The sequence below is a fragment of the Mycobacterium sp. genome, assembly GCF_052145595.1.
GTDB lineage: Bacteria > Actinomycetota > Actinomycetes > Mycobacteriales > Mycobacteriaceae > Mycobacterium.
The window spans coordinates 1-57,344 of sequence record NZ_JBKQOI010000386.1 but is presented as its reverse complement, the minus strand read 5'-3'; the positions used below and the strand labels follow the sequence as shown (position 1 = coordinate 57,344).

The following is a 57,344-nucleotide window of genomic DNA, read 5'->3' as shown; positions in this document are numbered from 1 at the left end:
GCCGTCCTCGCCGTACGGCCCGTGCAGGACCGGAAACACCACGTCGACCGATGCCAGGACCTCACCGGCACCGGGCGCAAGCGACACCAACTGGCCGCTTCGCCGTGGATCGGCCGGCAGCGCCAGCTCGGTGCCCGATTCGGTGGTCACCGACGGCAGCCGGCGGTTGGTGATCGCCAGCGCATCCGGGTTGGCGTCGGTGAGCACCCACGATCCCTCCGGGGTGATGCCGATCGCGATCACATCGAAACGCTGCGGATCGAGATTGCGCAGAATGCTGCCCGCGGACACGCAAGAGATGGCGTGCTCGCTGCTGCGCCCGCCGAAGATGACGGCGACGCGCGCGCGGCGAGAGGCATTCACAACCTAAAGAGGTTACCGGTTGGGGAGCGTTCTGGCCGGGTGCCGGGCCCTGCCTGGGGTTTCTATCGCTTCGGGATCACTCGGGCTTCGTGCTGCGGCCCAGCAGCAGCGCCACCGCCTCGTTCACCGACAGTCCCTTGTGGCAGACCCGGTGCACGGCGTCGGTGAGCGGCATTTCGACGTCGTAACTGGACGCCAGCGCGAGCACCGACTCACACGACGTCACCCCCTCGACCACGTGCCCGTCCCTCGCCTGCATCGCCGACTCCATGGTCCCGCCGCGCCCCAGGCGTACGCCGAAGGACCGGTTGCGCGACTGCGGCGACGTACAGGTGGCCACGAGGTCACCCACGCCCGCCAGCCCGGCCAGGGTCGCGCCCTTGGCGCCGAGCGCTATCCCCAGCCGCATGATCTCCGCCAGGCCCCGGGTGACGATCGCCGCCGCGGTGTTTTCGCCAAGCCCGACGCCGGCCGCCATCCCGCAAGCGAGTGCGATGACGTTCTTGCAGGCCCCGCCGATCTCGGTGCCGACCACGTCGCTGTTGGTATAGGGGCGGAAGTACCCGCTGTTCAGCATGCGCTGCAGGGCGACCGCGCGGCCTGAGTCGCTGCACGCGACGACCGTGGCGGTGGGCTGGCATTCGGCGATCTCACTGGCCAGGTTCGGCCCCGAAATGACCGCGACCTCTGAGGGGTCTGCATCGGTCACCGAGACGATGACTTGACTCATCCGCATGAGCGTGCCCAGCTCGATGCCCTTGGCCAGGCTGACCAGGGTGGCGCCGTCGGCAATCAACGGAGCCCAGTGCTCGAGATTGGCCCGCAACGTCTGCGCCGGCACCGCCAGCAGTACCGTCGACGCGCCGCTGAGCGCCTCGTCCGCGTCGGCGGTGGCGCGGACGCCCGGCGGCAGCAGCGCACCGGGCAGATAGCCGGGGTTATACCGGGTGGCGTTGATCTGCTCGGCTATGTCAGATCGCCGGGCCCACAGCGTGACCTCTGTTTCTGGTCCCCCGGCGTCGACGAGCACCTTGGCCAGCGCCGTGCCCCACGCACCGGCGCCCATCACCGCAACGGCGCCAGATGTGCCGGCCATTTGCCACCCCCGTCTGTCCCTGTCTGTCGCAGCCTGAGCCGTCAACGTGGTATCCACGGCCGCTACACCCTAGAACAGCGACGGTGTGCCGTCACGCGAGCGTGTCCCCCGCAAGCGCGCGGTGCCCCAGCTCGCGTGACGTTTCAGGCGTCGCTGGCAGGATGGCCTCATGAGCGGCACACGGGCCGACGGTGCGGGGGCGGGCGACAGTTCGAGCGACGTTGCGCTGATCGTCGCCGTCAAGCGGTTGGCCGCCGCCAAGACCAGGCTGGCCCCGGTGTTCTCGGCGGGGACGCGGGAGAACGTGGTGCTGGCCATGTTGATTGACACCCTGAGCGCCGCCGCGGGCGTGGGTTCACTGGGCTCGATCACCGTCATCACGCCCGACGATGCCGCGGCGGCCGTGGCGGCGGAGCTCGGTGCCAATGTGCTGGCCGACCCCACGCCCGAGGGCCACAGTGACCCGCTGAACAATGCGATCGCCGCCGCGGAACGAGCCGTGGCCGGGTCCTTCTCCAATTTCGTTGTGCTGCAGGGCGATCTGCCGGCGTTGCAGACCCGGGAGCTGGCCGAGGCGATCGCCGCCGCACGCCAGCACAGGCGCAGCTTCGTCGCTGACCGGCTGGCGACGGGAACCGCCGCGCTGTGCGCGTTCGATGCCGAGCTCAATCCGCAGTTCGGTTCGGATTCGTCCGCGCGGCACCGCCGTTCGGGTGCGATCGAGCTGACGGGTGCGTGGCCCGGCCTGCGATGCGATGTTGACACTCCCGCCGACCTGGCGGCCGCCCGTCGCCTCGGGGTCGGCGCGGCCACCGCCCGGGCCATCGCGCACCATTGACGGCACCGACAATCCGACAGACCTGTCGGGAGGATGAACGGCGCACCAACTGCAAATAGATGTGCGTCGAGCGCTAGCAGCACCAGCGGGTGATAGGCGATGATTCCATTGTGACCGAAATTGAAGCTGAGGCACGGCCCGAAGAGAATTTTTGGCATGTGGGCGAGTCGGCCGTGGCAGCGCCACCTGCGGCGACCCCCGCCGCGATCACTGATGAGCTGCCGCCGGATCGCTATCTCAACCGCGAACTCAGTTGGCTGGACTTCAACGCGCGCGTCCTCGCACTGGCCGCCGATAACTCGCTGCCATTGCTGGAGCGAGCTAAATTCCTGGCAATCTTTGCTTCCAACCTCGACGAGTTCTACATGGTGCGGGTCGCCGGCCTCAAACGTCGCGACGAAATGGGGTTATCGGTCCGCTCTGCCGACGGCCTGACGCCGGGCGAGCAACTCAGCCGGATCGGCGAGCAGACCCAGCGGATCGCCACCCGGCACGCGCGGGTGTTCCTCGACTCGGTGCGGCCGGCGCTCGCCGAGGAAGGCATCTATATCGTCACGTGGGCCGACCTCGACCAGGGTGAGCGCGACCAGCTCTCGACGTATTTCACCGAGCAGGTCTTCCCCGTCCTGACGCCGCTGGCCGTCGACCCCGCTCACCCCTTCCCATTCGTCAGCGGGTTGAGCCTGAACCTGGCGGTCACCGTGAAGCAACCCGAGGACGGCGGCCAGCACTTCGCACGGGTCAAGGTGCCGGACAACGTCGATCGCTTCGTCGAACTCGCGGACCGCGAGGTGGTCCGAGAAAACTCTGCCGGGACCGAGGCACAGGCCGTGGTCCGGTACCTGCCGTTGGAAGAGCTGATCGCGGCCTTTCTTCCGGTGCTTTTCCCGGGCATGGAAATCGTCGAGCATCACGCGTTCCGCATCACCCGCAACGCCGACTTCGAGGTCGAAGAGGACCGCGACGAAGATCTGCTGCAGGCGATGGAGCGCGAATTGGCGCGTAGGCGATTCGGTTCGCCGGTGCGACTCGAGGTCGCCGACGACATGACCGAGAGCATGCTGGAGTTGTTGTTGCGCGAACTCGACGTGCATCCCGGTGATGTCGTCGAAGTGCCGGGGCTGCTCGACCTGTCGTCGTTGTGGCAGATCTACGGCCTCGATCGTCCGGCGCTCAAAGACCGGGCGTTCGTTCCGGCCACCCATCCCGCCTTCGCCGACCGGGAGACACCCAAGAGCATCTTCGCGACGCTGCGCGAAGGCGATGTACTGGTGCACCATCCGTACGATTCGTTCTCCACCAGCGTGCAACGATTCATCGAACAGGCCGCCGCCGACCCCAACGTGCTGGCGATCAAACAAACGCTGTACCGCACATCCGGCGACTCGCCCATAGTTCGCGCACTGGTCGACGCCGCCGAGGCCGGAAAGCAAGTGGTGGCACTGGTGGAGATCAAGGCGCGCTTCGACGAGGTGGCCAACATCCGTTGGGCGCGCACACTCGAGCAGTCGGGCGTCCATGTGGTGTACGGATTCGTCGGGCTCAAGACGCACTGCAAGACCTGTCTGGTGGTGCGCCGCGAAGGACCGGTGATCCGACGTTATTGCCATGTCGGGACCGGCAATTACAACAGCAAGACGGCGCGGCTTTACGAGGACATCGGTCTGCTCACGGCCGCACCCGACATCGGCGCTGACCTGACCGACTTGTTCAACTCGCTCACCGGCTACTCACGTAAGTTGTCCTACCGCAACCTGTTGGTGGCCCCGTACGGCATTCGCACGGGCATCATCGAGCGCGTCGAGCGCGAAATTGCCGCCCACCGGGAAAGCGGTAACGGGCGGATCCGCATGAAAATGAACGCACTCGTCGACGAACAGGTCATCGATGCGCTCTATCGCGCGTCGCAGGCGGGTGTGCGCGTTGAGGTTGTGGTGCGCGGCATCTGCGCACTGCGCCCGGGCGCGGAGGGCTACTCCGAAAACATCTTCGTCCGCTCTATTCTCGGCCGGTTCCTGGAGCACTCGCGCATCATCCACTTCCGGTCCATCAACGAGTTCTGGATCGGCAGCGCCGACATGATGCACCGCAATCTCGACCGGCGAGTCGAGGTGCTGGCTCAGGTCAGAGATCCAAGGCTTACAGCGCAGCTGGACGACTTGTTCGAGTCCGCGCTAGACCCGTCCACCCGGTGCTGGGAGCTGCGGGCCGACGGGCAGTGGACCGCGTTGCCTCAGGAAGGCCACACCGTGCGCGATCATCAGGAATCACTAATGGAGCGGCACACGAGCCCCTGACGCTATGTGGTAACTTTCCAGGTCGCACGCAAGACCCGAGCGGCCCTGGCCGAATTGACCAGCAGGAGTGAAGGTGTCGATCCCGAACTCGTCCGCCGGCCGGCGTTCGGGGAGCCGGAGCGTGCACGCGGCCGGAGCCGTCCTGTGGCGACCGGGTAGTGCTGATGCGCCGGGCCCGGACCTCGAGGTCGCGCTGATCCACCGCCCCCGTTACGACGACTGGTCGCTACCCAAGGGCAAGGTGGATCCCGGCGAGACGGCGCCCGTAGCCGCGGTGCGCGAAGTGCTCGAGGAGACAGGTCATCGCGCCATCCTCGGCAGGCGGCTCGACATGGTGAGCTACCCGATCGAACAGGGTGTCAAGAAGGTCTACTACTGGGCGGCGCGCAGCGCCGGCGGCGAGTTCACCCCGGGCACCGAAGTCGACGAGCTGGTCTGGCTGCCGGTCGCCGAGGCGATGCGGCGGCTCAACTACGCACAAGATCGAAAGATGTTGCGCCACTTTGCAAAAGTTCCCGCAGACACGCATACGGTCCTGGTGATCCGGCACGGCACCGCGGGAAGGAAATCACGCTTCTCCGGCGACGACACCGAACGACCGCTGGACAAAAGGGGACGCGCGCAAGCCGAGGCATTGGTTCCACAGCTGCTGGCCTTCGGCGCCTCGAGCGTATATGCGGCCGACCGGCTCCGTTGCCACCAGACGGTGGAGCCGCTCGCTGCGGAACTGGATGCGCATATCCACAACGAGCCCACCCTGACCGAGGAGTCCTACGCCAAGAACCCCAAACGCGGCCGCCAGCGGATTCTGCGCATCGCTAAGCAGAAAGGCACACCGGCGATCTGCACACAGGGCAAGGTGATTCCCGACTTGATCGGCTGGTGGTGCGAGCGCGACGGTGTGCGCCCCGACAAAGCCCGCAATCACAAGGGCAGCGCGTGGGTCATCTCGCTGTCAGCCGGCCGGGTAGTGGCGGCCGACCACATCGGCGGCGCCCTGGCCGCCAACGTGCGGGCCTAACGCGCGAATACCCTTCGGGCGGCGGCGCTGCCACCCGAAGGGTATCGGCGTGTGAGACTTACTCGGTTACCTGCGGCCCCGCTTGGCCGCAGCCTTCTTGGCGGGAGCCTTCTTTACCGCCTTCTTGGCCGGAGCCTTGGTCGCGGCTTTACGCACCGGCGCCTTGGCGGCGACCTTCTTCACCGCTTTGACCGCCTTCTTGGCCGGGGCCTTGGTCGCGGCCTTCTTGACCGGGGCCTTGGTCGCGGCCTTCTTGGCGGTCGCGGCCTTCTTGGCGGGAGCCTTCTTTACCGCCTTCTTGGCCGGGGCCTTGGTCGCGGCCTTCTTGACCGGAGCCTTGGTCACCTTCTTTGCGGGCGCCTTCTTCGCCACCTTCTTGGCCGCGCCAGCCACAACACCACGTTTCACTGCAGGTCCTTCCGCCGGGAGACGCTGTGCGCCAGACACAATCGCCTTGAATTGCGCGCCCGGACGGAACGCCGGGACGGACGTCGGCTTCACCTTGACGGTCTCGCCGGTACGGGGATTGCGCGCCACGCGCGCCGCGCGGCGCCGCTGTTCGAACACGCCGAACCCGGTAATGGTGACGCTGTCACCCTTTTGCACCGCACGCACAACGCTGTCGACGAAATGCTCGACGGCTTCTGTCGCATGCCGACGGTCTGTGTTCAATCTCTTTGTGAGTATGTCGATCAGCTCTGCTTTGTTCATCCAAACCCTCCGAAGCTAGTGGTCCTCGTTTTAGAACCATCTAGCGAACACGGTAAACCCTTACCCAGCAAATTTCCAAGAGCCACGCGCAGTTTCAGGACCCGACAAACGGATTTTTCGCAATCCGGTTGCCGCCCTTGATCGGTGGCGCGGCCCCAAAAACGGCCCGGTTTACTTAGCCGATCAAGCAGAAATTCCGTGCCGATCGACCGTTCAGAGGGCGGGTGAAGTGTGCGGTTTCCAGCCCGGACGAGCCGCCTCGAATGCCTCTATTTCGTCGAGTTTCCGCAGCGTAAGGGCTATATCGTCGAGACCCTCGAGCAGTCTCCAAGCCGTATAGTCGTCAATCTTGAACGGCAGCACCGCCGTTCCGGCGGTGATATTTCGATCTTGAAGATTGGCAGTGATTTCCAAGCCCGGACTCTGCTCGATGAGCTTCCAAAGAAGTTCCACGCCGTCTTGGGAAACTTCGGCCGCCAGGAGGCCCGCCTTCCCGGCGTTGCCCCGGAAAATGTCACCGAATCGAGACGAGATAACCACCCGGAACCCGTAGTCCATGAGCGCCCACACCGCATGCTCGCGCGAGGATCCGGTGCCGAAATCGGGTCCGGCGACCAGAACCGAGCCTCGGTCAAAGGGGCTGAGATTTAGCACGAATGAGGGATCCGACCGCCATGTGGCGAACAAGCCGTCCTCGAAACCGGTTCGGGTGACGCGCTTCAAGAACGCCGCAGGAATGATCTGATCGGTATCGACATTGGACCGCCGCAGCGGCACGCCGATACCGGTGTGAGTGTGAAAGGCTTCCATCGTCAATTCCTTTTCAGTCTGAATTCAAATCGGACGGCGCGGACAGTGTGCCGCGCACCGCCGTTGCGGCGGCGACGGCCGGCGATACCAGATGTGTGCGGCCACCTTTGCCCTGCCGCCCTTCGAAGTTGCGGTTGGACGTCGCGGCGCACCGCTCCCCCGGGGCCAGCTGATCGGGGTTCATACCCAGGCACATCGAGCAGCCTGCCTGTCGCCATTCGGCGCCTGCGGTGGTGAAAATCTCACCCAGTCCTTCGGCTTCGGCCTGCGCCCGCACCCGCATGGAGCCCGGAACGACGAGCATCCGCACCCCCTGGGCCACCTTGCGGCCACGCAGCACCTCGGCCACCACCCGCAGGTCTTCGATACGACCGTTGGTACAAGAGCCGACGAACACGGCGTCGACGGTGACATCGCGCATCCGTGTTCCCGGTCGAAGGTCCATGTACGCCAAGGCATTATCGGCGGCCTGTCGCTCGCCGTCGTCGGTCATCAGCTCGGGGTCGGGCACGGCCGCGTCCAGTGGCACCCCCTGGCCGGGGTTTGTGCCCCAGGTGACGAACGGGCTCAGCGCGGCCGCATCGAGATAGACCTCGGTGTCGAAGACGGCGCCGGTGTCGGTGCGCAGCTGCCGCCAGTACTCGAGGGCGGCCTCCCACCGCGCGCCGGACGGCGCGTGCGGGCGGCCGCGCAAAAACTCGTACGTGGTCTCGTCAGGCGCCACCATGCCGGCCCGGGCGCCGGCTTCGATGCTCATGTTGCAGACCGTCATCCGGCCTTCCATGGACAGCGACTCGATGGCACTGCCCCGGTATTCGATGACATGACCCTGCCCACCGCCGGTGCCGATCATGGCGATCAACGCAAGGATGATGTCCTTGGCGGTCACGCCGACGGGCAACCGCCCATCGACATTGACCGCCATCGTCTTGAATGGCCGCAACGGCAACGTCTGGGTGGCCAGCACGTGCTCGACCTCCGAGGTGCCAATGCCCATCGCCAGCGCGCCGAATGCGCCATGGGTAGAGGTGTGACTGTCGCCACACACAATCGTCATTCCCGGTTGGGTGAGGCCCAATTGCGGCCCGACGACATGCACGATGCCCTGCTCGATATCACCCATCGGATATAGCCGGACGCCGAATTCGGCGCAGTTTTGCCGCAACGTCTCGACCTGCGTGCGCGACACCGGGTCGGCGATCGGCTTGTCGATGTCGATGGTGGGCACGTTGTGATCCTCGGTGGCCAACGTCAAATCGGGGCGGCGTACCCGCCGACCGGCCAGGCGTAGGCCGTCGAAAGCCTGCGGGCTGGTGACCTCATGCACCAAATGCAGATCGATGTAGATCAAGTCGGGCGCGCTGGTCCCCTCGCCCGAGGCGCCCGATACCACAACATGGTCGTCCCAAACCTTTTCGGCCAGGGTGCGCGGCCGGGCTGGACCGGCCGCCTTGATGTCGGATCCCATCTCGAACTCGCCTCGATTCGCCTCATTCGCGACTCGCCGATCGATTCCGGGCTGGTGATCTCAGAATGCGAGACGCTAGTATCTCTCTGTGAGACAGCATAGCGGCATCGGCGTCCTCGACAAAGCCGTTGGGGTGCTGCATACGATCGCGGAATCCCCGTGCGGGCTGGCCGAACTGTGTGAACGAACCGCCCTGCCCAGGGCCACCGCCTACCGGCTGGCGACCGCCCTGGAAATGCATCGGCTGCTGGCGCGCGACGACGAAGGACGTTGGCGGCTCGGTCCGGCGGTCACCGAACTGGCGGCCAATGTCAACGACCCGCTGCTGGCGGCGAGCGCGGCGGTGCTGCCCGCACTGCGGGAGACGACCGGCGAAAGTGTGCAGTTGTATCGGCGCGAGGGCACTTCGCGGGTCTGCGTGGCCGCATTGGAACCGGCTGCGGGCCTGCGCGATACGGTTCCGGTCGGGGCGCGCTTGCCGATGACGGCGGGTTCGGGCGCCAAAGTGCTACTCGCCTACAGCGACGCCGCTATCCAGAAAGCGGTATTGCCGACGGCGAAATTCAGCGACCGGACGCTGGCCGAAGTGCGCCGGCGCGGTTGGGCGCAAAGCGTCGCCGAGCGCGAGCCGGGGGTGGCGAGCGTGTCAGCGCCGGTGCGCGACGGCCGCGGTGTTGTGATCGCCGCCATATCGGTATCGGGACCCATCGACCGGATGGGCCGGCATCCGGGCGCGCGCTGGGCCGCCGACCTGGTGTCGGCGGCCCAAGCATTGACCCGCCGCCTCTGAAGGCGGTTCGGGCGCCCGGGCCGTCGAGCCGTAAACCGCACACTGGCGGCCGCGGTCCCACGCACAGTCGCTTTTCTTGGCCCCTGGCTCGCCAGCCGGCGAACGCCTGACAGACTGACGCCATGGGAACCAATCAGCGCGCGAGCATCGTCATGTCCAGGGATGAGATCGCCGATTTCGTCGTCAAGAGCCGTACCGGCACGCTGGCCACCGTTGGTCCCGATGGCCAGCCGCATCTGACCGCGATGTGGTACGCCGTGGTCGACGGCGAAATCTGGCTGGAGACCAAGGCCAAGTCACAGAAGGCGGTCAACGTCGTACGGGATCCGCGAGTGAGCTTCCTGATCGAGGATGGCGACACCTATGACACCTTGCGCGGGGTGTCCTTCGAGGGCGTTGCCGAGATCGTCGACGATCCCGACGTCTCGCACCGGGTGGGAGTCAGCGTGTGGGAGCGCTACACCGGCCCCTACAGCGACGACATGAAGCCCTTCGTCGAGCAGATGATGAATAAGCGGGTCTGCGTGCGGATCGTGGCGCGTCGCGCGCGCTCGTGGGATCACCGCAAACTCGGGTTGCCGCCAATGCCGGTGGGTGGATCGACCGCTCCAGCCGTATTGGGGACCGGCTGGTAACCGCAGTTGCTTTGTAGCCCCGATGGGATTCGAACCCACGCTACCGCCGTGAGAGGGCGGCGTCCTAGGCCGCTAGACGACGGGGCCGGAACCGATCCGAGCTGCCAGCATAGCTCACGCCGCTAGGGCTGCCTAATCGCTTGCGGTGGACAGAATTTGCTGGGGTACCAGGACTCGAACCTAGAATGGCTGAACCAGAATCAGCTGTGTTGCCAATTACACCATACCCCATTGGCTGCCTAAAACCGCTGTTCAGAGGGGTTCTATCGGCTATTACCAGCACCTAGGAACCGCCGCCGCCAACCGTTGTCGGCCGACGTGCAGACTACCAAAGACTTGCCCGGCAATCCGAACGCGTGGCGCTAGTGCCGGCCTACTGCCGGACGATCTGATCGCGGGCAGAGCTCAGGCGCCCCACGCTACGGTCGCGGCCGAGGAGCTCCAGCGATTCGAACAACGGCGGACTGATCGTCGTCCCGGTGAGGGCAACCCTGATCGGACCAAACGCCTTACGCGGTTTGAGCGCCATACCCTCGATGAGCGCCGCCTTCAGGGCGGCCTCAATCCCGTCCGCGGTCCAGTCCGCCACACCGTCCAGCGCGGCCAGCGCCGCATCTAGCACCGCACCCCCGTCTGAACCGAGCTCCTTGGCGGCGGCCCTGGGATCAATCGCGTATTCGTCGTCGTTCAGGAACTTCAGCAGGTCCCACGCGTCACCAAGCACAACGATGCGGGTCTGCACCAGTTCGGCGGCAGCGGCGAATCCGGCGTCATCCAGCTCGAGGTGATGGCCATGCGCGTCCAAGTAGTCGCGCAGCCTGGCGGTGAAGTCGTCCGCGTCGAGCATCCGGATGTGCTCGGCGTTGAGAGCGTCGGCCTTCTTCTGATCGAACCGGGCCGGGTTGGAGTTGACGTCGACAACGTCGAACGCGGCCACCATTTCGTCGAGACTGAACAGGTCGTGATCGTCGGCGATTGCCCAGCCAAGCAACGCAAGGTAATTCAGCAGCCCCTCGGGGATGAAGCCCCGGTCGCGGTGGGCGAACAGATTCGACTGCGGGTCCCGTTTCGAAAGCTTCTTGGTTCCCTCCCCCAATACGGTTGGGAGATGGGCGAATTCGGGAACACGCTCGGCCACGCCGATCCGCATCAGCGCCTGATACAGCGCAAGCTGGCGCGGGGTCGACGGCAGCAGATCCTCGCCGCGCAGCACATGGGTGATCTTCATCAGCGCGTCGTCGGATGGGTTGACCAAGGTGTACAGCGGATCTCCGGTTGCGCGGGTCAACGCAAAATCGGGCACGGCGCCCGCAGCGAAGGTGGTGGGGCCACGCACGAGGTCATCCCAGCTGAGATCTTCGTCGGGCATCCGGAGCCGTACCACCGGCTTACGGCCTTCCGCCAGGAATGCCGAGCGCTGCGCATCGGTCAGCTCCCGGTCGAAGTTGTCGTAGCCCAACTTGGGATTGCGGCCGGCGGCGATGTGCCGGGCCTCGACCTCCTCCGGCGTCGAAAAGGCATGGTAGGCCTCCCCGGCCGCGAGCAGCTCGGCCACCACCTCCCGATAGATCTCGGTGCGCTCCGACTGTCGGTACGGGCCGTACGGCCCGCCGACCTCCGGCCCCTCGTCCCAGTCCAGCCCAAGCCAGCGCAACGCGTCGAGCAGCGCCAGATAGCTTTCCTCGGTGTCGCGTTCGGGGTCGGTGTCCTCGATCCGAAAGACGAAGGTGCCGCCCGTGTGTCGGGCGTAGGCCCAGTTGAACAGCGCGGTGCGGACCATCCCGACGTGGGGGGTACCGGTGGGCGACGGGCAGAATCGGACCCGGACTTTGCTTGGTTCAAGGGTCACGACTTTCCTTTGCGGACTACTGGATTGCTGAGGGTGCCGATTCCCTCGATGCTGATGGAAACGGTGTCACCGTCTTCAATGGGACCGACACCCGCCGGTGTGCCGGTGAGGATGAGATCACCGGGCAGCAAGGTCATCACGGCCGAGATCCACTCGACGATGGCGCCGACGTCGTGGATCATCAGCGAGGTACGACTGTGTTGCTTTACTTCCCCGTTGACCTCGGTGCGCAGTTCGAGATCCGCCGGGTCCAGGGGTGCTGGGTCGGTGACGATCCACGGCCCAACCGGGCAGAAGGTGTCGTGTCCCTTGGCCCGAGTCCATTGGCCGTCGGCCTTCTGCTGATCGCGTGCCGACACATCATTGGCGATGGTGTAGCCCAGGATGTCGTCGGCGGCCCGGGCGGCCGGGACGTCCTTACAGGGCCGGCCGATCACTACCGCCAGCTCGCCCTCGAAGTGCACCGGTGATGCGTTGGCGGGCAACCGGATCGGAACGTTCGGTCCGATGATCGCGGTATTGGGCTTCATGAATATCACCGGGTCCGCCGGCGCCGGGCCGGTTAGGCCGCCCATCTCGGCGATGTGATCGGTGTAGTTCTTACCGATGCAGACCACCTTGCCGGCCAGCATCGGAGCCAGCAACCGGACATCGGCCAGCGGCCATGATCGGCCAGTGAAGCTCGGCGTGCCGAACGGGTGCTCGGCGATCTCACGGACGATCATTCCGGCCGGATCGTCCAGTTCGCCTTCGATGCTGACGAAGGAGACACCGTCCGGGCTGGCAATTCGACCAAGGCGCATTCAAATGAGCCTAGCCGGGCGACGATATGGGCTGGCACGACCCGAGACAGAGCCGGGCAATTGGGCCTTTGGGCCTGGTTAAGTGCCGCAACCTGCTTGGCAGGGCGACACGAGCCGTCGCTTAACGAGCGACGGACAATGCAACGACGCGTGTGCGAGCATGGGCGGATGCCGACGGACCCGGGCAACACGGGCCAAATCAGCACCGGCGCGCGCTGGTCGATCATGATCGTCTCGCTGTTCGTAACGACGAGTTCTTTCCTATTCATCAATGGCATTGCCTTCCTGATCCCTTCGCTCGAGGTCCATCGCGGGATTCAGTTGACCGAAGCCAGTCTGTTGGCGTCGATGCCCAGCTGGGGCATGGTCGCCACGCTGGTCCTCTGGGGCTACGTGCTGGACCGCGTCGGCGAGCGGCTCGTGCTGACCGCGGGCTCAGCACTTACCGCGGCCGCGGCCTGTGCCGCGGCGTCGGTCCATTCGATGGTGTGGGTCGGTATCTATCTGTTCCTTGGCGGCATGGCCACGGCGAGTTGCAACACAGCCGGCGGCCGGCTGGTGTCCGCCTGGTTCCCGCCGCACCAGCGCGGCCTGGCAATGGGTATCCGCCAAACCGCGCAACCGCTGGGAATCGCCTTGGGCGCGCTGGTAATACCCGAGTTTGCCGAACGGGGCGTCCGCGCGGGGCTGATGTTTCCGGCGCTGGTGTGCACGCTGGCGGCAATGGCCAGCGCGATCGGGATCGTCGACCCACCGCGGAAATCCCGCACGGCAGCCACCAAGCAGGAATTGGCCAGTCCGTACCGCGGGTCGTCGGTGCTGTTGCGAATCCACGCGGTGGCCGGTCTGCTGATGATTCCGCAGACGGTTACCGCGACCTTCATGCTGGTGTGGCTGATGAGAGACCACAACTGGTCGGTCGCGGCCGCCGGCGGTTTGGTCACCGTGTCGCAGCTTTTCGGCGCGCTGGGCCGCGTCGCGGTCGGACGATGGTCTGACCGGGTCGGCTCGCGAATGCGACCGGTCCGCATCATCGCCATCGCCGCCGCTGCAACCCTCTTCTTGCTGGCGATAGCCGATCATCTGAACACGCGATACGAGGTGCCGCTCATGATCGCGATCTCGGTGATCGCGGTGCTCGACAACGGGTTGGAGGCAACCGCGATCACCGAACTCGCCGGCCCGTATTGGAGCGGACGCGCCTTGGGCATCCAGAACACCACCCAACGGGTGATGGCGGCCGCCGGAGCGCCGCTATTCGGTATCTTGATCACCGCAGCGAGATATCCGCCGGCGTGGGCGCTGTGCGGATTGTTCCCACTGGTGGCTATCCCGCTGGTGCCAGCCTGGTTGCTCCCACCCGGCTTAGAACCCGACGTGCGATCTACAGCGCCGCGGCAATCCGTTCGCCGACGTCGCTGGTGGTGAGCCGGTTGTTCCCACGAGTTGCCAAATAGGTCTCGACGGCGCGGTCCACGCGGGCGGCGGCATCGTCTTTGCCCAGATGGGCAAGCAGCAGCGCCACCGACATGATCGCCGCGGTCGGATCTGCGATGCCCTGACCGGCGATATCGGGTGCGCTGCCGTGCACCGGCTCGAACATCGAGGGATTGGTCCGGGTGGCATCGATATTTCCACTGGCCGCCAAGCCAATTCCGCCACACACCGCCGCGGACAAGTCGGTGATGATGTCGCCGAACAGGTTGTCGGTCACAATCACGTCGAAGCGACCGGGGTCGGTCACCATGAAGATGGTGGCAGCGTCGACATGTTGATAAGCCACCTCGACGTCGGGATATTCTTCGCCGACCTCGGCCACGATCCGTGACCACAGCTTCCCCGCGAACGTCAGCACGTTGTTCTTGTGCACCAGCGTTAGGTGTTTGCGACGCAGCCGGGCCCGCTCGAACGCGTACTGCACCACCCGACGCACACCGAATGCGGTGTTCAGGCTTACCTCGGTGGCCACTTCATTGGGGGTGCCGACGCGAATCGCGCCGCCGTTGCCGGTGTAGGGACCCTCCGTGCCTTCGCGCACCACGACGAAATCGATTTCCGGATTTCCCGCGAGCGGACTGCTCACCCCCGGGTATAGCCGGCCCGGTCGCAGGTTGACGTGGTGATCCAGCTCAAAGCGCAGGCGCAACAACAGACCTCGCTCCAGCACGCCACTGGGCACCGAAGGATCACCCACCGCCCCGAGCAGGATCGCGTCGTGCTCCCGCAATTCGGCGAGTACCGAATCCGGCAGTAGCTCACCGGTGGCGTGGAAACGGCGGGCGCCCAGGTCGTAGCTGGTCTTCTGTACGCCCGGCTCAACGGCGTCAAGGACTTTGACCGCTTCGGCCAACACCTCCGGGCCGATCCCGTCGCCGCCGACAATCGCCAACTTCATGAGCGCCGCTCTCCCCCGCTAGCGGGCGGCGCCCACACTGCATCGTCGCCGGCGGGCTTCACGACAGATCAACCACCTCGAGCTTCTTGGCGCCAACCGCGGCCGCGATCGCCGACCGCACGTCATTGGGCACGTCTTGATCCAGACGCAGCAGGATCGTCGCGAACGGGCCCTCGGCGTCTTCGGACAGCTGCGCCGCGTGGATGTTCACCCCGGCGCTACCCAGCAAGGTGCCGATCTTGCCCAACGCTCCCGGTTGGTCAGCGTAATGGATGATCAGGTTGGTGCCTTCGGCGCGCAGGTCAAAGTGGCGGCCATTGATCTGCACGATCTTCTGCACCTGCTGCGGCCCGGCCAGCGCGCCGGCGACGTTGACGGTCGAGCCGTCGTGGGCCACCACCCGCACATCGACGACGCTGCGATAGTTGGGGCTTTCCGAGGCCGTGGCGATTTCGGCGCTGACGCCGCGTTCGGCGGCCAGCGCCGGTGCGTTCACGAAGGTCACCGGACCCTCGATGACTGCCGAGAACAGTCCGCGCAGAGCCGAAAGCTTCAGCACCTCAACGTCTTCGGAGGCCAGCTCGCCGCGCACTTGCACCGACAACGACACCGGTGGCCCGTCGGACAGCGTGGCGGCCAGCAACCCGAGCTTGCGCACCACGTCCAGCCAGGGCGCCACCTCTTCGTTGACCACACCGCCGCCGACGTTGACCGCGTCTGGAACGAACTCGCCTGCGAGCGCCAGCCGCACGCTCTCGGCCACATCGGTGCCGGCCCGGTCCTGGGCCTCGGCGGTGGACGCCCCCAGATGCGGCGTGACCACCACCTGCGGCAGCTCGAAAAGCGGACTGTCGGTGCACGGTTCGCTGGAGAACACGTCAAGGCCGGCAGCGCGAACATGGCCGCTGCTCACCGCTTCGGCCAGTGCCGCCTCGTCCACCAGACCGCCGCGCGCGGCGTTGACGATGATGACGCCCGGCTTGGTTTTGGCCAGCGCCTCCTTGTCGATCAGGCCAGCCGTCTCGGGCGTCTTCGGCAGATGCACCGAGATGAAGTCGGCGCGTGCCAGCAGGTCGTCCAGGGGCAGCAGTTCGATACCGACCTGTGCGGCCCGGGCCGGCGACACGTAGGGGTCGTAGGCGACCACATGTGTGCCGAAGGCTTCTATCCGTTGGGCGAACAACTGGCCGATCCGGCCCAGCCCGACGACACCGACGGTCTTACCGAAAATCTCAGTGCCCGAGAACGACGAGCGCTTCCAGGCGTGCTCCCGCAGGGAGGCATCGGCCGCCGCGATCTGGCGGGACGCGGCCAGCAGCAGCGCCAATGCGTGTTCGGCGGCACTGTGGATGTTGGACGTCGGGGCATTGACCACCAGCACACCGCGCTCCGTGGCGGCATCCACGTCGACGTTGTCCAGCCCGACCCCGGCACGGGCGACGATCTTCAGCTTGGGGGCGACGGCGAGCACCTCGGCGTCGACGGTGGTGGCCGACCGCACCAGCAGCGCGTCGGCCTCGGGCACCGCGGCCAGTAGCTTCTCCCGGTCGGGACCGTCTACCCAACGCACCTCCACCTGGTCTCCCAGGGCGGCGACGGTCGATTCGGCGAGTTTGTCGGCAATAAGTACAACAGGCAGATTCACCCGGCCAGCCTATCGGCTGTAATTGACCGGTGGACGTCACCGTCGTCGGCAGCGGGCCAAACGGGCTCGCCGCGGCCGTCGTCTGCGCCCGCGCGGGTCTGAAAGTGCAGGTCATCGAGGCACAGCCGACTTTCGGCGGGGGCGCCCGCACCGCGGCCGACCCAGACTCTCCCGGAGTCCTACACGACGTGTGCTCGGCGGTTCACCCGTTGGCGCTGGCGTCACCGTTTTTTGCCGCGTTCGACCTGCCCGCGCGCGGCGTGCAACTGGCGGTGCCGGAAATCGCCTATGCCAACCCGCTGCCGGGCCGGCCCGCGGCGATCGCCTACCGCGATCTCGAGCGCACGTGTGCCGAATTGGAGCACGGTTCATCCTGGCGGCGCCTGCTCGGCCCATTGGCGGAGACCTCGGACGCCGTCGTGGGATTGGTGCTCGGCGACAAACGTTCGATGCCCAGTTCGTTGCCGGCGGCGCCGCGCGCCGCATTGCGATTGGGCCTTCGGATGCTCGCCCAGGGAACCCCCGCCTGGGGGTCGCTAGTCGGCGAGGATGCCCGTGCCCTGTTCACCGGCGTTGCCGCCCATGTGATTTCGCGGATGCCGTCCTTGACGGCGGCCGGCGCGGGTTTGATGCTGGCCACACTCGCCCATTCGGTCGGCTGGCCGATTCCGGTGGGAGGCAGCCAGGCGATCACCGATGCGTTGATCGCCGACCTGCGCGCACACGGTGGTGAGCTCACGGCCGGGGTCGAAGTCACTTCCCCGCCTGGCCCCCCGGGCTCAGTCGTCGCGTTTGACACGGCGCCGACCGCGCTGCTGCGCATCTACGGCGAAGCCCTGCCGCCTCGCTACGCTAAAGCGCTGCGCCGCTACAAATTCGGTCCTGGAGTGGCCAAGGTCGACTTCGTGCTCAGCGACGACATTCCCTGGTCCGACCCGCGCCTACGGCAGGCGCCGACCCTTCATCTCGGCGGCACCCGCGAGCAGATGGCGCGAGCCGAGGCCGACATCGCGGCCGGGCGCCACGCGCAGTGGCCGATGGTGCTGGCGGCCTCGCCGCACATCGCCGACCCCGGCCGCATAGACATCGTGGGCCGCCGACCATTCTGGACGTACGCCCACGTGCCGTCGGGCTCCACAGTCGACGCGACTGAGGCCGTGACCGGGATTGTCGAGCGTTTTGCACCCGGCTTCCGCGAGATAGTGGTGGCAACCCGCGCCGTGCCCGCCGCGCGGATGGCCGACCACAACGCCAACTACGTCGGCGGCGACATCGGGATGGGCGGTAATTCCGCCTGGCGTGCGATCGCCGGCCCCACACCGCGCCTGGACCCTTGGCGCACACCCATTCCCGGGGTCTATTTGTGCTCGGCGGCTACCCCGCCCGGCGGCGGTGTGCACGGCATGGCCGGTTACTACGCCGCCCGTACGTTGTTGCGCCACGAATTCGGGATCACCGATAGGCCTACGATGGCCCCGTGACGCAACTCGCGATCATCTACTACTCCGCCACCGGTCACGGCACCACGATGGCACAGCGCGTCGCTGCGGCGGCCGAGTCCGCGGGTGCCGAGGTCCGGTTGAGACACGTCGCCGAAACCCACGACCCGCAGTCGTTCGCCCACAATCCCGCGTGGACAGCAAACTACGAAGCAACCAAAGATCTTCCCGCGGCCACCGCCGACGACATCGTGTGGGCGGACGCAGTGATCTTCGGCTCACCGACTCGCTTCGGCTCTCCCGCGGCGCAGTTGCGCACCTTCCTCGACTCGCTGGGTGGGCTGTGGGCAGAGGGCAAACTGGCCGACAAGGTATATGCGGGCTTCACGTCCTCGAACACCCTGCACGGTGGCCAGGAGACCACGCTGCTGGCGCTATACATCACGTTGATGCATTTCGGCGGCATCATCGTGCCACCGGGATACACCGATCCGTGCAAGTTCGTCGACGGCAACCCGTACGGGGTGAGCCTGGTGTCCACCCACGACAACATTCACGAGTTCGACTCCGAAGCCGACCGAGCGACCGGCAACGCCCTCGACCACCTGGCCCGCCGAGTGGTGTCGGTCGCGGGCCGGCTGGCGTCATAACCGTTCGCCTCGACACTGCAACTGCGCACACGACACGCCGAGAGACGTCACCGTAGTGCAAGTTTCGCGGCGCCGACGCCTTAAGCCGTCTCGGTGATCGGGCGGTCGACCCAGCTCATCAGGTCGCGCAGCTTCTTGCCCACGACCTCGATCGGGTGCTCGGCGTTTTCCTTGCGCAATCCCTCGAGCTGCTTGTTGCCGCCGTCGACGTTGGCGACCAGCTTCTTGACGAAGGTGCCGTCCTGGATCTCGCGCAGGATGACGCGCATCCGCTCCTTGGTGTCGGCGTCGATGACTCGCGGACCCGACAGATACCCGCCGAACTCCGCGGTGTCTGACACCGAGTAGTTCATCCGGGCGATGCCGCCCTCGTACATTAGGTCGACGATCAGCTTGAGCTCGTGCAGCACCTCGAAGTAAGCCATCTCCGGCGGATAACCCGCCTCGACCATCACGTCGAAACCGGCCTTCACCAATTCCTCCGTGCCGCCGCACAACACGGCTTGCTCACCGAACAGGTCGGTTTCGGTTTCGTCCTTGAAAGTGGTCTTGATGACGCCGGCCCGGGTGCCGCCGATGGCCTTGGCGTAGGACAGCGCCAGCGCTTCGCCCTTCCCGGTGGGGTCCTGGTCGACCGCGATCAGACAGGGCACGCCCTTGCCGTCGACGAACTGGCGCCGCACCAGATGGCCGGGGCCCTTGGGGGCCACCATCGCGACGGTGACGTCGGCAGGCGGCTTGATCAAGTCGAAGTGGATGTTGAGCCCGTGACCGAAAAACAAAGCGTCGCCGGCCTTCAGATTGGGCTCGATCTCGTTCTTGAAGATGTCGGCCTGCGCGGTGTCGGGCGCCAGCAGCATGATCACGTCGGCCCACTTGGCGACCTCGGCGGGGGTGTCGACGTCCAGGCCCTGCTCCTCGACCTTGGCCCGGGACTTCGAACCCTCCTTAAGCCCGACGCGCACCGGCACGCCGGAGTCGCGCAGGCTCAACGAGTGCGCGTGGCCCTGGCTGCCATATCCGATCACGCCGACCTTGCGGCCCTGGATGATCGACAGGTCTGCATCGTCGTCGTAGAACATCTCTAATGCCTCTGGCACCTGAATATCTCCTTCTTGACTATTTCGCCGTGCCGATGCCGCGCGGACCGCGGGACAACGACACCATTCCGGATTGAGCGATTTCGCGGATGCCGAACGGCTCCAGCACGCGTAGGAACGCCTCGATCTTGCCGCGGTCCCCGGTCGCCTCGATGGTCAGCGATTCCGGTGAGACGTCAATGACCTTGGCACGGAACAGGTTCACGGCTTCGATCACCTGACTGCGGCTACCTGCGTCGGCGCGCACCTTGATCATCGCCAGTTCGCGGGCTACCGAGTTGTCGTCGTCTTGCTCGATGATCTTGATGACGTTGATCAACTTGTTGAGCTGCTTGGTGATCTGCTCGAGCGGGGTCTCCTCCGCGGAGACCACGATGGTCATCCGGGACATGTCCTTCTGCTCGGTGGCGCCCACCGCCAGCGACTCGATGTTGAACCCGCGCCGGGAGAACAGCGCCGCGACCCGCGCGAGCACACCGGGCTTGTCTTCGACCAGCACCGACAACGTATGCGTCTTCGCACTCATCAGGCGTGCCCTTCGCTTTCGTCATCGAACAACGGACGGATACCGCGGGCGGCCTGAATCTCGTCGTTGCTGGTGCCGGCGGCCACCATGGGCCACACTTGCGCGTCGGCGCCGACGATGAAGTCGATCACTACCGGGCGGTCGTTGATGGCGCGCGCCTGGTTGATCACGTCGACGACGTCCTCTTCACGCTCGCAACGCAATCCGACGCAACCCAACGCCTCGGCCAGCTTCACGAAGTCCGGAATGCGGTGTGAGTGCGTGGCCAGGTCGGTCTGCGAGTAGCGCTCCTGGTAGAACAGGCTCTGCCACTGCCGCACCATGCCCAGGTTGCCGTTGTTGATCAGCGCCACCTTGATCGGCGCGCCTTCGATCGCGCAGGTAGCCAGCTCCTGGTTGGTCATCTGGAAGCAGCCGTCGCCGTCGATCGCCCAGACCTCCGCGTCCGGGCGAGCCATCTTGGCGCCCATGGCCGCCGGAATCGCGAAGCCCATGGTGCCCAGGCCGCCGGAGTTGAGCCAGGTGCGCGGTTTCTCGTAGGAAATGAACTGCGCCGCCCACATCTGGTGCTGGCCGACACCGGCGACATACACGGCGTCCGGACCGGCGATCTCGCCGAGCTTCTCGATCACGTATTCCGGGCTCAGGCTGCCGTCGCTCTGCGGACCGTAGCTCAGCGGGTAGGTGGACTGGACGCTGTGCAGATAAGCCCACCAGTCGGACATCTCGATGCTGCCGGGTATCTCGTGGTCTGGCAGCATCGCCAGGAGGTCGGTGATGACGGCCTTGACGTCGCCGACGATCGGCACGTCGGCGTGCCGATTCTTGCCGATCTCGGCCGGGTCGATATCGGCGTGGATGACCTTGGCCTCGGGCGCAAAGGAATCGAGCTTTCCGGTCACCCGGTCGTCGAAGCGGGTGCCCAGCGCGATCAGCAAGTCGCTGCGCTGCAGCGCCGCCACCGCGGCCACGCTGCCGTGCATGCCGGGCATGCCCAGGTTCTGCGGGTGGCTGTCCGGAAAGGCGCCGCGCGCCATCAGCGTGGTGACCACCGGGATGCCCGTCAGTTCGGCCAACTCCCGCAGTTGCTCGGTCGCCTCGCCTCGGATGACCCCACCGCCCACGTAAAGCACGGGTTTGCGCGCGGCCGCGATCAGCTTGGCGGCCTCACGGACCTGCCGGCTGTGCGGCTTTGTGTTCGGCTTGTAGCCGGGCAGATCCATCCGCGGCGGCCAGCTGAACGTGCACTGGCCCTGCAGCACGTCCTTGGGGATGTCGACCAGCACCGCGCCCGGGCGTCCGGAGGCTGCGATGTGGAAGGCCTCGGCCAGCACCCGGGGAATGTCGTCGCCGGAGCGGACCAGGAAGTTGTGCTTGGTGATGGGCATCGTGATGCCCGAGATGTCGGCTTCCTGGAAGGCATCGGTCCCGATCAGCCCGCGCCCCACCTGCCCGGTGATGGCGACGACCGGAATCGAGTCCATCTGCGCATCGGCCAGCGGTGTCACCAGATTGGTGGCGCCGGGGCCCGAAGTCGCCATGCAGACCCCGACCCTGCCGGTGGCGTGCGCGTATCCACTGGCGGCATGCCCGGCGCCCTGCTCATGGCGAACCAGCACGTGGCGAAGCTTTTTCGAGTCGAACAGCGGGTCATAAACCGGCAGCACGGCCCCGCCGGGAATCCCGAAGATGACCTCGACCTCGAGCTCCTCCAACGACCGGATCACCGATTGGGCACCGGTAAGTTGCTCCGGCGCAACACGTTTCGACGGGGCCGCATGCGGTTTCGCGGCGGGTTTGACAGCAGCCGCGGCGACGCTGGCCGCGTCATGCGGCGCCGGCTGTGTTGCCGGTGATTGTGGCTTGGTGGGTGCGCTCACTGTGTCCTCGCCCTCTTGGTCCCTTTATTCCCGCTTCGCTGTTGACGTCTCGTTGCTGCGCAAGAAAAAACCCCCGTCAGCTCATCGGCTGAACGAGGGTTGCGCGCTGGTGCTGGATCGCTTCAAATGCTGAAGGGCTAGTCAGGCACCAACGCGCTGACTAATTACTACAAGCATTCCGGGCTTTCCGGCGGTATCCATAGCGTTCGACGGTAGCCTTCGCACAGCTCAACAGTCAAATCCGGCGCCGCGGACCGTCAGCGCCAGCGCACACTCGGCACAGGTCGGCCGGCAGCCGGGCGGTGGAATGATGCGAGGGTGGTTACTGATTCCCCCGTGGTGATCAAGGTGTCGCCGATGGCACACCTGGCTGTCGGGTTCTTGACGCTGGGGTTGCTGATACCGGTGCTGGCCTGGCCGCTGTCCGCGCCGCTCCTCGTGATCCCGGTGCTGCTGTCGGCGTTGATCATCCGGCTACGCACCGTCGCCGATGATCACGGCATGACCGTGAGAACCCTGCTGGGGAGCCAGACGGTGCGCTGGGATGACATCGACGGGCTGCGCTTCCACCGAGGCTCCTGGGCGCGCGCCCGCCTCAAAACCGGTGCGGAACTGCGATTGCCGGCGGTTACCTTCGCGACGCTGCCGCTGCTGACCGAGGCCAGCTCGGGGCGAGTGCCCAATCCCTACCGATGAGCCGTCAGGCGATCGGATTAACGCCGTTGAGCAGCACCCACACCCCGATACCGGCGGCAATGCCGGCCAGCAGGGCTACGAACGACCCGATGAAGGGTCGATGGGCCCAACCCCGGCCGGCATCGAGCCCATAGCGGCCGGGTCCGGCCAGGATCACGGCGACCGCCATGACAATCAGGGTGATCTGGTATTCATGCCCATCCGGCAGGAAGTACGTATAAGTGTGCGAATGCGGGCGCGCCGAGATGGTGGCCAGCAGACCATTGATCAAAAACGCCAGCGCACCCGCCGCGGCCACCGGGGTAAACAATCCCAGCACCAGCAGCACACCGGCCGCGAGCTCGCCCCCCGCGCTCACATAGGCGAGGATGTCGGCGTGCTGGTAGCCGACGTCGGAGAGTGAGTTCTTGAAGCCGGTCACCCCCGAGCCGCCCCACCAGCCAAAGAGCTTCTGCAGACCGTGGGCGCTCAGCACGACCCCGAGCCCGACACGCAAAACGAGCAAACCCAGGTGCTGGGTGCCGCGCCGGCTGGCGGCGCGTACCCGGTCGTGGTCATCGTCCGCATCGATCTGGGCCGGCTCGGTGGCAGAGATCGGTGCCGCCTGGGCCGGCTGCTGCGGCTGAACGTACGGCAGGGGCTCCTGCTGGTCGAGCAGGTTGTATCCCGCGGCCCCGGGGCCACCCGCGGCGACGGGGTCGCTATACGGGATGACGGTGGTGGTGCCAAAGTCGCCCGGGTAAGCGACCGGCGTCAGGTCATCTTCGGGGTCGACCAAGCGCGCCGAGGCGGGGCGACCCGGGACTGGCTCCGGGGATTCGCCGGACCGGCTCCAATGTGCGTCATTCGATTGACTGGTCACGCGTGTCAGGGTAAGGGCAAATGGGCCTGAATTGGGGATTTGAGCGGCGCTTTCGCCAGGCAATCGGCGGTTCTACCGCCAAATCGGCCCAGATTGGCCCCAAATTGCCTCGCCGGCCCCTCCGAAGGACCGAAAAGGGGGACCGAAAAGCGCGCATGCACCGGGCCGCGTTTGCGGGGGCGGACACGGGCACGTATGTGGCGGCGGCGCCCGCCCTGTCCGTAGCCTGTCGGTCATGCGACTACGGCGATCTGTTCGGTGCGGGCTCGTCGCGCTCTGCGCGGCGGTGCTGGTCTCGAGCGGGTGCGCACGATTCAACGACGCCCAATCTCAGCCCTTCACCACCGAGCCGGAACTTCGGCCCCAGCCCAGCTCGACGCCTCCCCCGCCGCCGCCGCTGCCGCCCGCACCGTTCCCCAAGGCCTGCCCGGCCCCCGGCGTGATGCAGGGCTGCCTGGAGAGCACCAGCGGCCTGATCATGGGCACCGACAGCAAAACCGCGTTGGTCGCCGAACGCACCACCGGTGCCGTCAAGGAGATCTCCGTGAGTGCCGAGCCGAAGGTGAAGCTGGTCATCCCGGTCGACCCGTCCGGCGACGGTGGCTTGATGGACATCTTGCTGTCTCCCACGTATGAGCAAGACCGTCTGATGTACGCCTACATCAGCACGCCCACCGACAACCGGGTCATCCGCATAGCCGACGGCGACATCCCCAAGGACATCCTGACGGGGATCCCCAAGGGTGCCGTCGGCAACACCGGAGCGTTGATCTTCACCAGCCCCACCACCCTGCTCGTGATGACCGGCGACGCGGGCAACCCGGCCTTGGCCGCCGATCCGAAGTCGTTGGCCGGCAAGGTGCTGCGCATCGAGCAGCCGACGACCATCGGCCAGGCCCCCCCGACGACGGCGCTGTCCGGCGTCGGCTCCGGCGGCGGTCTGTGCATCGACCCCGTCGACGGCTCGCTGTATGTCGCCGACCGCACCCCGACGGCGGACCGGTTGCAGCGCATCACCAAGACCTCGGAGGTCTCCACGGTGTGGACGTGGCCGGACAAGCCGGGCGTGGCCGGGTGCGCGGCGATGGACGGGACCGTGCTGGTCAACTTGATCAACACCAAGCTCACGGTGGCGGTGCGGCTCGCGCCGTCGACGGGTGCGGTCACCGGTGAACCCGACGTCGTCCGTAAGGACACGCACGCCCACGCGTGGGCATTGCGGATGTCGCCGGACGGAAACGTATGGGGCGCAACCGTCAACAAGACGGCCGGGGATGCCGAGAAGCTCGACGACGTGGTGTTCCCGTTGTTCCCGCAGGGCGGCGGCTTCCCGCGGAACAACGACGACAAGACGTAGCGGGATTAGGGGCCGGGCTAGGGCACGTCGAGTGTGAACCTCACGACGCCGTACCGGCGCGCCGCGTCGCCACGTTCACGGTCGAAGAGCCGGTGTGCGGTCTCGTGGCCGGGATCGCCGTCGTCGACATCAAAATCGAGGTCAGAGAGGTAAAGCACGTCTTCGGAGGACTCGGGGGCCCATACGGCAACGGGCTCCAAAAGGTAGACGACATGATCGCCAACATCGCTCCGACTCACTGTCCTACCGATGAACCAGGCCAGCGCATCATCGAGAATCGGCATCCCCGCGGGGCCGGCGCGCCACGAACAGCGGTCGAATCTGTTGATCTGATCACCCGGTTGGCTGCTGAACAGCTCGGCCAGGACATGCTGGCGCTGCGCCAGCACGTGCACCGCCAGGTACTCGGCTTGGCTCCCCGTCGCGAAGGGATGGCTGCTCCTGGGCATACTGACCAGAAAGCTCGGGGGCCGCACGCTGGTTTGCGTGGCGAAGCTGACCAAACAACCCGTCGGTTGACCATCGACCTGGGTTGTCACCACGAAGACCGGGTAGTCCAGCATCGTCATCAAGTCATCGAACGATTCATCGACCACATAACCATCATGAACGCGCACGGCGTTTTCCGGCATCCTTCCGGGCGATCAGTCCGCTAGCCCTGACCGCAGGCGGCCAGGACGAGTTCGCGCACCCGGGCCGCATCAGCCTGTCCGCGGGTGGCCTTCATCACCGCACCGACGATCGCGCCCGCCGCGGCCACCTTGCCGCCGCGGATCTTCTCCGCGACATCGGGATTGGCGGCCAGCGCCTCGTCGACGGCGGCCTGCGTCACCGAGTCGTCACGCACCAGCGCCAATCCGCGCGCGGTCATCACCTGCTCCGGTTCGCCCTCCCCGGCCAGCACACCCTCGACGACTTGGCGGGCCAGCTTGGTGGACAGCTTGCCTTCGTCGACCAGTGCCACCACCGCGGCAACCTGGGCCGGAGTGATTGCCAGCTCGTCTAATCCGACATTCGCCTCGTTGGCCTTCTGCATCAGGAAGTTTCCCCACCAGGCACGTGCCTGTTCGCTGGAGGCGCCATGTCCGACAGTCTCGATGACCAATTCGACGGCGCCGGCGTTGACGAGGTCGCGCATGACCTCGTCGGAAATACCCCACTCCTGCTGAATCCGCTTGCGGCTCAACCACGGTAGCTCGGGGATGGTCTGCCGCAGCTGCTCGACCAGCTCGCGGCTGGGCGCGACGGGTTCCAGGTCGGGCTCGGGGAAATAACGGTAATCCTGGGCGGTCTCCTTGGCACGGCCCGGGCTGGTGTAGCCGGCCTCGTGAAAATGCCTGGTCTCCTGGGTGATCCGGCCGCCGGACGCCAGAACGGCGCCCTGGCGCTGCATTTCGTAACGCACGGCGACCTCGACACTCTTGAGCGAGTTGACGTTCTTGGTCTCGGTCCGGGTTCCGAACTCTGCCGTTCCGATCGGCTTCAGCGACACGTTGGTGTCACACCGCATCGAACCCTGATCCATCCGGACATCGGATACATCCAAGACGCGCAACAAGTCTCGCAATGCGGTGACGTAGGCCCGCGCGATTTGCGGCGCCTGGGCTCCGACTCCCACGATCGGTTTGGTGACGATTTCGATCAGAGGAACGCCGGCACGGTTGTAGTCGATCAGCGACGTCGTCGCGCCGTGGATGCGGCCCGTCTCGCTTCCCAGGTGGGTGAGCTTGCCGGTGTCTTCTTCCATGTGCGCCCGCTCGATCTCCACCCGCCAGGTGGTGCCATCTTCCAGCGGCGCATCGAGGTAGCCGTTGATGGCGATCGGCTCGTCGTACTGCGAAATTTGGTAATTCTTGGGCATGTCCGGGTAGAAGTAGTTCTTCCGGGCAAAACGACACCAAGGCACGATCTCGCAGTTCAGCGCCAGCCCGATCCGAATCGCCGACTCGACCGCGGCCTGGTTCAGCACCGGCAGCGAACCGGGCAACCCCAGACACACCGGGCACACCTGAGTGTTGGGTTCAGCCCCGAATGTGGTGGAGCAACCGCAGAACATCTTGGTAACGGTGGACAGCTCAACGTGCACCTCAAGGCCGAGCACCGGATCAAAGCGCGCGATGACGTCGTCGTAATCCAGCAGGTCAGCCCCGGCAGCAACACTCATGTCGTCGATCGTAGTGGTGATCGCGAGGGCGGCGAAGCCGGCCGCTGCGGGTCACCGCCTGGCAGCACCGTGGTGATCGCGAGGGCGGCGAAGCCGGCCGCTGCGGGTCGCTGATCAGGACCCGCGCGGCGACCGCGAGGCTTCCGGCCGGACGTCGCGCTGTACAAGCCTGCCCGGGAACATGTCAGCCAGCGCGGCCGCCATCTCCAGGTAGCTGCGCCTGCTTTCCTTGCTCAACCGATCCAGCTCGATGTGTCTACCCTCATGCACATGCCGATCGAACGGCAGCACCACCGTGGCGGCGACGTGAGCGGACAATTGCTCGAGTTCCTTGGCGGCGACACTATCCAACTTGGCCGCTTCGACGTGGTTTACCGCAAGCACCGTCAACTTCATCAATCGGCGATATCCGTTGTTGCACAACCAATCTAGCGTTGTCCTGGTCTTCCGGATCGCGTTGATCGAGGTGCTTGTCACCACGACAAGGGCCCGTGACTCCGGCAGAACAGCCTCCATCACCGCCGAATTGAGTGCCTTGGCGCAGTCCACCAATACCACCGAATAGTGGTTCCTCAGAATCGAAAACATTTTGACGACATGGTGCCGCTCCAGCCGCCAGTCGGTGTGCGCATAGTCCGGCAGACCGAGCACTTCCAGCCCGAAGCTGTTCATGTAGGTGTGCGCTCGCACATCCGAATACTGCGTGACCGCATAGTCGCGGAGGAGGTCGGCCATGCTCAGCGGGTTGCGTCGACCGTGTCGCTCCCCCAAGTCCCCGGCATCGATGTCGACGGCGATCGTCCGGTCGTGGCGCACGTCGGCGAAGGTCGAGCCGAGTGCCTCAACGACCGCGGTCTTGCCGACACCGCCTTTCAGGTTGAGGACAGCGATGGGAAATGCGCCGCCCACGACCGTGCGAATGCGATCCCGCAGGACCTTTTCGTATTTCGAGTCTTTGCCCGGACCGAGATCGATTCCGGTAACGCGATGGATCAGATCTCGCCAGCTAAACCTGGCGGAGCCGTCGTCGTCCTCCTCGACGAGGCCGTCGAGTGCCGTCCCACCGGGCAGCCGCTCGCGGTGGTACCGCGGCGGCGGCGGAGCCGGTCTGGGCGGCTGGTGCGCCGACGCGTCCTGGCGGTACGGCTGCGGCGCGGTGGCCGGCAGCGGGCCGGCGTTGCCGCGCCAATCGGGCGACGGCCCCTGATCGCCCGGCTGTCCCGGTGGCCCTGCCGCTGCGGGGTCTTGTCGCGGGGGCTGCTGAACGGCTCCGCGAACTGAACCGCGGTTGCTCATACCTCACGGTATAACCGGTTCGAACCGGCGGAAAACCACGACCATGGCGCCGACCTGGTCCGAGCCGGTCAGTGACGGCAAGTTCAGGCAGTCGTCAAGTCGTTGCCAACGGTTGTTTGCAAACCTGTCGGCTTAACCGAAGAATGCCGCGGCGTCGTCGTAGCGGCTCTCCGGCACCAGCTTGAGATGACGCGTCGCTTCAGCCAGCGATACCCGGCCGATGTCCTGCCCACGCAACGACACCATCTGGCCGTACTCGCCCGCGTGCGCGGCATCTGCCGCGTTGACGCCGAACCGGGTGGCCAGCACCCGGTCGTAGGCCGTCGGAGTCCCGCCCCGCTGGACGTGGCCCAGCACGGTCACCCGGACTTCCTTGTTGATCCGCTTCTCCACCTCGGCGCCCAGCTGCGCCGCCACCCCGGTGAAACGCTCGTGGCCGAACTCGTCAATTCCACCCTCTCGCAACGTTATTGAGCCCGCGATCGGTTTCGCACCTTCGGCAACCACGCAGATGAAGTGCGAATCTCCGCGTTGGAAGCGCCGCTTGACCAGTCGGCAGACCTCCTCGACATCGAAGGGCTGTTCGGGGATCAGCGTCATGTGCGCGCCGGACGCCAGCCCGGCGTTCAGGGCGATCCATCCGGCGTGCCTGCCCATCACCTCCACCAGCATCACCCGCTGGTGGGATTCGGCGGTGCTGTGCAACCGGTCGATCGCCTCGGTGGCTACCGTCAATGCGGTGTCGTGGCCGAAAGTCACGTCGGTGCAATCGATGTCGTTGTCGATGGTCTTCGGCACACCGACGACGGGAACGTTCTCCTCCGACAGCCAGTGCGCGGCCGTCAGGGTGCCTTCACCGCCGATGGGGATGAGCACGTCGATGCCGTTGTCGTCCAGTGTCTGCTTGATCTGGTCCAACCCGGCCTGCAGCTTGTCCGGATGCACCCGGGCGGTGCCCAGCATCGTCCCGCCCTTGGCCAGCAGCCGGTCGTTGCGGTCGTCGTTTTGCAGCTGCATACGCCGGTTCTCCAGCAAGCCGCGCCACCCGTCCTGGAACCCGACCACCGACGAGCCGTAACGGGCGTCGCAGGTGCGCACCACCGCCCGGATGACGGCGTTGAGACCAGGACAGTCACCGCCTCCCGTGAGAACTCCGATCCGCATGCCCTCATCTTGCCCTGTGGCTATGTCGGTCCGCGCGAGCAGACGCAGAATCGCCTCAAACGCGACGTTTCAGGGCGATTCTGCGTCTGCTCGTCGCCGAGACGTTACAGCGTCGGCGCCGGTGGCAGCGGCCCGCGGGCGGCCTCGTAGGCGGCGCCCACCCGGTAAAGGCGGTCGTCGGCCAATGCGGGCGCCATGATCTGGAGCCCGACCGGCAGGCCGTCGTCGGGGGACAGCCCCGACGGCACCGACATGCCGCAATGGCCGGCCAGGTTCAGCGGCAGCGTGCACAGGTCGAACAGGTACATGGCCAGCGGATCGTCGACCTTCTCGCCCAGCGGGAATGCGGTGGTTGGGGTCGCGGGCGACACCAGCACGTCGACGGATTTGTAGGCCTCGTCGAGGTCGCGGGCGATCAGCGTGCGCACCTTCTGCGCCTGGTTGTAGTAGGCGTCGTAGTAACCGGCCGAGAGCGCGTAGGCGCCGATCATGATGCGCCGCTTGACCTCCGGCCCGAATCCGGCGGCCCGGGTCAGCGCCATCACTTCCTCGGCGCTGCGGGTGCCGTCGTCACCGACCCGCAGGCCGTAGCGCATCGCGTCGAAGCGCGCCAGGTTGCTCGACACCTCCGACGGCAGGATCAGGTAGTAGGCGGCCAGCGCGTAATCGAAGTGCGGGCAATCGACCTCGCTGACCTCGGCGCCCAACGCGGTCAACTGCTCGACGGCAGCCTGAAACGACGCCAGCACTCCCGACTGGTAGCCCTCGCCGCGCAACTGCCGCACCACCCCGATGCGCAGGCCGCGCAAATCACCGGCCGCGCCGGCTTTGGCGGCGCCGACGACGTCGGGCACCTCGGCGTCCAAGGACGTGGAGTCGCGGGTGTCGTGCCCGGCGATAACCCGGTGCAGCAGTGCGGTATCCAGCACGGTGCGCGCACACGGCCCACCCTGATCCAGCGACGATGCGCAGGCCACCAGCCCGTAGCGGGACACCGTGCCGTAGGTGGGCTTGACCCCGACGGTCGCCGTCAGCGCGGCCGGCTGACGGATGGAGCCCCCGGTGTCCGATCCGATGGCCAGCGGCGCCTGGAACGCGGCCAGCGCCGCCGCGCTGCCGCCACCGGAACCACCGGGCACCCGGTCGAGGTTCCAGGGGTTGCGGGTGGGGCCGTAGGCAGAGTTCTCCGTCGACGATCCCATTGCGAACTCGTCCATGTTGGTTTTGCCCAGGATCGGGATGCCGGCGGCGCGCAACCGCACGGTGACGGTGGCGTCATAGGGGGAATGCCAGCCCTCGAGGATCTTTGACCCACAGGTGGTGGGCATGTCGACGGTCGTGAAGACGTCTTTGAGCGCCAGCGGGACCCCGGCCAGCGGCGACGGCAACCGCTCGCCCGCGGCCACCGCGTTGTCGACGGCGGCCGCTGCCGCCAGTGCCTCGTCGGCGGCCACGTGCAGGAAGGCTCGGTACCGGTCGTCGGTTGCCTCGATCTGGTCCAGGCAGGCCCGCGTGATCTCGGTCGACGAGAGCTCCTTGGCGGCGATCTGAGTGGCCAGCGTCGCGGCGTCGGATCGGACAATCTCGCTCACTCGCTGTCCCCCAGGATCTGGGGCACCGCGAAGCGGCCATCGACGGCTTCAGGCGCCTCGGCCAGCGCCTCTTGCTGCGTGAGGCAGGGAGTCATCTCGTCGGGGCGCGTGACGTTCACATCCTTGAGCGGGTTGTCGGTGGCTTCAACGCCGGTGACATCGACCGCCTGGACCTGGCTGACGTGGGTCAGGATGGCGTCGAGCTGTCCGGCGAAGCTGTCTAGCTCGGCATCGGTCAACGCCAGCCGGGCCAGCCGGGCCAGGTGCGCTACCTCGTCGCGGGAGATCTGGGACACGAGCGAAAAGCCTACCTAGCCCCGAACGTGAAGCTGGCTGCACGCTTGTCGGCCACTGTGAAGCTGGCTGCACGCTCGGCGTCCGGCCTGCGTTGTCAAGGCCACATTCGCCTGAAATGCCGTGTGCCCAGGGCTGTGCGACAGTGGGCGCGTGGCGTCGTATCTGTTGCGCATTGAGCTGGTCGACCGCCCGGGCAGCCTGGGCTCGCTGGCTGTCGCGCTCGGTTCAGTGGGCGCCGACATCCTGTCGCTCGATGTGGTGGAGCGCAGCAGGGGTCATGCGATCGACGACCTGGTGATCGAACTGCCCCCGGGGGCGATGCCCGACACCTTGATCACGGCGGCCGAGTCGCTCTCGGGCGTTCGGGTGGACAGCGTCCGTCCGCATACCGGCCTGCTGGAAGCGCATCGCGAGCTGGAACTTCTAGACCATGTGGCCGCTGCCGGCGACCGGGAGTCCAGGCTGCAGGTTCTGGTCGACGAGGCGCCCAGGGTTTTGCGGGTGAGCTGGTGCACCGTGTTGCGCAGCTCCGATTCGGAGCTGCAGCGCCTTGCCGCCAGTCCGGGCGCACCGGAGACTCGAGCGGTTTCGGCGCCGTGGCTGCCGATCGAGCAAGCGGCGGCGCTCGACGGTACCGCCGACTGGGTGCCGCAGGCCTGGCGCGATATGGACATCACGATGGTCGCGGCACCCCTGGGCGACTCGCACACGGCCGTGGTGCTGGGGCGTCCCGGCCCGGAGTTCCGGCCGTCGGAGGTGGCGCGCCTGGGCTATCTGGCCGGAATCGTGGCCACCATGCTGCGCTAGTGCGATCCCGAAGCCACCGCTGGGTCTACTGGGTCACCGTCCTCCCACAGCAATAGTTGGCGAACCGCCGGGCGCGGCCCGTAGGGCCGCAGCATTGTGCTGGCCGGACGCGGGCGCACCCGCTGGGGCCACCAGAACCAGCGTCCGAGAAGCGTTGCGACGGAAGGCGTCATGAAGGAACGCACGATCAGCGTGTCGAACAACAGTCCGAGCCCGATGGTGGTCCCTATCTGACCGAGCACTTGAAATCCGCTGAACACGAACGCGCACATCGTGATGGCGAAGACGAGGCCGGCGGAGGTGACCACCGAGCCGGAGCCCGCCATCGCGCGAATAATGCCGGTCTTGAGCCCGGCATGGATTTCTTCCCTGAACCGGGAAATCAACAGCAGGTTGTAATCGGATCCGACCGCCAGCAGCAGGATCACGGCCAACGCCAGCACAACCCAGTACAGCTGAATGCCGAACATGTACTGCCAAACCAGCACGGACAGCCCAAAGGAGGCCCCCAGCGAGAGAGCTACCGTGCCGACAATGACGAGCGCGGCGATCAGGCTTCGCGTGATGATCATCATGATCAGCAGGATGAGGCTAAGTGCGGCGAGTCCCACGATCATCAGGTCGTACTTGGCGCCGTCTTGGATGTCCTTGTACGTCGCCGCGGTGCCGCCAATATAGATCTGGGAGTCGGCCATCGGCGTGCCCTTCAAGGCCTCGTGCGCGGCCCTGGCGATCGGATCGATGTGTGAGATGCCTTGGGGGGTAGCGGGATCGCCCTCATGGGTGACGATCATGCGGGCGGCCTTGCCGTCGGGCGAGAGGAACAGTTTCAGCCCGCGCTTGAAATCGGGGTTGTCGAAGACCTCGGGCGGCAGGTAGAAGGTGTCGTCGTTCTTGGCGGCGTCAAAGGCTCGCCCCAGCGCCGTCGCGTTGTCGATCGCGGCCGCCGTCTGGGAGTAAATGCCGGACTGGGTGGCGTAGCTCGCCAACGTCAATTGGCGATTGATCTCCTGGCTGTCGATCTGTGGTGGTATCAGCGCCACCAGTTTCGGCTGCAGCGCGTCGAGTTTGTCCAGGGTGGCCGTGAGGTCTTCGAACTTCTCAGTCAGCTGGTCGATGCTGTCGAGCGTGTCGAAGGTCGACCGCAGCGCGAAGCAGACCGGGATGTCGTAGCAGTGCGGTTCCCAATAGAAATAGCTGCGAATCGGCCTGAAGAAGTCGTCGAAATTCGCGATCTTGTCGCGGACGTCTTTGATCGTCGCGATGGTGTCGTGAAAGCTTTGGGCCTCGCTGTGGGTGTCCGCGGCGAGCTGCTGCTGCAGCGTGTACTGCCGCTTCAAGATGTTGATCGTCTTCGCCAGCTCACCGGCCTGCCTTTGCAAGTCGTTCGCGCGATCCCGTTGGTATTGCAAGTTTTCCTGCTGGGCGGCGCTGGAATTGCTGACCACAAACGCGAGCGAGCTGTGGACGAGCGGCGTTCCCAATGGCCTGGTGATGGTCTGCACCTGGGCGACGCCGGGTACGTGAAACACCGCCTTGGCCACCCGGTCCAGGACGAGCATGTCGGCCGGGTTACGCATGTCATGATCCGTCTTGACCATGAGCAATTCGGGCTCCAGCCGGGCGCGCGAAAAATGCCGCTCGGCGGCGGCGTAACCGACGTTGGCCGGCGCGCTGGTCGGCATGTACGGGCGGGAGTCGTAACTCGTCTTGTATCCGGGCAATGCGAGCAGGCCCACGAGGGCCAAGGCGCATGCCGCTGCGAGGACGGGGCCGGGCCAGCGGACTATCGCCGTGCCGATCCGCCGCCACCCGCGGGTTCTCATCGCGCGCTTGGGATCGAAGACGCCCACCAAGGCGCCCAGGGTGAGGATCGCCGGACCCAGGGTAAGCGAGGCGAAAAGCGCAACGAGGATACCTATGGCGGCAGGAATTCCCAGGCTTTGGAAATACGGCAGCCGGGTAAAGCTCAGACAGGCCACCGCGCCGGCGACGGTCAGCCCAGAACCCAAGACTATGTGGGCCGTTCCGCGATACATGGTGTAGAAGGCGGTTTCCTTGTCCTCGCCCGCCCCACGCGCTTCTTGGTAGCGGCCGACGAAGAATATCGCGTAGTCCGTTCCAGCGGCGATCACCAGCAGCGTGAGCAGATTCGTAGCGTACGTCGATAACCCGATGACCCCCGCATTCCCGAGAAAGGCGACGATCCCCCTGGCGGCGGACATTTCGATAAGGACTGTCGCCAGCACGAGCAGTGTGGTGAGCACCGAGCGGTAAACGAAAAACAACATCAGCGCGACCACCCCGATGGTTATCGCGGTGACCTTTGCGGTCCCCTTGCTGCCGACGTCGAACTGATCGGAGATGAGCGGCGCCGCGCCGGTGACATAGGCCTTGACGCCGGGAGGCGGTTGCGTGTGCTCAACGATCTCGCGGACGGCGCGGACGGACTCGTTGGCCGGCGCAGAGCCTTGATTACCTGCGAGGAACACCTGAACATAGGCGGCCTTGCCGTCGGTGCTCTGCGATCCCGCCGCGGTCAGGGTGTCGCCCCAGAAGTCCTGAACGTGCTCGACGTGCTTCTTGTCCTGCTCGAGCTTGCGGACCATCGTGTCGTAGAAGCGGTGTGCGTCGCCGCCGAGCGGCTTGTCACCTTCCAGCACCACCATCGCCGAGCTGTCGGTGTCAAACTCATGAAACGCCTGACCGATGCGCTTGATCGCCTTGAGCGCCGGAGCGTCGGGCGAGTTCAGTGCGACATTGTGTGTTTTCCCAACCTCTTCCAGCTGCGGCACCGCAATGTTCGTGATGGCGGCCAGCGCCACCCAGAGCAGCAGGATCGGCAACGAAAGCCGGCGGATGGTGTGCGGTACGACAGACCGCTTGGGTTGGTCTTGGCTCATTTGGGGTTCATCCGGATTTGTCCAGGCAGAAGGTGTAGGCGTCGACCTTGTTGACGGTGCGTTCGTCTTTGACCTCACCGTTGACGGTGATGCGGCAGCCGAGCATGTCGCCGTTGCCTTGCGCGACGACGTTACCGACGACCGCGGGCTCCGTTGTGGTGATCGTGAACGACCAGGGCAGCGGGGCGTTTTTGACTTGCTGCGGCTGGGCGTTGACGTCCAGGTAGTTGATGGTTGCCACCGCGCCCGGTGCGCCAAAGACCTCGAGAACCACTTGTTTGGGGTTGAACGGGACGATCTCGTTGGAGAGGCCGCTATTGGCCGACGTCTTGTAGTGCGAGCCGAAGATTCCGTGCAGGCGATAGATGGCAAATCCCGCGATCCCGATCACGAGCACCGCGACTAACACCATCCAGCCCCGTTTGACGAGGGACGCAAGCGAAAACCGCTTCACCCGTTGGCCTTTCGATGCTCGGGCGATACGATCACCCGCGGGCTGAGACAGCTTCGTCCATGATCGCCGGCTTTGACAGTACGGTACTGAACCGTACTGCACAAGAGACGCGAACGTACACTTTTACCCGCTGGACCGGGTGAGGCCGGGGATGATGAAGTCGTCGACGAGAACCTGCACCGTGTGACGGGTCGGCGGCCGGCTGGGCATGATCGACCGGAAGATGAGGTACCCGGGCAACAGGTCCCAGAGCTCGTCGGTAATGGCGGCATCGGCGATCTCCCCCCGCTCGACGGCTTGTTGCAATACGTGCCGGATCAAGGCTTTGCGCTGATCGATGAATTGGTGCTGCATAGCGTCGTTGAGCGCAGGATGGCGCGACACCTCGACAAGCACCGCGCGGATGGTGCTCGCGTGCAGGTGGCCCTCCTGGCAGATCGTCTCCCCCAGCTGCAGCAGATCGCCGCGCAATGTGCCCGTATTCGGCGGGACCGCAACCTGACGGACACCTTCGATGAAGGCGGCCAACACCAATTCGGCTTTCGAGGGCCAACGCCGATACACCGTGGCCTTGCTGGCGCGGGCCGCACTGGCCACCGCGTCCACCGTCAACTGGTCATAGCCGTGTTCTTGCAGTAGCCGCAGGGTCACTGCCAGCAACTCGGCCTCGCGAGGCGACCACGGTGATGCCTGCGCGCACCTGTCGGCCGTCTGGGTCATAGCGCCCACCATAGAACTGCTACGGCACTGAGGCCCAGTACCGCACCGAACGTCAGTCCGCTGCGGTGTCCGGGGGCCCGTCGGCCAACAGCTTCCGGAAGCCGTCCTCGTCGAGGATCGGCACCCCCAGCTCCACCGCTTTGTCGTATTTGGAGCCCGGCGAATCGCCGGCGACGACATAGTCGGTCTTCTTCGACACCGAACCCGCGGCCTTGCCGCCGCGCGCCACAATCGCCTCCTTGGCGTTGTCGCGGGAAAAACCGGTGAGCGAACCGGTGACGACGATGGTCAGCCCTTCCAGCGTGCGCGGCACACTGGCGTCGCGTTCGTCGGCCATCCGCAGCCCGGCGGCTTGCCATTTGTCGACGATCGCCCGGTGCCAGTCCACGGTGAACCATTCGGTCAGCGCGGCGGCAATCGTCGGGCCCACGCCCTCCACCGCGGCCAGCTCCTCGGTGGATGCCGAGGTGATCGCGTCCAGGCTGCCGAATTCGGTGGCCAGGGCGCGGGCGGCCGTCGGTCCGACATGCCGGATCGACAGCGCCACCAGCACCCGCCATAGCGGTGCGGCCTTGGCTTTGTCCAGGTTGGCCAGCAGCCGCTTGCCGTTGGCCGACAGCGCCCCGCTCTTGGTGGTGAACAGCTCGGTGCGCAACAGGTCGTCCTCGGTGAGGGAGAACAGGTCTCCCTCGTCGCCGATCACCCCGGCCTGCAGCAGCGCGATGGCGGCCTCATAGCCCAGCGCCTCGATGTCGAATGCGCCGCGACCGGCGACGTGAAACACCCGCTCCCGCAACTGCGCCGGGCACGACCGCGCATTGGGACAGCGGATGTCGGCGTCGCCTTCCTTGGCCGGAGCCAGCTCAGTGCCGCACTCGGGACAGTGTGTGGGCATCACGAATTCGCGTTCGGAGCCGTCGCGCAGGTCGACGATTGGGCCCAGCACTTCGGGAATCACGTCGCCCGCCTTGCGGATGACCACGGTGTCGCCGATCAGCACTCCCTTGCGCTTGACCTCAGCGGCGTTGTGCAGCGTGGCCAGGCCCACCGTCGAACCGGCGACCTTCACCGGTGTCATGAACGCGAACGGTGTGACGCGCCCGGTCCTGCCGACGTTGACGCGGATGTCAAGGAGCTCGGTTTGCACCTCCTGCGGCGGGTATTTGTAAGCGATCGCCCACCGCGGGGCCCGCGAGGTGGACCCCAGCCTGCGCTGCAGCGCCACATCATCGACTTTGACTACGACACCGTCGATCTCGTGATCCACGTCGTGGCGGTGCTCACCCCAGTAGCTGATGCGCTCATGCGCGCCGGCCACGTCTTCAACCCGAGTGGTGTGTTCGGAGATTGGCAGGCCCCAGGCGCCCAGCGCCAGATAGGCGTCGTGCAGGGTCGCGGGTCGAAATCCTTCGGTGTATCCCACCCCGTGGCAGATCATCCGGAGTTTGCGGCGTGCGGTGACCGCCGGATCCTTCTGCCGAAGTGATCCCGCGGCGCTGTTGCGCGGGTTGGCGAAGGGCGTCTTGCCATCTTCGACGAGCGCGGCATTGAGCGCCTCGAAGTCGGCGAGTCGGAAGAACACCTCGCCGCGGACCTCGAGAACATCGGGTACTGGATAGCGCTGGCTTGCCGTCAGCCGTTCGGGGACATCGTCGATGGTGCGGGCGTTGAGCGTAACGTCCTCGCCGGTGCGGCCGTCGCCGCGGGTCGCGGCCCGGACCAGCCGACCATCGCGATAGACCAGAGCCAACGCGACACCGTCGATCTTGAGCTCACACAGATAAGGAACGTCGTTTCCGACCTCGCCGCGGATGCGAGTCGCCCAGAGATCGAATTCCTCGGCGCTGAACACGTTGTCGAGGCTGAGCATCCGCTCCAGGTGCTCGGCCTCGGTGAAATCGGTGGCGAAGCCGGCACCGCCGACGAGTTGAGTCGGCGAATCGGGCGTGCGCAGTTCCGGATACTTCTCCTCGAGGGCTTCCAGCCGCCGCAGCAGCTGGTCGAACTCCGCGTCGGAAATGATCGGCGCGTCGCGCACGTAGTAACGGAACTGGTGTTCGCGCACCTCGTCGGCCAGTTCACGCCATTGCCGCCGAATGTCGGCTGGGACGGGGTCAGCGTCTGGCGAACTCACCCTCGCAGGCTATCGAAGGGCGCCGACACCACCGGCTCTAGATCGCGTCCGGATCCTCCGCGAACGCTTCGGCGGCCTTGCGGGCGAGCCCGGTCGCGGTGCGGGCCCATTGCGGTGTCGCTGCCGCCAGACCACATGCCGGGGTGACGCCGACGCGGTCGCGCAAGGCCGAGCGGGCGAATCCGAGTCGGTCGGTGACCCCGACGATCGCAGCGGCCACTTCTTCGGCGGACGGCGGCTTTTCCGGAGTTGTCGCCGGGACTGCGCCCAGCACGACGGTGCGACCCGACTCGACGAATGCGGCGATGCCATCCAGGTCGGCCGCCCGCAGCTTGCCGGTATCCACCGATAGCGCATGAATAGTGCTGCGCTGCAACAGGTTCCACGGTGGATCCGAGGCGCAGCTGTGCAGCAGCACGTCGGCGCCCGCGGCGTCGGCACAAACGTCGAGCAGCGCCTGTGCCACCGTCTCGTCGAGCGCGGCGACCGGGCTCAGCGCGCTCACCCCGGTCAGCCGTCCGCCCAACGCGGTCGGCAGCCACGGCTCGTCGAACTGCACCACCACCGGGGTCTCGAGTCGTCGGGCCAGCGCCGCGCGGTGCGCGGCAACGCCTTCGGCCAGCGACGCCGCCAGGTCGCGCACGGCACCGGAGTCGGTGATCGCCCGGTGGCCGTTGGCCAGCTCGAGCCCGGCCGCCAAGGAAATCGGTCCAGGAGCCTGCACCTTGACCGCGCGCCCGGCACCGCGCAGCCCGGCCGTCTCCCAGGCCTCTTCCAGCGCGTCCATGTCCTCGTCGAGGAGGCTGACCGCCCGGCGCGTCACCGCGCCGGGACGCGCGGCAATGCGGTAGCCGCGCGGCACCGTGTCGATGGCCACGTCGATGAGCAGCGCGCCCGCCCGCCCAAGCATGTCAGCGCCGACTCCCCTGGCCGGCAGCTCGACGATGTGGGCGAGCGCGCCGGCCAACTCGCCTACAACGATCTCGGCGGCCTCCCGCGGAGCTGTGCCGGGCCACGATCCGACGCCGCTGGCCTTCGCGAAAGCATGCCCGAAAACACTCACCTCGCAACCGTATTCGACGTCACATCGCCCTTGGGTCGCCAGGGGTGTTTTTGGGCGGGGCCGCTGCGGGTAGGTTCGAGCCGAGAAGGGTGCAAATGGTGTGGCACATGGGGACATTCAGGCGGCCGCTGCTGTGGTGTGGCGCGGTGCTGCTGACCGCCGCGTGTACCCGGGTGGTGGGCGGCACGGCCGTGCGCGGATTCGGCCCCGCCGCCAGGGGTGTCCACGGCGTCAACGTGGACACGATCCTGCTGGACCAGTCGCGGATGCGCGCGATCACCGGCGCCGGCGAGCACCTGACGATCATCCCCTCCATGGACGGCAACCGCCCGGTGGACATCGACGCCCTCGCCGATACCACCCCGCAGGAATGCCGGTTCATCTATGCCGAGACGGCCACGTTCGGACCGGATATCGAAGAGTTCCACAAGACCACCTTCCAGGACCCGCCCGATGGCGCTTTGATCTCTGAGGGCGCCGCGGCCTATCGCGATGTCGACACCGCCCGGCGCGCCTTCGGCGCCCTGGTGACCACCGTCGGGGACTGTGCGGGCGGCTCGGCCGGTCAGCAGTTCGTGGGCGACTGGAATGCGAACACCAACACGCTGCACCTGGGGCCCGGGGGCTGCGGCCGCGACTACCGCGTCCTGTCGGTAGCCATGCTGGAAGTCACCTTCTGCGGATTTCCGCAGTCGGTGTCCGACATCGTGATGACGAACATCGCTTCCAACGTCCCGGGCTAGCGCCGCGTGTCGGCGATGGTGGCGCTGCCGAGCACCTCGTCGCCGTCCGGGTCCGGGCGGTACAGCGCCAGCGTCTGGCCAGGCGCCACACCGCGCAGTGGGGTGCACAACCGCACGACCAGCTCGTCGCCGATCAGTTCGGCTCTAGCGCTGACCGCTTCACCGTGTGCCCGCACCTGAACCGCGCACTCGATCGGACCCGACGGTGCGGCGCCCGCGGTGAACACCGGCGCCCGTCCAACCAGCGCATGCACGTCGAGGTCGGCGGCCTCGCCCACCCGAACGGTCGCCGTTTGGGCATCGATTTCCGTCACGTAGCGCGGGCGGCCGTCGGGTCCTGGCCCGGCAATGCCGAGGCCCTTGCGCTGCCCGATGGTGAAACCGTGCACCCCTTCATGGGTGGTCAACACCGCGCCGTCCGCGGTGACGACGGCGCCGGGGCGCACGCCGATCCGCTCCCCCAGAAAGGCTCGGGTGTCTCCGGACGGGATGAAGCAGATGTCGTGGCTGTCCGGCTTGTCGGCGACGGCCAGGCCGCGACGGGCAGCCTCGGCACGAATCTGCGGCTTGGGGGTGTCCCCGACCGGAAACGCCGCTTGGCGCAACTGCTCGGCGGTCAGCACGGCCAGCACGTAGGACTGATCCTTGTCCCGGTCGACGGCACGGCGCAGCCGCCCACCGGACAGCCTGGCGTAGTGACCGGTGACCACCGTGTCGAAGCCCAGCGCGACGGCTTTCGCGGATAATGCCGAGAACTTGATCCACTGGTTGCACCGGACGCATGGGTTCGGCGTTTCCCCGCGGGCATACGACGACACGAAATCGTCGATCACGTCCGATTTGAACTTCTCCGCGAAATCCCAGACATAGAAAGGGATTCCGAGCACATCGGCGACGCGGCGCGCGTCCGAGGCGTCTTCTTTCGAGCAGCAGCCCCGCGAGCCGGTGCGCAACGTGCCGGGCGCCGAAGACAGCGCCAGGTGCACACCGACCACGTCGTGCCCGGCATCGACCATGCGTGCGGCGGCGACCGACGAGTCGACTCCGCCACTCATCGCGGCGAGGACTTTCACCTAGGAGCCCCCGCAGCGGCCAGCGCGGCCCGACGAGCGCGGTCCACCGCCCCGGGCAGCACCCGCAACACCGCTTCGACGTCGGCGTCAACACTGGTGTGCCCCAGGGAGAGTCGCAACGATCCCCGGGCGCTGGCCGGGTCGACGCCCATCGCGATCAGCACATGCGACGGTTGCGCGACACCGGCGGTGCAGGCCGATCCGGTCGAGCACTCGATTCCGTTGGCGTCCAACAACATCAACAGCGCATCGCCTTCGCAGCCGCGGAACGTGAAGTGCGCGTTGCCGGGAAGTCGCAAGGGATCGCGGGCGCCGTTGAGGCTGACGTCTTCGATGTCGGCCAGTACCCCCTCGACCAGGCGATCCCGCAGCACCCGCACCCGCGCGCTGTTGGACTCGAGCCCGTCCACCGCGATTCGGGCCGCCGTCGCCATCCCGACGGCCCCGGCGACATCGGGAGTGCCGGAGCGAATGTCGCGTTCCTGCCCGCCACCGTGCGACAGCGGTACACAGGTGACGTCGCGACGCAGCAGCAACGCGCCCACGGCCGGCGGACCGCCGAACTTGTGCGCGGCCACGCTCATCGCCGACAGCCCGCTGGCGGCGAAGTCGACGGGCAACTGCCCTACTGCCTGAACGGCGTCGCTGTGCATCGGAACTCCGAATTCGGCCGCGACCGCGGCCAGCTCGGCGGCCGGCATGACGGTGCCGACCTCGTTGTTGGCCCACATCACCGACACCAGCGCCACGTCGTCGTGGCTCTCCAGCGCCTCGCGCAGCGCGGCCACCGACACCGAGCCGTCGGCAGCGGTGGGCAGCCAGGTCACCTGGGCGCCTTCGTGTTCCACGAGCCAGTTCACCGAGTCCAGCACGGCGTGGTGTTCGACCTCACTGGTGACGATGCGCCGGTGACGCGGGTCGGCGTCGTGGCGGGCCCAATAGATGCCCTTGATGGCGACGTTGTCGCTCTCGGTGCCGCCCGCGGTGAAGATCACCTCTGACGGGCGCGCACCGAGCTTGTCCGCGATCAGCTCGCGGGATTCCTCGATCCGCCGCCGCGCCGTCCGGCCGCTGGTGTGCAGCGATGAGGCGTTGCCGACGGTGCCGAGCACAGCCGTCATCGCCTCGACGGCGGCGGGGTGCATCGGGGTGGTGGCGGCGTGATCCAGGTAGAACATGACGCGCCCCACGATACCGGCCCGCGAGTTCGCTCAGGCCACCAGCACGTGTCCGTGACCTGGCTGCCGCACCGGATGCTGCTCCGGATGCTGCGGGGCTCCCACCAGCACCGCGGACTGGCATCGGCGGGCCAGGTCCCGCCGGTCGGTACCCGGCAGCTGCAAAGACTCGACACGCACCCACGCCAAAGTGCGGCGCACGGTGAGCAGACGGCAGATCGACCGCAACAACGTGTCGTCGCCGACGAACGCCGGAGCGGTCGAGAGGCTGCCGTCGACGTGGTGATAGGTCAGCCGAAGTGGCTGCACCGGGCGACCGGCGTCGATCGCCGCCTGGAACATCGCCGGATAGAAAGACCCGCGCGCCAGCCCGCACCAGGTGGTGCCCTCCGGGAAGGCCACCACCGTCTGGCCGGCGCGCAGCCGACGCGCGACGGTGTCGACCACCCCGGGCAGCCCACGCAGGCTGGCCCGCTCGATCGGGATGATCTTCAGGATGCGGGCCACGATGCCGATGGCCGGCCCGGTGAACATGTCGGCTCGCGCCACGAACGACCCGGGCAACACCGAACCGATGGCGAAGACGTCCAACCAGGACATGTGGCCGCTGACCACCAGAACCCCGCGCAGGTTGCGAATCGGGTTACCCGACACCCTGATTCGGACACCGAAGCAGCGCAGCACCAAACGGCAATAGACGCGTTGAACCCGCGTCCGGCCCGGCACGGGGATGGCAACCAACGGCACCCCGGGTGCCAACAACAGAGCCAACATGCAGCGAAGCGTTACCCGCAGCACCACCCGCGGCCCGGACCCGGCGGCGTTGCCAAGGCCGACACAGCCGGTATCGCACTTCGCGCGCGGCAACCACGCGTGGGCGATGACTGCGGGAGCGCTCATCGGTCGCCGCCCGCCATTCCACCGGCCATTTCGGTGGCCGCCGATACCGACCGCAATCGCTTGAGATATCGGGTATCGGCACGTCGTTTGTCCAGCAGCACGCAGAAGTCGCCGACACCGAAGTCCGGGTCGTGCGCGGGCTCGCCGCAGACCTGCGCGCCCAGCCGCAGGTAGCCCCGCATGAGCGCCGGAATCGACGGCCGCGGCGGCGCGGGAATGTCGTCGATGGCCTTCCCATCGACGATGACGGGACGGTGTGGATGCACGCGGTACTGCGGCGGGGCGGCATGGCGGCTCAGGACGAAATCCCGGACGCCGCGCAGTTGGCTGCCCGGAGGTTCCGGGCCGTCGGAGTCGCCGCCGATCGGCACCGACACGCACCCGGTGACGTAGTCATAGTCGTAACGGTCCAGGTAGGCCAGGATGCCCGCCCACATCAGCAGCACGACGCCGCCGTTGCGGTGGCCCTCGCGCACCACCGCACGGCCCATCTCCACCAGGGACGGCCGCAGTGGGTCGAAGGCGCGGACGTCGAATTCCGTCGCGGTGTACAGTCCCCCGGCCGCAATGGCACCGGCCGGCGCCAGCATCCGGTAGCAACCCACCAGCTCACCGGTGTCGTCGTCCCGGACCAGCAGGTGGTCGCAGTACTCGTCGAACCTGTCGACGTCGATGTGCCCCGAACCGGCCGCCGGGAGCGCGAAGCCGGGTGTGCTGGTGAACACGTCGTACCGGAGCCGCTGCGCCGCCTCGATCATGCTGGGGTCGGTGGACAACAGGAGCGAATAGCGCGGTCCGGGCGCGCCGGTCGCCGGGCCATCCGGCTTGTCGCTGGGTATCAGGACAGAAGCGATGCTCATGTCAACAACGTGGCGCAGTCGATGAGCTAATCGGCATCGCCGCTGTGACGTGTCGGTGCACGTCAGATGACGAAATGTCGCGAAAAAGCGCCCTCAGCACCCGCAACCGGACGCGGGTGCGACGTGCGTCACTCAATCGCGATGAAATGGTCGCGCGGAACCGATAGCCGACCTTCAGATCCGCTATCGCATGCGATAGCGCTTTCGCGGATCGTGTGGTGATTACCGCCTGATACGCATGTGGCGGATGTGACTGCCGCGCACCACCACGCGGCCCCCGGCGAAACTCAGCCCTTGCGGGCCTTGATCGCGTCGGTCAGCTGCGGAGCGACCTTGAACAGGTCGCCGACCACGCCGTAGTCGGCGATCTCGAAGATGGGCGCCTCTTCGTCCTTGTTGACCGCAACGATGGTCTTGGAGGTCTGCATGCCGGCGCGGTGCTGGATCGCCCCGGAGATGCCCAGCGCGATGTAGAGCTGGGGCGACACCGTCTTGCCGGTCTGGCCGACCTGGAACTGGCCCGGGTAGTACCCGGAGTCGACGGCGGCGCGCGACGCCCCGACCGCCGCACCCAGCGAGTCTGCCAGCGCCTCGACCACGTTGAAGTTCTCTGCGCTGCCGACGCCGCGGCCACCGGACACCACGATGCTGGCCTCGGTCAGCTCCGGGCGGTCGCCGGCGACCGCGGGCTCGCGGGCGGTGATTTTGGTGACGTTCTCGGCGGGGGCCGGAACCTCCACGGTGACCTGCTCGCCCGCGCCGGCGGCGGGCTCGGCGTCGATGGCGCCGGCCCGCACCGTGATCACCGGGGCGTCACCGTTGGCCTGCGTCTCGACGGTGAACGCGCCACCGAAGATGGAGTGCACGCCCTTGTTGCCCGCCTTCACGTCCACCACGTCGACCAGCAGGCCGGATCCGATCCGGGCCGCGAGCCGGCCCGCGATCTCCTTGCCGTCGGCGGTGGCGGCCAGCAACACCGCGGCGGGAGCGCTGGATTCGGCCAGCGCGGCCAGCACGTCGACCACGGGTGTGATCAGGTATTTGTCGACGTCGTCGGACTCGGCGACGTAGATCTTGGCGGCGCCGGCCTCCTTCAGCGCGTCGGCCAGCGGCGCGGCCGTGCCCGGCGCACCTACGACGACGGCGGCGGGCTCGCCCAGCGCGCGGGCGGCGGTGATCAGTTCGGCGGTGACCTTCTTCACTGCGCCTTCAGCGTGCTCGACGAGCACCAAAACTTCAGCCATGGGTTATATCGCTCTTCTCGTGAATTGGTGGACTCGGTTGAATAGAAGGGGCGCTCGTTTTAGATGATCTTTTGGCCAACCAGGTACTGGGCGATCTGGTTGCCGCCTTCACCCTCGTCGGTGACCTTCTCACCCGCGGTCTTGGCCGGTTTCGGCGTCGACGACAGCACGGTCGACCCGGCGCTGGCCAGCCCGACCTCGTCGGCCTCGACCCCGATCTCAGCCAGGGTCAGCACCGTGACCTCTTTCTTCTTGGCGGCCATGATGCCTTTAAAGGACGGGAAGCGCGGCTCGTTGATCTTCTCGGTGACGCTCACCACCGCGGGCAGCGTGGCCTCGAGGGCGAAGACGCCGTCGTCGGTCTCGCGCTCGCCGGTGACCTTGCCACCCTCGAGGGACAGCTTGCGCAGGTGGGTGAGCTGCGGCAGGCCCAGGTACTCGGCGATGATGGCCGGCACCGCACCGCCGGTTCCGTCGGTGGCTTCGTTGCCCGCGATGACCAGCTCGGTGCCCTCGATGGTGCCCAGCGCGCGCGCCAACGCCCAGGCGGTCTGGACCACGCAGGAGCCGTGCATGCCGTCGTCCTTGAGGTGGACGGCCTTGTCGGCACCCATGGACAGGGCCTTGCGGATCGCCTCGGTGGCTCGCTCGGGGCCCGCGGTGACCACGGTCACCGACCCCTCGACGCCGTCGGCCGCTTCCTTCTCCCGGATCTGCAGGGCCTCTTCCACGGCGCGCTCGTTGATCTCGTCCAGCACCGCGTCGGCGGCCTCGCGGTCCAGCGTGAAATCGCCTTCGGTGAGCTTGCGCTCCGACCAGGTGTCTGGGACCTGCTTGATCAGGACCACGATGTTCGTCATGAGTGTGGTTCGTCCTCCTCGAAGGAGTCCCACAGCGGTCGGCTGCGGGACCTCGGTCACGCGCTCGTTGACCGCACACCGTATTACTGGCGGGTAACTTTGTGCGGTCTGCTCTCACACCATAGCGGGTCGTAGTGCAGGTTCTTTCGCCCTGTCTGCCCCTTCCGACAGGGGTGCCCACTTCCCGGTTCGCGAATCGGACACTTCGCGTTAGCCTGCCTATGCAATGAGCGCATTCCTCCCCGACGGCCCCCCGCACATCCCCGACGGCACCTCGCCGTCGGTTGATGCGGTGTTGACGCTGACGGGCGAGCGCACCATCCCCGATCTGGACATCGAGAACTACTGGTTTCGTCGCCACCAGGTGGTTTACCAGCGATTAGCATCGCGCTGCGCGGACCGCGAGGTGCTCGAGGCCGGTTGCGGCGAAGGCTACGGCGCCGACCTGATCGCCGACGTCGCCCGCCGGGTCATTGCGGTCGACTACGACGAGGCCGCGGTGGCCCACGTCCGTGGCCGCTACCCCAGAGTGGAGGTCATGCGGGCCAACCTTGCCGAGCTGCCGCTGCCCGACGCGTCGGTGGATGTCGTGGTGAACTTCCAGGTCATCGAACACCTGTGGGATCAGCCACAGTTTGTGGCCGAGTGCGCCCGGGTGCTGCGCCGGCCGGGATTGCTCATGGTTTCCACTCCCAACCGGATCACCTTCTCGCCGGGCCGTGACACCCCGATCAACCCGTTTCACACCCGCGAGCTCAACGCCGGCGAGCTGACCGAGCTGCTCGTCGACGGGGGCTTCTCCGAGGTGTCGATCAGCGGCCTGTTCCACGGCCCGCGCCTGCAAGAGATGGATGCCCGCCATGGCGGCTCCATCATCGACGCGCAGGTCGCGCGGGCGGTGGCCGATGCGCCGTGGCCTCCGGAGCTGGCGGCGGACGTCGCGGCGGTGACCATCGACGACTTCGACTTGGTGGAAAGCGGGGTCGATCAGCACGGCAGCGACATACGCGACATAGATGACAGCCTGGATCTCATCGCGATCGCGGTGCGGCCGTGAGGACGTCCTCTGACCCCGTGCCCGGTCTGTTCACCCTGGTGCTGCACACCCATCTACCGTGGCTGGCCCACCACGGCCGCTGGCCGGTGGGCGAGGAATGGCTCTACCAGTCCTGGGCGGCCGCCTACCTGCCGCTGCTGCGGGTGCTCCGCACGCTGGCCGACGAGGATCGGCACGGGCTGGTCACCCTCGGCGTCACTCCGGTGGTGAACGCTCAGCTTGACGACCCGTACTGCCTCGACGGCATGCATCACTGGCTGGCCAACTGGCGGCTGCGGGCGGCCGAGGCCGCCAGCGTGCGGTCGCTTGGATCGAAGTCGACCAGCTACCAGTCGTGCACACCGGAAGCATTGCGGGCCTTCGGGATTCGCGAATGCGCCGAGGCCGACCGGGCGCTCGACGACTACGCCACCCTGTGGCGGCACGGCGGCAGCCCGCTGCTGCGCAGCCTGATCGACGCCGGGACGGTGGAGTTGCTCGGCGGCCCGCTGGCCCACCCGTTCCAGCCACTGCTCGCGCCGCGGCTGCGCGAGTTCGCGCTCCACGAAGGGCTCGCCGACGCGCAGCACCGGCTGGCGCTGCGCCCGACCGGAATCTGGGCGCCCGAGTGCGCCTACGCCCCCGGCATGGAACACGACTACGCCGCCGCGGGGGTCACGCACTTCATGGTCGACGGCCCGTCGCTGCACGGCGACACCGCACTGGGCCGGCCCGTCGGCGACACCGACGTCGTCGCGTTCGGGCGCGACCTGCAGGTCAGCTACCGGGTGTGGTCACCGAAATCCGGCTACCCCGGGCACGCCGCTTACCGCGACTTCCACACCTATGACCAACTGACCGGGCTCAAGCCGGCCAAGGTGACCGGCCGCAACGTGCCATCGGAGGCCAAGGCGCCCTACGATCCCGAGCGCGCCGATCGCGCGGTCGATGTCCACGTCGCCGACTTCGTCGACATGGTCCGCAGCCGGCTGCTGTCCGAATCCGAGCGCATCGGACGGCCCGCTCACGTCGTCGCCGCCTTCGACACCGAACTGTTCGGCCACTGGTGGTACGAGGGCCCGACGTGGCTGCAGCGGGTGCTGCGGGCCCTGCCCGCCGCCGGCGTGCGAGTGGGTACCCTGCGTGACGCGATCGCCGGCGGGTTCGTGGGCGACGCGGTCGCCTTGCCGCCCAGCTCGTGGGGTTCGGGTAAGGACTGGCAGGTGTGGGCCGGCGACAAGGTGTCCGACCTCGTCCAGCTCAATAACGAAGTGGTCGACACGGCGCTGAGCACGGTCGACAAGGCGCTGTCGCAAACGGCGTCGCTGGACGGGCCGCTCCCGCGCGATCACGTCGCCGATCAGATCCTGCGCGAGACCCTGCTCACCGTGTCCAGCGACTGGCCGTTCATGGTGAGCAAGGACTCGGCCGCCGACTACGCGCGCTACCGCGCACACCTGCACGCCCACGCCACCCGTGAGATCGCCGGAGCGCTGGCGTCGGGCCGGCGCGACAGCGCGCAACGGTTCGCCGACGGATGGAACCGCGCTGACGGCCTGTTCGGCGCCCTGGATGCGCGTAGGCTGCCCCGGTGACTGGCTACTCCCCGCGCGAGCGGGCGTGTCTGCACAGCGACACGCCGGCGCGGGCGGCATTCCACGCACCCTCGCGACGAAGAGGGCGGGCAAGCTCGTGAAGGTCCTCATGGTGTCGTGGGAGTACCCGCCGGTGGTGATCGGCGGCCTCGGCCGGCACGTGCATCACCTATCGACCGCGCTGGCCGCGGCCGGTCACGACGTCGTCGTCCTGTCCCGCCATCCCTCGGGCACCGACGCCTGCACCCACCCGTCCTCCGACGAGGTCAGCGAGGGCGTCCGGGTGATCGCGGCCGCACACGATCCGCACGAATTCACCTTCGGCAACGACATGATGGCCTGGACACTGGCGATGGGTCACGCGATGATCCGCGCCGGGCTGTCGCTGAAGAAGCGGGGCACCAACCGGCCCTGGCGCCCTGACGTCGTGCACTCGCACGACTGGCTGGTGGCGCATCCGGCCATTGCGCTTGCCCAGTTCTACGACGTGCCAATGGTTTCCACGATTCATGCAACAGAGGCCGGCCGGCATTCCGGCTGGGTTTCCGGAGCGCAGAGCCGTCAGGTGCACGCGGTCGAGTCGTGGCTGGTGCGTGAATCCGATTCACTGATCACGTGTTCGGCGTCGATGAGTGACGAGATCACCGAACTGTTCGGTCCCGGCCTGGCCGAGATCACCGTGATTCGCAACGGCATTGACGCGGCGCGCTGGCCGTTCGCGGCCCGCCGACCGCGCACCGGCCCGGCCGAACTGCTCTACCTCGGGCGCCTGGAGTACGAGAAGGGTGTGCACGACGCCATCGCCGCGCTGCCGCGGATCAGGCGCACCCACCCCGGTACCACACTGACCATCGCCGGGGAGGGCACCCAGCAGGACTGGCTCATCGAGCAGTCCCGTAAACACCGGGTCCTCAAGGCAACTCGATTCGTCGGGCATCTCGATCATGCCGGGCTGCTGGCGCTACTGCATCGGGCCGACGCCGCGGTGTTGCCCAGTCACTACGAGCCGTTCGGGATCGTCTCGTTGGAGGCCGCCGCGGCCGGCACTCCGCTCGTGACATCGAACATCGGCGGTCTGGGCGAGGCGGTGATCAACGGCCAGACCGGCGTGTCGTGCCCGCCCCGAGACGTGGCCCGGCTGGCCTCGGCGGTACGCATCGTGCTCGACGATCCGGACGCCGCGCAAAAGCGTGCCCGCGCCGCCCGCGAACGGCTCACCTCGGACTTCGACTGGACGACAGTCGCCAACGAGACCGCGCAGGTATATCTGGCGGCCAAGCGCCGCGAGCGGCAGCCGCAACCACGGCTGCCCATCGTCGAGCACGCGCTGCCGGACCGTTAGCCGCTCTCGCCGGTAACGTCGAGGCATGGGGCTGGAATATTCGAGCGTGGTCGACGCGCCGCGCGCCGACGTGTTCGCCTGGTACGCCAGGCCGGGTGCCTTCGACCGGCTGTCGCCGCCGTGGCAGCCCATGCGGGTGATCACCGAGGCCACCTCGCTCGAGGACGGGCGCGCCACACTTGCGCTGCCCGGGGGCCTGCGCTGGGTCGCCCAACACCAAGCGGACTCCTACGATCCGCCAAGTCGTTTCGTCGACACCATCAGCAGCGACGGGCCGGCCTCGCTGCCGGCACGCGTCGCCGTGCGATGGCGGCACACCCACGATTTCGAAGACGCCGGCGACAACCGGACCCGGGTCATCGACCGGGTCGACACGCCGGTACCCGGGTCGTTGTTGCGCCCCATGTTCGTCTACCGGCACCGTCAGCTGGCCGACGACTTAGCCGCCCACCGACTGGCGGCGCAGCAGGGTCTGGCCCCCGCCACCATCGCCGTCACGGGATCGTCGGGACTGGTCGGTTCGGCGCTGACCGCGTTCTTGCGCACCGGCGGCCATCGCGTCATCGAGCTGGTACGCCGAACCGCCAAGGGCGACGATGAGCGACGGTGGGACCCCGATGACCCGGACCGTGAGCTGCTCGCCGGGGTCGACGCAGTGATCCATTTGGCCGGCGCCTCCATAGCCGGAAGGTTCACCGACAACCACCGACATGCGATCCGCGACAGCAGGATCGGCCCGACGCGCCGGCTGGCCGAATTGCTGGGCCGCACCGACTCGCGGCCCGCGGTTCTGATCTCGGCCTCGGCGATCGGGTACTACGGGTACGACCGCGGCGACGAAACCCTCACCGAGGACAACGATCGCGGCGACGGCTTTCTGGCCGACGTCGTCGCCGACTGGGAGGATGCGACCGCGCCCGCGGAGCGGGCCGGCGTGCGGGTGGTGCGGGTGCGCACCGGCATCGTGCAATCCCCGCGCGGCGGCACGTTAAAGCTGATGCGACCTCTCTTCAGCGCCGGGCTGGGCGGCCGGTTAGGTGACGGCCGACAGTGGCTGTCCTGGATCGGCATCGACGACCTGGTCGACGTCTACCACCGCGCGCTGTGGGACACCGCATTATCCGGGCCGGTGAATGCTGTAGCCCCGCTACCGGTCCGCAACACCGAGTACACCCGCACCCTCGCCCACGTGTTGCGCCGGCCCGCGGTTTTGCCGGTGCCGTCGCTGGGGCCCCGGCTACTGCTGGGTGAACAGGGTGCACGCGAACTCGCGTGCGCCAGTCAGCGAGTGATTCCCCGCAAGCTCAGTCAGGCGGGACACCGGTTTCGCCAGCCCGACCTCGATCAGGCCTTGCGCCATCTGTTAGGGCGGACAGGTCGCGGTTGATCCGCGGTTGAACCGACTTCCGTCCGAGCTTTGAAGCAGCGCTGGCCAACCGCACAGTCATTCAGTAAATTAATGTTTAAATAACTGAACCTAGTGTTCCAGTGCAACGTTAACCAGAGCGGGCTAACGACGAGCGCATCCGCTGCCGCCCAGAGTTTGTTTTGTCGTCAAAGGGGTACCAACGAGTGAATCTGACCCGTTCGAGCCAGCGGCTGACCGACCCCGGGAGGGCGGCTTCGTTGGGAGCTGTGCGTGCGCTTCCCCGGGCCCGCCTAGCCGAAGCCGCGCGGACGGACCCGGCTTGCCTGCCCAGTGCTGACCAATTGGACGCCTGGCGAACGGGGTTGCGGCGGGCGGTGCTGGCCCACGTCGCCGAATTTGTTGCCGCCCGCTGCGCCGACGAGCTGGGCGCCTGCGGCGTGGACGTGGCCGGTGAAATTTTGATGGAGTTCGTCAAAGGCGGCAAGTGCCTGCGATCGACGTTCATGTACCTGGGCTGGCTGTGCGGCGCGCCCGCAAGCGATGCGGCCTTGTCGGCAACCGCCAGCCTGGAGCTACTACACGCGTTTGCGCTACTGCAAGACGATGTCATGGACGATTCGGCATCACGACGAGGCCGCCCGGCCGCGCACATTCAGTTCGCCAGCTGGCATCGCCGGCGCGGGCTGTCCGGCTCGTCGCGCCGGTTCGGCGAATCGGCCGCCATACTGCTCGGCGATCTGTGCCTGATCTGGGCTGAACAGATGCTGCGAGACAGCGGTCTGCAGCACCACCATCTGCTGCGGGCATGGCCACGCTACGACGCCATGCGCACCGAGCTTGCGGTGGGCCAATTCGCGGATCTGGCAAACGACGTGCGCGACCTGCCTACGATGGAAGCCGTGCTGGAGGTGGCCCGACGGAAGTCGGGGAACTACACGGTGCGCCGGCCCCTGGAGATCGGTGCCGCGATGGCCGGCTGCGACGACCGAGTGTTGGCCGCGCTCGGCGATTACGGCTCCGCCATCGGTGAAGCGTTCCAGCTGCGCGACGACGTCCTCGGCATCTTCGGATCGTCCGCGGCGACCGGCAAACCCAATGGTGGGGATCTGATCGAACGCAAGGCCACCAGCGTTGTGGTGGCCGCGCATCAGTTGGCCGACGCGTCGACCCGCCTGCAATTTCGCGAACTGATGACCAGCGAGCGGCTCGACGATTCCGCGCTTGACCACTGGCGAGACTTGATCCTCGCCACGGGAGCGGTGCAGTGGATCGAAGGACTCATCGCCGACCGCGTCGATGCAGCACGAAAGGCATTGGACCGCGGCGTAATTGATGGTCCACTTACGGTCGCGCTGGTCGATATGGCCGGCGTGTGCACACGGCGTGCGGCATGAGCGCCGAGGTGGCGCACTGATGCGTACGATACCGGGGCGCACCGACCACGTCGTCGTGATCGGTGCGGGATTTGCGGGGCTTTCCGCGGCGATGCATCTGGCCGGCCGGTGGCGAGAAGTCACCGTGGTGGAGCGCGAAGCCTGGCCTGGCGGACGAGCGGGTCGACTCGACATCGACGGCTACCGGATCGACACCGGGCCGACAGTGCTCACCATGCCAGACATCATCGACGAGGTTTTCGCCGCCGTCGGAGAAGACCGGTCCGGGCGCCTGGATTTACTGCCGGTCGATCCGGCCTACCGAGCGGTGTTCGCCGACGGGAGCGCCGTCGATGTCCACAGTGACGCCGACAAGATGGCCGCCTCGGTCCAAGAATTCGCCGGTCCGCAACAAGCGGCCGGCTATCTGCGGTTGCGTGACTGGCTGGATCGGCTGTACCGCACCGAATTCGACGGCTTCATTACCGCGAACTTCGACTCGCCGCTGTCGCTGCTGAATGGCCGGTTGGGGCGGCTCGCGGCAATCGGCGGCTTTCGCCGGTGGGACACGATGGTCAAGCGCCACATCAGCGATCCCAGGTTGCGGCGGGTGTTCACCTTCCAGTCGCTCTACGCCGGCGTTGCGCCGCAGGACGCCCTGGCTGTCTACGCGGTGATCGCCTACATGGACACGATTTCGGGTGTCTTCTTCCCGCGGGGCGGCGTGCGGGCGCTGCCCGATGCACTGGCCGCGGCAGCCGCTGACGCTGGGGTGCGGTTCTGCTACGGGTCCGCGGTCACCGCACTGGACCGCACCGGCGATCGGATCACCGCGGTTCGTACCGCTGAAGGCCAGCGCATCGCCTGCGATGCGGTGGTGTTGACCACCGAACTGCCCCACACCTACCAACTGCTGGGCCGACAGCCACGACGGATCCTTCCACTGCGCGCCGCACCCTCGGCGGTGGTGCTGCACCTGGGCTGCCCCCCTGCGCCCACGGCGGCACACCACACCATTCTTTTCGGCGGGGCATGGGAGCAGACGTTCACCGACATCATCCGCGACGGCCGAATCATGCAAGACCCGTCGTTGCTGGTCACCAGGCCCACCGCCAGCGACCCCACCCTGGCGCCGGCCGACCGTGACCTGCTCTACGTGCTGGCCCCGGCGCCAAATCTGTCCCGCGGCGACATCGACTGGTCCCGCACCGGTGACGCCTACGCGGACACCATCCTCGATGCCGTGCAAGAGAGGCTACTGCCCGGCGTACGCGACAGCGCCCAAATGTTGCAGGTGGTCACCCCCGCCGACTGGGCGCGCCAAGGCATGTTGACGGGCACACCGTTTGCGCTTGCCCACACATTCGCTCAGACCGGGCCGTTTCGACCCGCCAACACCGTGCGCGGCATCGCCAACGCCGTACTGGCCGGGTCGTCGACCGTGCCCGGCGTTGGTGTGCCGACCACGCTGATATCCGGGCGGTTGGCTGCCGACCGCATCACCGGAACCGTCGACCGATCCAGCACGCGACTCGACTTGAAAGCCCAGTAGCCATGATCCGCACCGAATTGGACGCCGCCGGAATCGAGGATTCGCGGCTGCGCGCGGCGTATCGCCGTTGTCGCCAGATTGCCGCCGAACATGGCCGCACCTACTTTCTGGCCACCCGGTTGCTTGCGCCGGACCAGCGCCCGGCGGTGCACGCGTTGTACGGCTTCGCCCGCCACGCCGACGACATCCTCGATGAGCTGAACCCGGCCCTGGACATCGGCGCGCGGGCTGATCGGCTGCAACGGCTGTCCGACCAATTCCTTGCCGGCGGCGACCATCAGGACGAGCCCGTCCTTGTTGCGGTCGCCGACACCGTGCGTCGCTACGGGATCGCCGCGGACTTGTTCGAGGACTTTCTCGCCTCGATGCGAATGGACCTCACCGTCACCGACTATCCCGACCGCGCCGCGCTCAACCGCTATATGCGCGGTTCCGCGGAAGTCATTGGCCTGCAGATGCTTCCGATACTCGGGACGGTCGGCGCCGTCGACGAGGCCGCGCCCTACGCGGCGGCGCTGGGCCGCGCCTTTCAGCTCACCAACTTCCTGCGCGACGTGGACGAGGACCTGATGCGGGACCGGATCTACCTACCGGCCGACGAACTCGCCGCCTTCGGTGTAGACCGCGAACTGATGATGTGGTGTCATAGTCATCGCCGCACAGATGCACGTGTGCGTGACGCCCTGGCGGCTCAGCACGAAATCACCCGAAAAATCTATGAGTGCGCCGCCCACGGGATTGCGTTACTGGCGCCGCGTTCCCGGCCGTGTGTGGCAACCGCACTGACGCTCTACTCCGAAATCCTGGATTGCATTGAGGACAGCTACTTCTCGGTGTTCAGCCGGCGCGCAACCGTCGGCACGAGGCGGCGACTTCAGGTCGCCGGCGGTGGGCTGCTGCGGGCGTGGCGGGTTCGTATCGCCCATCCGGAGCACGGGAGGCCCGGTGCAGCGTGACTGACCGGTGGCAATACCTGATACTGCTAGGCATGTGCCTGGCGATCACCGCGCCGCTGGAGTTCTTCGGCGCCGGCGTGTACCGGCAACCACGCCGCCTGGTGTACGCGGTAATTCCGGTCGCGGCGGTGTTCCTCGTCTGGGACGAGGTAGCCATCGCCTGGCACGTCTGGACATACGACTACGGCTACATCACCGGCATCGATATCCCATTTCGGGTACCCATCGAGGAGGTGTTGTTCTTCGTGGTGATTCCGCTGTGCGCCTTGCTGACCTACAACGCGGTGACCGCCATCCTGGATCTGAGCAAGCGCCGATGACCGGACTGGGCTACACCGTGCCCGCGATAGCGGCTGTTCTCGCGGTGTGCGCGCTGGAGTTCGCGCTGTTGCACACCGGACTGTTCCGACGGCCCGCCTACTGGTTGTCGATGGTGATCGTATTCGGTTTCCAGATTCCGGTCGATGGCTGGCTGACGAAGCGCAGCGCCCCGATCGTCATCTACAACGAACGGCAGACCAGTGGCGTGCGGTTTCCGCTCGATATTCCCATCGAGGACTACCTGTTCGGCTTCGCGCTGGTCACCGCCGTGCTGCTGTTGTGGGAGCGTCAACGTGCAAGTCGGTAGTCATGGATAAAAGGGGTCTGCCCCGGCGCGACGTGCCGGATGCCTTTGACGGCGGCGCGGCGGCATACGACCGGCTGGTCGGCGCCAACCCGTACTACCACGCGAGCCTGGGACAGTCGGCGCGCCGCATGCGGTTGCCGGGACGCGGCCGGGGTTTGCGCCTGCTCGATGCGGGCTGCGGCACCGGCGCGTCGACGGCCGCGCTGTTGGCGGTGGCTCCCAACGCGGAGATCGTCGCCGTCGACGCCGCGCGCGGAATGCTCGATGCGGCGAGGGCAAAGACGTGGCCGCCGTCGGTCCGGTTTGTGCATGCCCGCGTCGAAGAACTCGACGAGCACGGCATCACCGGACCGTTCGACGCCATCCTGGCCGCCTATCTGCTGCGCAACCTCGCGGACCCGGACGGTCAACTGCGGGCCTTTCGCAATCTGCTTGGGCCCGGCGGCACCCTGGCGGTCCACGAGTACTCGGTGCGTGACTCCCGCGCCGCGACCCTGATCTGGCACGCGGTGTGTTGGGGCATCATCATCCCCGCCGGCTGGTGGCGCACCCGTGACACCACACTGTATCGGCATCTGTGGCGTAGCGTCCTGACCTTCGACGGGGCTGCGCGGTTTCGGCGCCGGATGCGCGACGCCGGATTCGCCGGCGTGCGCAGCGAAACCATGCCGGGCTGGGAACGCGACGTCGTCCACACCTTTTTGGGGGAGGCTGCGGGGGAGGCGCCGCAATGATCGACCGCCGCCGCCACGTTCACCCGGCGCCACCGGGGTTGCCCGACGCGAGCGCGCTGTCGTCGCGGCCCCGCGC

At 66.9% G+C, this 57,344-nt stretch carries 52 protein-coding genes and 2 tRNA genes (1 of these 54 running past the window's edge); 22 read left to right on the top strand and 32 right to left on the bottom strand.

All coding sequences use genetic code 11. From position 1 onward, the window contains the following. On the bottom strand, positions 1–363 hold the start of the coding sequence (locus tag ACLP4W_RS31180) for a D-alanine--D-alanine ligase family protein (protein ID WP_442391604.1). 747 nt of this gene lie to the left of the window's left edge; the window shows 363 of its 1,110 coding nt (coding positions 1–363); its start codon is at positions 361–363; its stop codon lies beyond the left edge, outside the window. A gap of 76 nt (positions 364–439) precedes the next feature. After that, positions 440–1,459: an NAD(P)H-dependent glycerol-3-phosphate dehydrogenase gene (locus ACLP4W_RS31175; RefSeq protein WP_442391602.1), complete on the bottom strand. Its 1,020-nt coding sequence runs from the start codon at positions 1,457–1,459 to the stop codon at positions 440–442. A gap of 169 nt (positions 1,460–1,628) precedes the next feature. Here ACLP4W_RS31175 and cofC point away from each other — a divergent pair, with 169 nt between their 5' ends. The 3 genes from cofC to ACLP4W_RS31160 all read left to right on the top strand — a co-directional run bounded on the left by cofC (position 1,629) and on the right by ACLP4W_RS31160 (position 5,615). Next, positions 1,629–2,297 carry a 2-phospho-L-lactate guanylyltransferase gene (gene cofC / locus ACLP4W_RS31170; RefSeq protein ID WP_442391600.1) on the top strand — a complete coding sequence of 223 codons (669 nt, stop codon included), beginning with the start codon at positions 1,629–1,631 and terminating at the stop codon, positions 2,295–2,297. A gap of 89 nt (positions 2,298–2,386) precedes the next feature. Next, the gene (locus ACLP4W_RS31165; RefSeq protein ID WP_442391598.1) at positions 2,387–4,594 is read left to right on the top strand and encodes an RNA degradosome polyphosphate kinase; all 2,208 of its coding nucleotides are present in this window, start codon (positions 2,387–2,389) and stop codon (positions 4,592–4,594) included. Between the two features lie 73 nt (positions 4,595–4,667). Next, positions 4,668–5,615, top strand: coding sequence for an NUDIX hydrolase (locus ACLP4W_RS31160; protein ID WP_442391596.1), 948 nt, complete (start codon positions 4,668–4,670; stop codon positions 5,613–5,615). Between the two features lie 66 nt (positions 5,616–5,681). Here the strand turns inward: ACLP4W_RS31160 and ACLP4W_RS31155 are convergent, their stop codons facing one another. The 3 genes from ACLP4W_RS31155 to leuC all read right to left on the bottom strand — a co-directional run bounded on the left by ACLP4W_RS31155 (position 5,682) and on the right by leuC (position 8,604). Further along, a complete protein-coding gene (locus tag ACLP4W_RS31155) occupies positions 5,682–6,326 on the bottom strand; it encodes an HU family DNA-binding protein (RefSeq protein ID WP_442391594.1) in 645 nt (214 codons plus the stop codon). Positions 6,327–6,539: 213 nt separating this feature from the next. Next, a complete protein-coding gene (gene leuD / locus ACLP4W_RS31150) occupies positions 6,540–7,136 on the bottom strand; it encodes a 3-isopropylmalate dehydratase small subunit (protein WP_442391592.1) in 597 nt (198 codons plus the stop codon). Positions 7,137–7,149: 13 nt separating this feature from the next. Continuing rightward, positions 7,150–8,604, bottom strand: a complete 1,455-nt coding sequence (gene leuC, locus ACLP4W_RS31145; protein WP_442391590.1) for a 3-isopropylmalate dehydratase large subunit — start codon at positions 8,602–8,604, stop codon at positions 7,150–7,152. 88 nt (positions 8,605–8,692) lie between these two features. Here leuC and ACLP4W_RS31140 point away from each other — a divergent pair, with 88 nt between their 5' ends. Both ACLP4W_RS31140 and ACLP4W_RS31135 read left to right on the top strand, forming a co-directional pair. After that, on the top strand, positions 8,693–9,394 hold the full coding sequence (locus tag ACLP4W_RS31140; protein WP_442391588.1) for an IclR family transcriptional regulator: 702 nt from the start codon (positions 8,693–8,695) through the stop codon (positions 9,392–9,394). Between the two features lie 122 nt (positions 9,395–9,516). Next, positions 9,517–10,029: a pyridoxamine 5'-phosphate oxidase family protein gene (locus tag ACLP4W_RS31135; RefSeq protein ID WP_442391586.1), complete on the top strand. Its 513-nt coding sequence runs from the start codon at positions 9,517–9,519 to the stop codon at positions 10,027–10,029. A gap of 14 nt (positions 10,030–10,043) precedes the next feature. Here ACLP4W_RS31135 and ACLP4W_RS31130 read toward each other — a convergent pair. The 4 genes from ACLP4W_RS31130 to ACLP4W_RS31115 all read right to left on the bottom strand — a co-directional run bounded on the left by ACLP4W_RS31130 (position 10,044) and on the right by ACLP4W_RS31115 (position 12,681). Next, positions 10,044–10,116 (bottom strand) — tRNA-Glu (locus tag ACLP4W_RS31130). 72 nt (positions 10,117–10,188) lie between these two features. After that, positions 10,189–10,260 (bottom strand) — tRNA-Gln (locus ACLP4W_RS31125). Positions 10,261–10,402: 142 nt separating this feature from the next. Beyond that, on the bottom strand, positions 10,403–11,878 hold the full coding sequence (gene gltX / locus ACLP4W_RS31120; protein ID WP_442391584.1) for a glutamate--tRNA ligase: 1,476 nt from the start codon (positions 11,876–11,878) through the stop codon (positions 10,403–10,405). Beyond that, positions 11,875–12,681 carry a fumarylacetoacetate hydrolase family protein gene (locus tag ACLP4W_RS31115; RefSeq protein WP_442391582.1) on the bottom strand — a complete coding sequence of 269 codons (807 nt, stop codon included), beginning with the start codon at positions 12,679–12,681 and terminating at the stop codon, positions 11,875–11,877. Before ACLP4W_RS31115 ends, gltX begins: the two co-directional genes overlap by 4 nt. Positions 12,682–12,849: 168 nt before the next feature. Here ACLP4W_RS31115 and ACLP4W_RS31110 point away from each other — a divergent pair, with 168 nt between their 5' ends. Beyond that, on the top strand, positions 12,850–14,109 hold the full coding sequence (locus tag ACLP4W_RS31110) for an MFS transporter (protein WP_442391580.1): 1,260 nt from the start codon (positions 12,850–12,852) through the stop codon (positions 14,107–14,109). Here the strand turns inward: ACLP4W_RS31110 and ACLP4W_RS31105 are convergent. Continuing rightward, positions 14,066–15,076 carry a 3-isopropylmalate dehydrogenase gene (locus ACLP4W_RS31105; RefSeq protein ID WP_442391578.1) on the bottom strand — a complete coding sequence of 337 codons (1,011 nt, stop codon included), beginning with the start codon at positions 15,074–15,076 and terminating at the stop codon, positions 14,066–14,068. The two genes, ACLP4W_RS31110 and ACLP4W_RS31105, sit on opposite strands and share 44 nt — an antisense overlap. Positions 15,077–15,134: 58 nt before the next feature. Beyond that, entirely contained in the window at positions 15,135–16,721 is a 1,587-nt protein-coding gene (gene serA / locus ACLP4W_RS31100; protein WP_442391576.1) for a phosphoglycerate dehydrogenase, read from the bottom strand. A gap of 29 nt (positions 16,722–16,750) precedes the next feature. Between serA and ACLP4W_RS31095 the strand changes: the two genes are divergently transcribed. Together ACLP4W_RS31095 and wrbA are read left to right on the top strand one after the other, a co-directional pair. Next, entirely contained in the window at positions 16,751–18,202 is a 1,452-nt protein-coding gene (locus ACLP4W_RS31095) for a phytoene desaturase family protein (RefSeq protein WP_442391574.1), read from the top strand. Beyond that, positions 18,199–18,810 (top strand): NAD(P)H:quinone oxidoreductase, encoded by a 612-nt coding sequence (gene wrbA / locus ACLP4W_RS31090; protein WP_442391572.1) that lies wholly within the window; start codon positions 18,199–18,201, stop codon positions 18,808–18,810. Before ACLP4W_RS31095 ends, wrbA begins: the two co-directional genes overlap by 4 nt. 80 nt (positions 18,811–18,890) lie before the next feature. Here wrbA and ilvC read toward each other — a convergent pair whose 3' ends face one another. From ilvC to ACLP4W_RS31075, 3 genes are read right to left on the bottom strand one after another with little or no spacing between them, the layout of a single operon-like run. After that, positions 18,891–19,892 (bottom strand): ketol-acid reductoisomerase, encoded by a 1,002-nt coding sequence (ilvC, locus tag ACLP4W_RS31085; protein WP_442391614.1) that lies wholly within the window; start codon positions 19,890–19,892, stop codon positions 18,891–18,893. A gap of 37 nt (positions 19,893–19,929) precedes the next feature. Next, positions 19,930–20,436: an acetolactate synthase small subunit gene (ilvN, locus tag ACLP4W_RS31080; protein WP_442391570.1), complete on the bottom strand. Its 507-nt coding sequence runs from the start codon at positions 20,434–20,436 to the stop codon at positions 19,930–19,932. After that, positions 20,436–22,316 carry an acetolactate synthase large subunit gene (locus ACLP4W_RS31075; protein WP_442391568.1) on the bottom strand — a complete coding sequence of 627 codons (1,881 nt, stop codon included), beginning with the start codon at positions 22,314–22,316 and terminating at the stop codon, positions 20,436–20,438. The genes ilvN and ACLP4W_RS31075 overlap by 1 nt, the downstream gene beginning before the upstream one ends. A gap of 357 nt (positions 22,317–22,673) precedes the next feature. Here ACLP4W_RS31075 and ACLP4W_RS31070 point away from each other — a divergent pair, with 357 nt between their 5' ends. Beyond that, entirely contained in the window at positions 22,674–23,012 is a 339-nt protein-coding gene (locus ACLP4W_RS31070; RefSeq protein ID WP_442391566.1) for a PH domain-containing protein, read from the top strand. 4 nt (positions 23,013–23,016) lie between these two features. Here the strand turns inward: ACLP4W_RS31070 and ACLP4W_RS31065 are convergent, their stop codons facing one another. Continuing rightward, entirely contained in the window at positions 23,017–23,874 is an 858-nt protein-coding gene (locus tag ACLP4W_RS31065) for a DoxX family protein (RefSeq protein WP_442391564.1), read from the bottom strand. Between the two features lie 235 nt (positions 23,875–24,109). Here ACLP4W_RS31065 and ACLP4W_RS31060 point away from each other — a divergent pair, with 235 nt between their 5' ends. After that, positions 24,110–25,231 (top strand): PQQ-dependent sugar dehydrogenase, encoded by a 1,122-nt coding sequence (locus tag ACLP4W_RS31060; protein ID WP_442391562.1) that lies wholly within the window; start codon positions 24,110–24,112, stop codon positions 25,229–25,231. A 17-nt stretch (positions 25,232–25,248) separates the two neighbouring features. Here the strand turns inward: ACLP4W_RS31060 and ACLP4W_RS31055 are convergent, their stop codons facing one another. The 6 genes from ACLP4W_RS31055 to gatC all read right to left on the bottom strand — a co-directional run bounded on the left by ACLP4W_RS31055 (position 25,249) and on the right by gatC (position 31,743). After that, positions 25,249–25,863 (bottom strand): flavin reductase family protein, encoded by a 615-nt coding sequence (locus ACLP4W_RS31055; RefSeq protein WP_442391560.1) that lies wholly within the window; start codon positions 25,861–25,863, stop codon positions 25,249–25,251. 20 nt (positions 25,864–25,883) lie between these two features. Further along, on the bottom strand, positions 25,884–27,395 hold the full coding sequence (gene gatB / locus ACLP4W_RS31050) for an Asp-tRNA(Asn)/Glu-tRNA(Gln) amidotransferase subunit GatB (protein ID WP_442391558.1): 1,512 nt from the start codon (positions 27,393–27,395) through the stop codon (positions 25,884–25,886). 114 nt (positions 27,396–27,509) lie between these two features. Further along, entirely contained in the window at positions 27,510–28,691 is a 1,182-nt protein-coding gene (locus ACLP4W_RS31045) for a MinD/ParA family ATP-binding protein (protein ID WP_442391555.1), read from the bottom strand. Positions 28,692–28,823: 132 nt separating this feature from the next. Further along, the gene (locus ACLP4W_RS31040) at positions 28,824–29,855 is read right to left on the bottom strand and encodes an ATP-dependent 6-phosphofructokinase (protein ID WP_442391553.1); all 1,032 of its coding nucleotides are present in this window, start codon (positions 29,853–29,855) and stop codon (positions 28,824–28,826) included. Positions 29,856–29,959: 104 nt separating this feature from the next. After that, positions 29,960–31,447: an Asp-tRNA(Asn)/Glu-tRNA(Gln) amidotransferase subunit GatA gene (gatA, locus tag ACLP4W_RS31035; protein ID WP_442391551.1), complete on the bottom strand. Its 1,488-nt coding sequence runs from the start codon at positions 31,445–31,447 to the stop codon at positions 29,960–29,962. After that, positions 31,444–31,743 carry an Asp-tRNA(Asn)/Glu-tRNA(Gln) amidotransferase subunit GatC gene (gatC, locus tag ACLP4W_RS31030; RefSeq protein WP_442391549.1) on the bottom strand — a complete coding sequence of 100 codons (300 nt, stop codon included), beginning with the start codon at positions 31,741–31,743 and terminating at the stop codon, positions 31,444–31,446. Before gatC ends, gatA begins: the two co-directional genes overlap by 4 nt. 151 nt (positions 31,744–31,894) lie before the next feature. Here gatC and ACLP4W_RS31025 point away from each other — a divergent pair, with 151 nt between their 5' ends. Next, positions 31,895–32,551, top strand: coding sequence for an amino acid-binding protein (locus ACLP4W_RS31025; RefSeq protein WP_442391547.1), 657 nt, complete (start codon positions 31,895–31,897; stop codon positions 32,549–32,551). Here ACLP4W_RS31025 and ACLP4W_RS31020 read toward each other — a convergent pair. The 5 genes from ACLP4W_RS31020 to ACLP4W_RS31000 form a co-directional block, all read right to left on the bottom strand. Next, the gene (locus ACLP4W_RS31020; RefSeq protein ID WP_442391545.1) at positions 32,548–35,454 is read right to left on the bottom strand and encodes an MMPL/RND family transporter; all 2,907 of its coding nucleotides are present in this window, start codon (positions 35,452–35,454) and stop codon (positions 32,548–32,550) included. The genes ACLP4W_RS31025 and ACLP4W_RS31020 overlap by 4 nt on opposite strands. A gap of 7 nt (positions 35,455–35,461) precedes the next feature. Beyond that, positions 35,462–35,866: an MmpS family transport accessory protein gene (locus ACLP4W_RS31015; protein ID WP_442391612.1), complete on the bottom strand. Its 405-nt coding sequence runs from the start codon at positions 35,864–35,866 to the stop codon at positions 35,462–35,464. 165 nt (positions 35,867–36,031) lie between these two features. Continuing rightward, complete coding sequence (locus tag ACLP4W_RS31010) at positions 36,032–36,640, bottom strand: TetR/AcrR family transcriptional regulator (RefSeq protein WP_442391543.1); 609 nt, start codon at positions 36,638–36,640, stop codon at positions 36,032–36,034. Positions 36,641–36,680: 40 nt separating this feature from the next. Continuing rightward, positions 36,681–38,762 carry an NAD-dependent DNA ligase LigA gene (gene ligA, locus ACLP4W_RS31005; RefSeq protein ID WP_442391541.1) on the bottom strand — a complete coding sequence of 694 codons (2,082 nt, stop codon included), beginning with the start codon at positions 38,760–38,762 and terminating at the stop codon, positions 36,681–36,683. A gap of 37 nt (positions 38,763–38,799) precedes the next feature. Continuing rightward, a complete protein-coding gene (locus ACLP4W_RS31000) occupies positions 38,800–39,825 on the bottom strand; it encodes a methionine synthase (protein ID WP_442391539.1) in 1,026 nt (341 codons plus the stop codon). 107 nt (positions 39,826–39,932) lie between these two features. On the opposite strand from ACLP4W_RS31000, the gene ACLP4W_RS30995 reads away from it, so the two are divergent. Next, positions 39,933–40,568: a sensor domain-containing protein gene (locus tag ACLP4W_RS30995; protein WP_442391538.1), complete on the top strand. Its 636-nt coding sequence runs from the start codon at positions 39,933–39,935 to the stop codon at positions 40,566–40,568. Here the strand turns inward: ACLP4W_RS30995 and mnmA are convergent. The 6 genes from mnmA to ACLP4W_RS30965 all read right to left on the bottom strand — a co-directional run bounded on the left by mnmA (position 40,565) and on the right by ACLP4W_RS30965 (position 46,683). Beyond that, a complete protein-coding gene (gene mnmA / locus ACLP4W_RS30990; RefSeq protein ID WP_442391536.1) occupies positions 40,565–41,641 on the bottom strand; it encodes a tRNA 2-thiouridine(34) synthase MnmA in 1,077 nt (358 codons plus the stop codon). The two genes, ACLP4W_RS30995 and mnmA, sit on opposite strands and share 4 nt — an antisense overlap. Then, positions 41,638–42,819 (bottom strand): cysteine desulfurase family protein, encoded by a 1,182-nt coding sequence (locus ACLP4W_RS30985; protein ID WP_442391534.1) that lies wholly within the window; start codon positions 42,817–42,819, stop codon positions 41,638–41,640. Before ACLP4W_RS30985 ends, mnmA begins: the two co-directional genes overlap by 4 nt. 33 nt (positions 42,820–42,852) lie before the next feature. After that, positions 42,853–43,719, bottom strand: coding sequence for a lysophospholipid acyltransferase family protein (locus tag ACLP4W_RS30980; protein WP_442391532.1), 867 nt, complete (start codon positions 43,717–43,719; stop codon positions 42,853–42,855). After that, positions 43,716–44,579, bottom strand: a complete 864-nt coding sequence (locus ACLP4W_RS30975; protein ID WP_442391530.1) for a GNAT family N-acetyltransferase — start codon at positions 44,577–44,579, stop codon at positions 43,716–43,718. Before ACLP4W_RS30975 ends, ACLP4W_RS30980 begins: the two co-directional genes overlap by 4 nt. A 287-nt stretch (positions 44,580–44,866) precedes the next feature. Then, positions 44,867–45,823 (bottom strand): electron transfer flavoprotein subunit alpha/FixB family protein, encoded by a 957-nt coding sequence (locus ACLP4W_RS30970; RefSeq protein ID WP_442391528.1) that lies wholly within the window; start codon positions 45,821–45,823, stop codon positions 44,867–44,869. 59 nt (positions 45,824–45,882) lie between these two features. Beyond that, on the bottom strand, positions 45,883–46,683 hold the full coding sequence (locus ACLP4W_RS30965; RefSeq protein ID WP_442391526.1) for an electron transfer flavoprotein subunit beta/FixA family protein: 801 nt from the start codon (positions 46,681–46,683) through the stop codon (positions 45,883–45,885). 226 nt (positions 46,684–46,909) lie between these two features. Between ACLP4W_RS30965 and ACLP4W_RS30960 the strand changes: the two genes are divergently transcribed. The 10 genes from ACLP4W_RS30960 to ACLP4W_RS30915 all read left to right on the top strand — a co-directional run bounded on the left by ACLP4W_RS30960 (position 46,910) and on the right by ACLP4W_RS30915 (position 57,268). Continuing rightward, a complete protein-coding gene (locus tag ACLP4W_RS30960) occupies positions 46,910–47,740 on the top strand; it encodes a class I SAM-dependent methyltransferase (protein WP_442391524.1) in 831 nt (276 codons plus the stop codon). Next, positions 47,737–49,314, top strand: coding sequence for a 1,4-alpha-glucan branching protein domain-containing protein (locus ACLP4W_RS30955; RefSeq protein WP_442391522.1), 1,578 nt, complete (start codon positions 47,737–47,739; stop codon positions 49,312–49,314). Before ACLP4W_RS30960 ends, ACLP4W_RS30955 begins: the two co-directional genes overlap by 4 nt. 97 nt (positions 49,315–49,411) lie before the next feature. Beyond that, entirely contained in the window at positions 49,412–50,656 is a 1,245-nt protein-coding gene (locus ACLP4W_RS30950; protein ID WP_442391610.1) for a glycosyltransferase family 4 protein, read from the top strand. A gap of 25 nt (positions 50,657–50,681) precedes the next feature. Further along, positions 50,682–52,043: a TIGR01777 family oxidoreductase gene (locus ACLP4W_RS30945; RefSeq protein WP_442391520.1), complete on the top strand. Its 1,362-nt coding sequence runs from the start codon at positions 50,682–50,684 to the stop codon at positions 52,041–52,043. Positions 52,044–52,228: 185 nt separating this feature from the next. Then, positions 52,229–53,419 (top strand): polyprenyl synthetase family protein, encoded by a 1,191-nt coding sequence (locus ACLP4W_RS30940; protein ID WP_442391519.1) that lies wholly within the window; start codon positions 52,229–52,231, stop codon positions 53,417–53,419. A gap of 19 nt (positions 53,420–53,438) precedes the next feature. After that, positions 53,439–54,950 (top strand): phytoene desaturase family protein, encoded by a 1,512-nt coding sequence (gene crtI, locus ACLP4W_RS30935; RefSeq protein ID WP_442391517.1) that lies wholly within the window; start codon positions 53,439–53,441, stop codon positions 54,948–54,950. 2 nt (positions 54,951–54,952) lie between these two features. Beyond that, on the top strand, positions 54,953–55,906 hold the full coding sequence (locus tag ACLP4W_RS30930) for a phytoene/squalene synthase family protein (RefSeq protein ID WP_442391515.1): 954 nt from the start codon (positions 54,953–54,955) through the stop codon (positions 55,904–55,906). After that, the gene (locus tag ACLP4W_RS30925) at positions 55,903–56,226 is read left to right on the top strand and encodes a lycopene cyclase domain-containing protein (protein ID WP_442391513.1); all 324 of its coding nucleotides are present in this window, start codon (positions 55,903–55,905) and stop codon (positions 56,224–56,226) included. Before ACLP4W_RS30930 ends, ACLP4W_RS30925 begins: the two co-directional genes overlap by 4 nt. Beyond that, positions 56,223–56,534: a lycopene cyclase domain-containing protein gene (locus tag ACLP4W_RS30920; protein WP_442391511.1), complete on the top strand. Its 312-nt coding sequence runs from the start codon at positions 56,223–56,225 to the stop codon at positions 56,532–56,534. The genes ACLP4W_RS30925 and ACLP4W_RS30920 overlap by 4 nt, the downstream gene beginning before the upstream one ends. Positions 56,535–56,536: 2 nt before the next feature. Further along, positions 56,537–57,268, top strand: coding sequence for a class I SAM-dependent methyltransferase (locus ACLP4W_RS30915; RefSeq protein ID WP_442391509.1), 732 nt, complete (start codon positions 56,537–56,539; stop codon positions 57,266–57,268). Positions 57,269–57,344 lie beyond the last annotated feature (76 nt).

Excerpts from the sequence above, each read along its gene's own strand:
- ACLP4W_RS31040 (WP_442391553.1), bottom strand. The coding sequence starts at position 29,855 with ATGCGGATCGGAGTTCTCACGGGAGGCGGTGACTGTCCTGGTCTCAAC.
- ACLP4W_RS31055 (WP_442391560.1), bottom strand. The coding sequence starts at position 25,863 with ATGCCGGAAAACGCCGTGCGCGTTCATGATGGTTATGTGGTCGATGAA.
- ACLP4W_RS31175 (WP_442391602.1), bottom strand. The coding sequence starts at position 1,459 with ATGGCCGGCACATCTGGCGCCGTTGCGGTGATGGGCGCCGGTGCGTGG.
- ACLP4W_RS30995 (WP_442391538.1), top strand. The coding sequence starts at position 39,933 with ATGGGGACATTCAGGCGGCCGCTGCTGTGGTGTGGCGCGGTGCTGCTG.
- ACLP4W_RS30970 (WP_442391528.1), bottom strand. The coding sequence starts at position 45,823 with ATGGCTGAAGTTTTGGTGCTCGTCGAGCACGCTGAAGGCGCAGTGAAG.
- ACLP4W_RS30980 (WP_442391532.1), bottom strand. The coding sequence starts at position 43,719 with ATGAGCGCTCCCGCAGTCATCGCCCACGCGTGGTTGCCGCGCGCGAAG.
- ACLP4W_RS31105 (WP_442391578.1), bottom strand. The coding sequence starts at position 15,076 with ATGAAGTTGGCGATTGTCGGCGGCGACGGGATCGGCCCGGAGGTGTTG.
- ACLP4W_RS30985 (WP_442391534.1), bottom strand. The coding sequence starts at position 42,819 with ATGTTCTACCTGGATCACGCCGCCACCACCCCGATGCACCCCGCCGCC.
- ilvC (WP_442391614.1), bottom strand. The coding sequence starts at position 19,892 with ATGTTCTACGACGACGATGCAGACCTGTCGATCATCCAGGGCCGCAAG.
- ACLP4W_RS30915 (WP_442391509.1), top strand. The coding sequence starts at position 56,537 with ATGGATAAAAGGGGTCTGCCCCGGCGCGACGTGCCGGATGCCTTTGAC.
- ACLP4W_RS31020 (WP_442391545.1), bottom strand. The coding sequence starts at position 35,454 with ATGAGCCAAGACCAACCCAAGCGGTCTGTCGTACCGCACACCATCCGC.
- gatB (WP_442391558.1), bottom strand. The coding sequence starts at position 27,395 with ATGAGTGTTGCTGCCGGGGCTGACCTGCTGGATTACGACGACGTCATC.
- crtI (WP_442391517.1), top strand. The coding sequence starts at position 53,439 with ATGCGTACGATACCGGGGCGCACCGACCACGTCGTCGTGATCGGTGCG.
- ACLP4W_RS30975 (WP_442391530.1), bottom strand. The coding sequence starts at position 44,579 with ATGAGCATCGCTTCTGTCCTGATACCCAGCGACAAGCCGGATGGCCCG.
- ilvN (WP_442391570.1), bottom strand. The coding sequence starts at position 20,436 with ATGAGTGCGAAGACGCATACGTTGTCGGTGCTGGTCGAAGACAAGCCC.
- ACLP4W_RS31110 (WP_442391580.1), top strand. The coding sequence starts at position 12,850 with ATGCCGACGGACCCGGGCAACACGGGCCAAATCAGCACCGGCGCGCGC.
- ACLP4W_RS30960 (WP_442391524.1), top strand. The coding sequence starts at position 46,910 with ATGAGCGCATTCCTCCCCGACGGCCCCCCGCACATCCCCGACGGCACC.
- ACLP4W_RS30920 (WP_442391511.1), top strand. The coding sequence starts at position 56,223 with ATGACCGGACTGGGCTACACCGTGCCCGCGATAGCGGCTGTTCTCGCG.
- ACLP4W_RS30930 (WP_442391515.1), top strand. The coding sequence starts at position 54,953 with ATGATCCGCACCGAATTGGACGCCGCCGGAATCGAGGATTCGCGGCTG.
- ACLP4W_RS31070 (WP_442391566.1), top strand. The coding sequence starts at position 22,674 with ATGGCACACCTGGCTGTCGGGTTCTTGACGCTGGGGTTGCTGATACCG.
- ACLP4W_RS30945 (WP_442391520.1), top strand. The coding sequence starts at position 50,682 with ATGGGGCTGGAATATTCGAGCGTGGTCGACGCGCCGCGCGCCGACGTG.
- ACLP4W_RS31155 (WP_442391594.1), bottom strand. The coding sequence starts at position 6,326 with ATGAACAAAGCAGAGCTGATCGACATACTCACAAAGAGATTGAACACA.
- leuD (WP_442391592.1), bottom strand. The coding sequence starts at position 7,136 with ATGGAAGCCTTTCACACTCACACCGGTATCGGCGTGCCGCTGCGGCGG.
- ACLP4W_RS31045 (WP_442391555.1), bottom strand. The coding sequence starts at position 28,691 with ATGAGCAACCGCGGTTCAGTTCGCGGAGCCGTTCAGCAGCCCCCGCGA.
- ACLP4W_RS31060 (WP_442391562.1), top strand. The coding sequence starts at position 24,110 with ATGCGACTACGGCGATCTGTTCGGTGCGGGCTCGTCGCGCTCTGCGCG.
- ACLP4W_RS31015 (WP_442391612.1), bottom strand. The coding sequence starts at position 35,866 with ATGGTGTTAGTCGCGGTGCTCGTGATCGGGATCGCGGGATTTGCCATC.
- ACLP4W_RS30965 (WP_442391526.1), bottom strand. The coding sequence starts at position 46,683 with ATGACGAACATCGTGGTCCTGATCAAGCAGGTCCCAGACACCTGGTCG.
- ACLP4W_RS31010 (WP_442391543.1), bottom strand. The coding sequence starts at position 36,640 with ATGGTGGGCGCTATGACCCAGACGGCCGACAGGTGCGCGCAGGCATCA.
- leuC (WP_442391590.1), bottom strand. The coding sequence starts at position 8,604 with ATGGGATCCGACATCAAGGCGGCCGGTCCAGCCCGGCCGCGCACCCTG.
- ACLP4W_RS31115 (WP_442391582.1), bottom strand. The coding sequence starts at position 12,681 with ATGCGCCTTGGTCGAATTGCCAGCCCGGACGGTGTCTCCTTCGTCAGC.
- ACLP4W_RS31135 (WP_442391586.1), top strand. The coding sequence starts at position 9,517 with ATGGGAACCAATCAGCGCGCGAGCATCGTCATGTCCAGGGATGAGATC.
- cofC (WP_442391600.1), top strand. The coding sequence starts at position 1,629 with ATGAGCGGCACACGGGCCGACGGTGCGGGGGCGGGCGACAGTTCGAGC.